Here is a 57,193-nt window from a genome sequence, read left to right on the forward strand (position 1 = left end):
CGGCATTCAGCATCAGGGTAGCGCTGCGACGCGGAAATCGCGCGCCGTTGCCGCGCCCCGCAGTGCCCGCTTCCCCCGAGAACAATTATCAGTGCAGGTAGACGGCTTGCCGATTTTTGAAAAAGCCGGCTATGGTTGACCCCCGCGGCTTAAACGTAGTAGATAGGCCCCTTTCGTGGCACGGCGTCAGACCAGTCTAATTGGGATGGGGCTTATTTGACCACCTGTCGATCTGATTGCCCAAGTAGTCAAAAAAGCCCCGTCCCAAATTAGCCACCTTGCCCCATCGGGCTGGAGCGGGTAAGATATACCGAGCGCCTAGCGCGTTCGATGGGTTCGGATGACGACATGTTCCGAATCTGGTCAGGTCCGGAAGGAAGCAGCCATAAGGAGCCTCTGTCGGGCATCCGAATCCATCGAGTGCGCAGGCGTTTTTTGGTGCCGCGGCTACCCGCGAGTGCCGGCAGGGCGCTTGGTGTCTTGCTGGTCCTCGGCTTCGCCTGCGGGATCGCTCGACTACCAAGCGCCCTGCCGGCACTCGCGGGTAGCCGACCAAAACCGCCTGAAGGGTCACATTTATCTGATAATTGAATCCCCGGCGTTATGCCGCTCGCTGGCGTTGCCAAAACATCGGCTGCTACGTGCCTTGGGCGCTAGTGACCGTTGCCCTTACATCTGTAACGAGTTGCTTACGCATCTCCAGGGTTCTCCGTACTATCATGAATCAGATTGAATTGAGATGATGATAGGGAGCGCCTTTTTATGATTGAGCTGCTCGGGCGTTTTGGTGGTAAATTTCGCCGGTATATGGTGATTGGCCCTGCGTGCAAGTTGATTGAAGTGATCTTTGACCTGCTGACGCCGCTGGTGATTGCCCAGATGATCGATAAGGGCATCGGCGCACACAATGTGAACGCTGTCGTCCACTACGGCATGGTACTTGCCGCCATGGCCGTGATCGGCATCTCGTTTACGCTCGTCTGCCAAAAGATGGCGGCGCTCACCTCGCAGGGTATGGGTACCGACATTCGCGGCGCACTCTACCAGCACATCAACAAGCTGAGCTATGCTGAGCTCGATCGCTTTGGCACGCCGTCGCTCATCACGCGTATCACCAACGATGTCAACCAGGTGCAGCTAGCTGTGGCGCTGGGCGTGCGCATGCTCATCCGCTGGCCTTTCCTGGCGGTGGGCTCCATGGTCGCGGCCCTTGCCATCGACCTTAAGCTCGGCATCATCTTTTTGATTTGCACGCCCGCCATCGGCCTGGTGTTTTGGTTTGTCATGGCGCGCTGCATCCCGTACTACAAACAGCTGCAGGCAAAGCTCGATCGCATCGCGCTTATTTGCCGCGAGGGACTTTCGGGCGCCCGCGTGGTCCGGGCGTTTGTGCGCGAGGGTCACGAGCGTGGGCGTTTTGCCCAGGCGGCCGATGACCAGGCGCGTGTCGCAATCGCGGTGGGCAAGCTCTCGTCGATTCTCAACCCCGTCACGTTTTTGGTGATGAACCTGGGCGTGTGCGCCATCCTGTGGGTGGGCGGCGTCCAGGTCAACGTGGGCGAGCTCACGCAGGGCCAGGTCATGGCGTTCGTCAACTACATGACGCAGACCCTGACCTCCATCGTGTATGTCGCCAACCTGGTCGTGGTCTTTACTAAGGCGAGCGCCAGTGCGTCGCGTCTCAACGAGGTGCTCAATTGCGTGCCGAGCATTACCGACGAGGGCAACCAACCGGTTGCGCTGCCCGAGCCGAGCGAACTGGCGGGTGGCGCTGCTCCAGTCCCCGCGCTGAGCTTGAGCCAAGCGAGCTTCTCCTTTGGCGCGGGCGCCGCCAACGCCGTCAATGACGTGACCCTGGAGCTGCCGCTGGGCAAAACGCTCGGCATTATCGGCGGCACGGGTAGCGGTAAGTCGACGCTTATCTCGCTTATCCCGCGCCTGTACGACACGGGCGTCGGCAGCGTGAGCGTAATGGGTGCCGACGTGCGCGCCTGGCCGCTCGATCAGCTGCGCCATGTGGTCGCGACTGTTCCACAGCGCGCGTCGCTCGTGAGCGGCACCATCCGCAGCAACCTGACCTGGCGTGACGAGTCGGCGACCGACGAGGAGCTCTGGGCGGCGCTCGATATGGCGCAAGCGAGCGAGTTCGTGCGCAACAAGCCGCAGGGGCTCGACGCCCCGGTCGAGGCGGAAGGCAAGAACTTCAGCGGCGGTCAGCGCCAGCGCCTGACCATTGCGCGTGCCCTGGTGGGCTCGCCGCAGATTCTGATTATGGATGACTCCGCCTCGGCGCTCGACTTTAAGACCGACGCGGCGCTTCGCCACGCCATCCGCGAGCGCAGCGTACGCGGTGCCGCCGCGGGCGGGATCCCGCTGACCACGGTGATCGTGAGCCAGCGCGTCTCGACCGTGCGCGATGCCGACATGATCTGCGTGCTCGACCACGGCTCGGTCGCGGGCCTGGGTACGCACGACGAGCTGTACGCAAGCTGCCAACTCTATCGCGAGATTTGCCAGTCGCAGCTTCGTCGCGAGGAGCTCGAGGGTCAGCAGGGGAGCGTGATGCCCGCGTCCGTCCCAAGTCCCGCGTCCGCCCCGGCTGCCCCGGCATCCACTTGCGCAAAGGAGGGCTGTTAAATGAATCCGTATACTTCTTCCGGTTCGGTCGCCACGATGACGGCCAACGTGTCCGGCAACGATAGCCTCAACGACTTGGGTGACGGCCCGCGTCAGCCCGGTGATCCCGAACGCTACCCCGTGGGCGCGGTAACTCGCCGCCTGCTGGGCTACGTCCGTCCGCATCGCATTTCGTTTACGGCGTCGTTTGTGAGCGCCGCCATCTCGGTGGTCTTGCAACTCTATACGCCCATCCTCATTGGCGAGGGCATCGACCTCATCGTCGCGGCGGGTCAGGTGGACTTCGACGCCTTGCTGCCGCTTGTTACCAAACTCGCCCTCGTCGTGGTGGGGGCCGCGGCCTTCCAGTGGCTGCAAGGCTATTGCGTCAACCGCCTGTCCTACGAGACGGTGCGCGACATGCGCGTGGAGGCAAGCGACAAGCTCAGCCGCATGCCGCTCAGCTTTATCGACGGCCATGCCCACGGCGACCTCATGAGCCGTGTGGTCAACGACGTCGATCAGGTGGGTGACGGCCTGCTACAGGGCTTTACGCAGCTCTTTACCGGCGTTATCACCATCGTGGGCACGCTCGCATTTATGCTCTCCATCAACCTGACCATGACGCTTGTGGTGGTGCTCGTCACGCCGCTTTCCATCTTTGCGGCCGGTGCCATCGCCAAGCTTTCCAACAAGAGCTTTGCTGCTCAACAGCGCATCCAGGGCCAACTCGGCGGTCATATCGAGGAGTATGTGGGTGAGCAAAAGCTCGTGGACGCCTTCGCCTACGGCCCGCGCGCTCAACAGCGCTTCGATGTCCTCAACGCCGAGCTCTATACGGCGGGCGAGCGCGCGCAGTTTATGGGTTCGCTTTCCAACCCCGGAACGCGCTTTATCAATAACATCATCTACGCCGTGGTCGCCGTGATCGGCTGCGCGGGCGTGATCACAGGCGTGCCCGCGACGCTCACGGTGGGCGGCGTGCAGATCTTCCTGTCCTACGCCAACCAGTACACTAAGCCGTTCAACGAGGTCACGAACGTCATCACGCAGATCCAGACCGCGTACGCCTCGGCGCGCCGCATGTTCGCGTTGCTCGATGCGTGCGAACAGGAGCCCGACGCTGTGGATGCCATTGAACTCGCCGCCCCGAAGGGCGAGGTTTCGTTTGAGCATGTGGACTTTAGCTATGTGCCCGATCGCAAACTGTTGCAGGATATCTGCATCGACGCCAAGCCCGGTATGCGCATTGCCCTCGTCGGTCCCACGGGCTGTGGCAAGACGACGCTCATCAACCTGCTGCTACGCTTTTACGATATCGATGCTGGGCGCATCGCGGTCGATGGTCGCTCCTCGCGTGACTACACACGTGCGAGCCTGCGCCGCGCCTTTGGCATGGTGCTGCAGGACACCTGGCTGTTTAAGGGCACGGTGGCCGAAAACATTGCCTACGGTTGCCCCGATGCCACGCGCGAGCAGATTGTCGAGGCCGCCAAGCGCGCTCATGCGCATAAGTTTATCGTGCAGCTGCCAGGCGGCTACGATACGGTGATCGGCGAGGGCAGCGGCACGTTTAGCCAGGGTCAAAAACAGCTGCTGTGCATCGCGCGCGTCATGCTCACCGACCCGGCTATCTTGCTACTGGACGAGGCGACCTCGAGCATCGATACCCGCACCGAGCTGCAGGTGCAGGCGGCATTCGACGAGCTCATGGCTGGCCGCACGAGCTTTGTCGTGGCACACCGCCTGTCGACGATTCGCGACGCCGATTGCATCCTGGTAATGCGCGATGGCGAGATTATCGAGCGCGGCACGCACGATGAACTGCTCGCGGCAGGCGGCTTTTACGCCGAGCTCTACCGCAGCCAATTCGCCCAGTAAGCAAGACGTGGGGCAAATGAATCAATCGGCAGACGGTGGTTTACATCTGCCACGTTAGTACTAAGATATTCATCTAATAAATTGCATTAGTGGCTTTAGTTTTGGGGGAAACGAGGCAACGTGACTATGACGTGCTCTTTGGTGGTCAACAGCAAGAGCGGTAATACCAGGATGGTTTCGGGCGCGATCAAGCGCGCTCTGCAGGCTGCGGGTGTCGAGTTTGTCCATGCCGCGGCGTTGAGCGACGATGCGGATGCGGATCAGGTTGCACTCGAGGCGCAGGGCGCCTGTGCGGCCGACATGGTGCTCGTCGGTTTTTGGTGCGACAAGGGCGCATGCACGCCTTCGGTCGCGGCGTTGCTCTCCGCCTTGCACGGCAAACGCGTCTTTCTGTTTGGTACCTGCGGTTTTGGTGCCAGTCAGAGATATTACCAGCAGATTATCGATCGTGTGACCTCCAATTTGGCCGATGATGCCGAGCTAGTGGGCTGGGCAATGTGCCAGGGCAAGATGGGCCCCGCGGTCAAACAGCGCTACGAGGCCATGCTCGAGCAAGATCCCGACAACGCCCGCGCTAAGTTGCTGCTCGACAACTGGGTTGCCGCAAAGGACCATCCCACCAAGGATGATTTGGACCATATGGCGGCAGCGGCCAAGAAGGCCGTGCTGGGCGAGTAGCTTCGCCGTTCGCGGTCCTTCGTGCAAAACAATACAAACGTGAAAGCCTCGAAGTTCTCGAGGCTTTTTTCTTGACAGGGGACCGCTCCGTGGCAAGCGTTTGGGGTAACATTTTCCATCACCCCGATGACGAGGCCGTCTTGAACGACACGCTCGCATGCGCTCGCTGGATGTAGTCAGAGTGGGACGGGCTTTCCGGATGGGCGGGATATCGGAAAGTGCGACCCGGAACTTGCAATCGGAGTGGGATGAGGTTTCCCAACGGAGCCACAAGCGGAAACTGCATCCCACTCCGAACGTGAATTCTGGGACACGGTTTCCGGATGAAAAAAAGGCCACATGACGTGGCCTTCAACTTATATATGTTGCGGATGCTCTCATGAAAAGCCACGCCTCAACACCGAGGCGTCTGCCCGAGCGGCGCGGAACGTAAGGTTCATCGCGAGTTCCGCACGAGCCGGAGAGCACTTAATGTGCTCTCCGTGCGAGCAGGACTGCCCGAGCAGGGAACCTAACATTCCGCGCCGCCGGGCAGACGAACCAGGTCGAAGGACCCGCTACTTGATCTTAGTAGTACCCGGCGCCAGGTTGGGGTCGGTCTCGTTGGCCTCGGTCTGGAAGTGCTCCGTATAGACGTTCTTGCCGTCGCGGAACATCTCGTAGTACTGCATCTTGGCGTAATCCTCGCGCGCCTTGGTGGCGGCAGCGGCAGCGGCGTCGTCACCGGTGACGTTGGAGGAGAGCGCCCAGCGCAGGCTGGCGTCCTCGTAGCCCACGGAGTTGATGGCGGGCAGCGACTCACGCAGCGTCATGTGCGCCTTCTGGTAGTCGGTCAGCGGTGCGCCGATCAGCTGCATAAGCTGGGTGGACAGGTAGTTGGTGGACAGGTCGTCGGTCTCGCTCGTCTGGTCGCAACCGGCAACGTCGTAGTTGGCCCAGATGATGTAATCGGTCTGCCACAGGCGCTCCTGGTGGGTGGCGTCATCCTCGCCAGTAAACCACTTATCGTTGAACTTGGACGGGAAGAACGGCTGGTGGTCGCCCCAGAACACCACGACCACCTTACGGTCGAGCTTGCTCAGGGCGTTGAGGAAGTAGCGAAGCGCCTGATCGGACTGCTCGATGCACGAGACATACTCGTCGACATCGGAGAGCGTGCCGTCCTCGACGGTCTTGGCGTCCAGGTCGGTCGTGTCGATGTTCAGGTGCATCTGCTTGTCGACCGGCAGCAGGCCCGTGTCGTAGCCCGAGTGGTTCTGCATGGTCACGTCGAAGATAAACTGCGGATCGGCGTTCTGGTCGAGCAGCTCAAGAATCTTGTCGTAGGTCGCCTGGTCGGTCACCATGCCGCGCAGGGTATCGGCGCCCTGGAAGTCGTTGATGGATAGGAACTGGTCAAAGCCAAAGTCCTTGTAGACGTTCTCGCGGTTCCAGTTGGTCGCGTGGTTGGGGTGCATGGCCGTGGTGGAATATCCGAGCGACTTGAACTGCTCTGCCAGGTTCCCAGTCGTTTCCATGTTGTAGATGGTGTAGGGGTACACGCCCGAGCCCAGGTTGGCCATGGAGTTGCCGGTCATAAACTCAAACTCGGTATTGGCGGTACCGCCGCCGTAGGCGCTCACATAGAGCTTGCCGCGGCTGAGGCAGTTGGACAGGCTCTTAAAGTACTGCGGGCCCTCGTAGCCGGCGCGCATGTTCTGGTAGATCGACAGATCCGAGAACGTCTCGTTCATGATGGCGATGACCGTGGGCTTCTCGCTGTCGAATTGCTCCTTTGCGGCGGTGCGCTCGTCACTCTTGGCGGCGTCGGACTTGTCGTAGGCCTTGGCGTACTTTTTGAGCGTGGCCTTGGCGTCATCGACAGAATAGTCGGCGGGTTTGGGCGGCTTGATGGACTGTGCCGCGCTAATAAAGGCAGGCAGGTAGCCCTCGCGCCAGTAGCTCTCGAGCGGACGCCAGGTGTAGACGGTGATGCCGAGGGTGTTGTAGTAGTCGATGAGCGTGACATGCGCGGTCACGCCGCCCAGGCACAGCACCGCCACGAGCAGGTTGGTGAGCAGCATGCGCTTGGCGTTGGCGGCGCCCTTCTGACGGTGCGGCGCGACCAGGCCGGCGTACTCGCACAGCAGCATGGCGATGGCGGTAAAGCCCATGGATAGCACGCAGAACAGCGAGATCGAGAAGGTGTAGCCGGTGCCGGCGACCGCGGCGGCGGTGGAGATGGCCGAAAGGTCGCCCGGCTGGATGGGCATGGATTTAAACGTGATGACAAAGAACTCGGCAATGCCCAGGACAAAGAGGGCAAAGGCCAGGACCGCGGGAGCTGCGCCATGACGCTGGAACAGAAAGAACAAGCCGGTCATGAGCACGGTGATGATGGCCCACTCGAGCAGGATGCACAGGGGGTAGACCCAGGTAAAGTCGTGGTTGGACGAGACCTCCATGCCCAGCAGCGCAAAGACGCCGGCGAGCAGCAGGCACAGGACGGCGGCGACGAGCGGTTTGCCCACAAAGGCGCCGCGCAGGCGGGCGAGCTTGCCGGTGGGGGCGGGGGCGTCGGGCGCGGCAAACGCAAAGACGCGCGGGGCGATGCGGTCGCGGGCGATGCTGGCCCAAGCGCAGCCGGTGAGGATGGCGTTGGTCAGGATGAGCATCACAAAGGCGAGCGGCTCGTTTTGGGCGACGAGGCCAATGGCGCCCCAAATGGTCAAAAAGAGCTGGAACAGGCCGAAGGCGACGCTCCACCCAAGAGCGCTTTTGGCGACGGTGCCCGACTGAGCGCGAATGGCCTTGGCCTCGCGCAAGACAAGGTAGACGGTCGCCGCAAGACCGACGAGCGAGATGGCGGCAGCGAACATGCTGAGACTCCTCACAAACTAAAACCTACGAAAGCGGGGGTTTACCCGATTGTTACCAAGCTATGCGCTGCATTTGGTGACTGCGCACAACAACCAGCCATAATAACGCGCGTGCGTGGCGGTGTTGCGCAATGTAGCGGCGACCTGCGCGATAATGGACGGGAATTACACGGAAACGTAAAGGCTTCTTAAAGAAATGGCGAGGGTAGGGCGATGAGCGAGCAGGTTTGCAAGGCGGACATGGGCGGCGACGGAGCGGCGGTCGATACGTGCGGCTATCCGATCGAGACTACGGGCAACGCGGTGCTGGACATCTTGGAGCACCGTTCCTCTACGCGTGCCTTTGCGCGCGATGACGACGACCGTCCCGTAGCGGTGACCGACGAACAGCGGGCGGCGATCCTGCATGCGGCGAGTCGCGCGCCGTCGGCGGGCGCCATGATGATGTATTCCATCGTAAGCATTCGAGAGCAGGCCACATTGGACCGTCTTGCCGACCTGTGCGACCACCAGCCCATGATCGCTAAGGCGCCTTGGGCACTAATATTTGTGGTCGATTATGCCAAGTGGATCGATTTGTTTGAGCACGTGGGCTGCTTTGAGCCCGAGTTTGTCGAGCGCACGGGCAAGGCGCCCCGCCGCGCGCCGGGTTTGGGCGACTTTGCCATCGCGGCCCAGGATGCCGTGATCGCTGCGCAAAACGCTGTGGTTGCCGCCGAGGCCCTGGGGCTGGGGAGCTGCTACATCGGTGATATCGTCGAGAATGCCGAGGAAGTTGCCGAGCTGCTCGATCTGCCGCCCTATACCATGCCGCTGTCGATGCTCATCATCGGCACGCCTCGCAAAGAGCGCCCGGCCATTGCGCATCCCGTGGTGAACCTGGTGCACGAGGAACGCTACCGCCGTGCGGACGACGCGACTATGGACGCGCAGGTGGCCGAGATGGACACGATGTTTCGCCCGCACGCCCGCGAGGTGGGCGAGCGCGTCGTGGATATCTACACCCGCAAGCACACGAGCCCCTTTATGGCCGAGATGAGCCGCTCCATGGAGTGGTGGTTCAAAAACTGGCTCGGAAAATGACGAATGTGACAAAGGGACAGCCACTTTGTCACATTCCATATCGCCGCGGTGGCCTAAAGGCCGTATAAATGTTTATCTAGCTGGGAAAACAGTGCATTAAAACATGGGCCGATTGCCTATAATCCCTTCGAACATTAAAGTTGGGAGGAAACCGGCTTATGGAACAAAAGGCCAAGGAGGCAGCCTCGCACGCTGCGATTCCTGTGAGCATCTCGGCGATGCTCGTCACGCTGGGCGTGGTGTATGGCGATATCGGCACCAGCCCTATGTATGTAACCAAGGCGCTCGTTGCCGGCAACGGCGGCATCGGAAGCGTCACGGAGGAGTTCGTGCTCGGCGCGCTCTCCCTTGTCGTGTGGACGGTCACGCTGCTGACCACCATCAAGTATGTGCTCATCTCGCTGCGCGCCGATAACCATGGCGAGGGCGGCATCTTTGCCCTGTACAGCCTGGTCAAGCGTTGCGGCAAGTGGCTTATCATCCCCGCCATGCTGGGTGGCGCCGCGTTGCTCGCCGACGGCATCCTGACGCCGGCCGTTACCGTTACCACGGCCATCGAGGGCCTGCGCACCATCCCGGCGGTCCATGCCGTGCTGGGCGATGACCAGGGCCGCGTCGTCGCCATTACGCTCGCCATCATCATCGTGCTCTTCTTGGTACAGCGCATCGGTACGGCCAAGATCGGTCACGCCTTTGGCCCCATCATGACGCTGTGGTTCTTGTTCCTGGGCGGCACGGGTCTGTTCTTTGTCTTCCAGCACCCCGCCGTGCTGCTGTGCCTCAACCCGGTGCGCGGCATCGCCTTTTTGCTGAGCCCCAACAACCACGCAGGCATCATGATTCTGGGCAGCTGCTTCCTCGCCACCACCGGTGCCGAGGCGCTCTACTCCGACATGGGCCACGTCGGCCGCGGCAACATCTACGCTACCTGGCCGTTCGTTAAGTGCTGCCTGCTGCTTTCCTATATGGGCCAGGGCGCTTGGCTTATGAACAACGCTGCCAACCCCGAGCTCATGGGCATTGCTGATCTCAACCCGTTCTACCAGATGCTCGCCCCGGGCCTGCGCCCGTTTGCCGTAGGCCTTTCCACCGTCGCGGCCATCATTGCCTCGCAGGCGCTCATCACCGGCGCATTCTCGCTGGTGTCCGAGGCCAGCCGTCTGGACCTCATGCCGCACATGCAGGTCTTCTACCCTGCCGAGACCAAGGGCCAGCTCTATATCCCCATGGTCAACAACGTCATGCTTGTCGGCTGCGTCATCGTGGTGCTGCTGTTCCAGAACTCGGCGCATATGGAAGCCGCCTACGGCCTTGCCATTACGCTGACTATGATGTGCACCACGCTGCTGCTCTTCTTCTACCTGCACGAGGAGCGCAAGCTCAAGGTTGCTCCGTGGATCTTCGCGGCCTTCTTCCTTTTGCTCGAAGGCTTCTTCTTCGTGAGCTCGCTCACCAAGTTCTTCCACGGCGGCTACTTCACCATCCTCATGGCTGCACTCATCATGGGCATTATGGTGTGCTGGTACAACGGCACGGCGGTCGAGCAGCGCCAGTTTACGCTGCTGCCGCTGCGCAGCTACTTGCCGCAGCTCAAGCGCCTGCGCGATGACGATCGCTACGAGCGCCTGAGCGACAACATCGTGTACCTGACCAAGGACACCCATACCGACTACATTGACCGTGATATCGTCTACTCGATTCTGGACAAGCATCCCAAGCGCGCTCGCGCCTGGTGGTTCGTGAATGTCGAGACCATGGACGAGCCGCATACCTTTGCCTATTCGGTCGAGACGTTTGGCACCGACTACGTGTTCCGCGTGCATCTGTACCTGGGCTACAAGATCAACCAGCGCGTCAATGCCTACCTGCGTCAGGTCGTTCAGGACCTGGCTGCCACCGGCGAGCTGCCGGCGCAGACGCATGACTACTCGGTCTACAAGGATCCGGGCAACATCGGTACGTTCAAGTTCGTCATGATCCGCAAGCTGCTGGCACCCGAAAGCGACGTGGAGCCGAGTGAGCGTACGGCCATTACGCTCAAGTACATCATCCGCCGCGCCGCCGGCACGCCGGCGCGCTGGTACGGCCTGGAGAACTCCAACGTGAGCTTTGAGTATGTGCCGCTGTTCACCAAGTTTAAGGCTGTGAGCAAGATGCAGCGCCTGGCCCCCAACGAGCGCCCGTAGGCGCCGACGGGTTGCATGGAGTTGGTTTTCGATGGACAAGATTGGGGCCGGGGAGGCAAACATGGATGCAAAGATGCTTGATGGCCGCGAGGTGGTTGCCGAGATGGTGCGTGAGGCACGCGCCGACGCCGCCGAAGATCGGTTCTTTACGAATCGTGCCAACATGGACATGGCCGATCGCGTTATTTCGATCGTGGCACTGGTATTTGGAGCGGTGTGCGTGTGCGCCCTGCTCGCGCACGTTCTGTTTGTCTAACGATCGCAGGCTGCAAAGGCTATACACTTGGAACCACCACAAGGGAAAATCACCACAAAGGTGCCTGTCCCCTTTGTGGTGGTTTTTGTTTTTGAGAGAGGGGCGGGGCGCTGATGGACGTCCGTACGGACGGCGATTTTGCCGATAGCTTTTGGTGGCGGCGCACAACGCTGACGCGCCGCAGCCCTCTGTATGACGTCTGCGTGTCGGCGGGGCTGCTGGTCGCGGCGACGATTGTGGGCACGCTGCTCGACCATCCGGGTCTCGCGCCGAGCATCATGATCGTCTATGTGTTCGCCGTTCAGCTGTGCGCATTCTTTACCTGGAGTCGCCTGTATTGCTTGCTGAGCTCGGCTGCCGCCGTGGCGCTCTACAACTTTTTGTTTGTCGATCCGCGCTACTCGCTGTCGTTTATCGACCGCGTCTATCCTGGCATGTTCTTCATTATGTTTGCGGTCTCGCTCGTGTCGAGCTCGATTGCGTTGGCCCTGCGCCGCGCCTTGGCGCAGGCCGCCGCCAGCGACCGCCGCACGCAGATGGTGCTCGAGACCAACCGCATGCTGCAGCGCTGCGCCGATCAGCAGCAGATCGTGCATGCCATGGCAACGCAGCTGGCACGTCTTTCAGCCTGTCCGGTCGTGTGGTACAGCGCCGATCCGGAAGACGATGACCTGCTGCCGCGCGCGACGTACACGGCCGTGGGCGATGCCACGCCGGTGCACGAGCTGGTGCCGCAGATGCCGCCGCGGCTCTCGGCGTCCGCCTATGTGGGAACGCCGCTCGATGCCACCTACGGCGGCTCGGCGTTCTACGGCATCTACCTGACCGTGCGCTCGGGCGACACCATGGTGCGCGCGGGCGATCCCGCCTCGGTGGTGGGCGTGCTGGCTATCGTTGCCGAGCCCGACGTGCTGACGCACGAGGAGCGGACACTTGCCGATGCCATCGTGAGCGAGGGCGAGCTGGCGCTCGATCGCGCCCGCGCCATGGAGGCCCGCGAGGAGGCGGCGGTGCTCGCCAAGAACGAACAGCTGCGTGCCAACCTGCTGCGCTCCATCTCGCACGATCTGCGCACGCCGCTCACCAGTATTTCGGGCAATGCCGACGTGCTGCTCGACCAGGGCTCGACCGGCACCGCGGTGCTCGATGCTCAGACACGCCGCGGCCTGCTGCTATCCATTCGCTCGGATGCGCTGTGGCTCAACGCCACCGTCGAGAACCTGCTTGCCATCACCAAGCTCGAGGGCGGCGGCATGCATCTGTCGACAACGCTCGAGCTCATGGACGATATCGTCGAGGAGGCGCTGCGCCACGTGAACCCGGCCGTGCGCGAGCACGACCTTAAGGTGGTGCCGTGCGACGAGCCGGCGCTCGTCAACGTCGATGCGCGCCTGATGGTGCAGCTGGTGGTCAATCTGGTGAACAACGCCATCGCCTATACGCCCGCAGGCTCGCATATTGTGATCTCGATTGGCGCTGACGGCGGGTGCGTGAGGTGTTCGGTCGCTGACGACGGGCCGGGCATCGCACCCGAGGACCGTGAGCGCATATTTGAGTCGTTCTATACCGCCAACCACGGCTTGGCTGACAGTCACCGCAGCGTGGGCCTGGGGCTTTCGCTCTGCCGCTCCATTGCGTTGGCGCATGGCGGTAGCATAGAGGTTGCCGCGGCGGATCCGCACGGCTCGGTCTTCACGATTGAGCTTCCCGTCGCCGATGTTTCGTTTGATAAGGAGTAGCGCCGTGCCGAACTCTGCCGTAAAACCGCTCATCTTGGTCGTTGAGGACGACCCCGCCGTCCGCAACCTTATCGTTGCCGCGCTCGAGGCGCACGGCTTGCGCCATATGGCTGTGGAGACCGCCCATGCCGCCATCGCCGCCGCCTCGTCGCAGGCGCCGAGCATTGTGCTGCTCGATCTGGGCCTGCCCGATATGGACGGCGTCAAGGTGGTGGAGTCGGTGCGCACATGGTCGGGCATGCCAATCATTGTGGTCTCGGCGCGCAGCGAGGACGCGGACAAGATCCGGGCGCTCGATGCCGGTGCCGACGACTACCTGACCAAGCCGTTTTCGGTCGAGGAGCTGCTCGCGCGCATTCGCACGACGCTCAGGCGCCTTTCGTATGCGCAAACGGGCGGCGTTGCCTCCGAGGGCTCGTTCGATACCGGTGAGCTGCATATCGATTTTGATGCCGGCATCGCCACGATGGATGGCGAGGAGCTGCATCTGACGCCGATCGAGTACAAGCTCCTGTGTCTGCTGGCGCACAACGCCGACAAGGTGCTGACGCACCAGTTTATCCTGCACGAGATTTGGGGCACGGCGACCAAGAGCGACCTGGCGAGCCTGCGCGTCTTTATGGGCACACTGCGTAAGAAGATCGAGTCCGACCCCGCGCATCCGCGCTATATCCAAACGCACGTAGGCATTGGCTACCGCCTAGTCACCCAAGGCTAGATAGCCAACCACCATCCCAATATGAGTTGCGGTGAAATAGTTCCTGGTTTTGTCCTTTAGGAGGCTTTTCGGGAGCTATTCCACCGCAACTTTTTTATTTGCCCTTGGACTCAGTCCTCTGCCCTCAAGTTCTTCCGGATGCTATGTTTGTACTTGCTGGCGATGGGTCGACAGGGCGAAGGCGCTAAAAAGCCATCTCACGGCGTCCGTCGACACTAAAATGGCTCTGAAGACGAATTGTGTCGGCAGTCCGGGGATGGGGCTACAATCGTGAGCGTCTGCACGATTCACGGAAGGCCCAGCATGATTTCATACGACACCAAGGTGGAAGTGCTCGAGAAGCTCGATAGGCTTACGCGCGATCTCAATATCGACAGCGTTAGGACTTTCACGACGGCGAACATCGCCGCGGAATGCCACGTGAGTCGAAGTCTCGCCAGCCAGTATCTCAACGAGCTCGTGCGGCAGGGACTTGCGATCAAGGTGAACACGCGTCCCGTGATTTTTCTCCACCGCCATGCTGCGGAGCGTTATTTTCGCTGCAAGCTCGATAAGCTCGAATTTGCCTCGATGCAGGACCTGCTCAAGACCGTTGGCATGGATGAGGCCCACGATTTCGATAAGGCGATCGGCTTCGAGCTGAGTTGCGGCACGTGTATCGATCATCTGAAAAGCGCGATCCGCTATCCCCCTCATGGGCTGCCGGCGCTTTTGGTGGGCGAGCATGGAACCGGAAAGCAGCTTATGAGTGAGCTGACGTTCGAGTACGGCGTCAACAGCGGCACGCTGCCCCAGAAAGCTCGCTACATCCATATCGATTGTGCCTGCTACGAGGGGCGCGATGCCGATCTAGAGGGGGCGGTCTTTGGTGAGGGGCCGCAAAGTGGCGCACAGTATGAGGCCCAAGGTGGCGTGGTCTACTTGAGCTGCTTTGACCATGTGTCCGCCGCGGCCCGCGAAAGGATACTCCAGCGGATCGGAAGCGGGGATAGCGACGAGGGGACCGATGTTCGGCCGCCCCGTTTTCTCCTGTCGACCAACCGCTCGGTCGATAGCGATGTTGTGCGCGCTATCGCGCGCCGCGTTCCGATTCTGGTCAGTCTTCCTCGGCTCGCGGAGCGTGGCGTCGAGGAGCGAACGTCGCTTGTCATGCATTACCTTCGTGTCGAAGGCCGCCGCGTGGGTGCCGATATTGCTGTGAGCCGCGGCGCTCTGAGGGCCCTGGTCAACGCCGATTTTAAGGATAACATCGATGGCTTGCGCTCGTGTATCACCAACTGCTGCGCCAGCGCCTATCTCAACCGCGATAGCGAGACCCTCACCATCCAGACATACAACTTGCCATCGAGTGTGATCGGTCATGCTGAGCCCGAGCCCGATGACGACCGAATCATCAGCGGCGACAAGGACGTTAACGATCCTTCCGCCCGTGCGATCGGGTTCTTTCAAAAGATTATCGATCCGGTCGACGCACTCGATGCGGGGGAAATCAGCTTCACGGAGTTTTTCACCGGTGCGGCTATGTCGGTGCATGCCTACGATGACTACATGAACTTTGAGAACCAGAGCATGAACCCTCGCATCAGCTCATATGAACAACTGCTGGGGCCGATGGTCGAAGAGGTTAACCGCGCCTACGGTATTGAGCTTACGCGCAAGATAACGCGTTCGATTGCCCAATCGCTCTTTACTTTGCTATGGAGCGGGGTTAACCTTGTCAAATGGCGGCAGCTCAATACGGTTTGCATCAAGCGCGCGCTCGACTTACTGGCAAAGAACCAGCCGGGCACGGCGACGGTCGTCGAGCAGGTTGCCGTCAAGACCAAGATCGCCCTGGGCATGGAGCTTGACGATCTGTCGCAGTTGATCTTGTTCATCGAGGTGGGGGATACCCTGCGTACGACGGGCGGGCCTCGGGATTATTTGGGTGTGATCGTCTGCCACGGTTATTCGACCGCCACGAGTATCGCGGATGCTGCCGATCGAATCCTACGGACGCACGTGTTCGAGGCAATCGATATGACGTATGACCAGGATGTTACCGAGATTGTGGGACAGCTGTCGCGTCTGCTCGAACGTTACGCGCATTGCAAATCCATGGCGATTCTGGTCGACATGGGCTCGTTGGAGAAGATCAACGACGCCGTCAGCGGGCTTACCGCCTGCGATATCCACATTGTTAACAACGTGTCGACAGGGCTCGCTCTCGAGGTGGGCAGCGCGCTCATCGCCCATGCGGATCTTTCGGGCGTGCTCGACCGTGCTGGCGAAGTGTGCGCTCCGGGATACAGTATCGTACGCGGCTCGCGTGAGAACGATGCTGTCGCGTTTTGCTCCGAGTCGGGAATCGATGCGGCGGATAAGATCCGCGGCATCGTGCAGAATAGCCTTCCGGGAAGGCCGAACGTCCAACTTGTCACCTGCGATTATTCGATGCTGGCGCAAAAGGGCGATGCCGCGCCCCTGTTCGATGGATATCGGATCAGGGCGATCGTGGGAACGATGGACCCCGGCGTCGCCTCTGTTCCCTTTGTCGGGCTCGAGGATATCCTGTACCAGGGAAGCTCCGATGCGCTCGATCGGGCGCTGTTCCCGCTCGTCGATCCCGAGGGGGTTGCGGAGTTTCATTCCAACCTTCTTCGCAACCTTACGCTCAAGAGCGTTATCGAGTCGATCACGATTCTCAATCCCGAGATGCTCTACATCGAAGCCGACCGTGCCGTCAAACGCCTGGCCGAGCTTTCGGGCGAGGAGATCGATGCGCGTCGCAGGATTGGCGTCTACGTGCATCTCTGCGGCTTGATCGAACGCCTGGTCACCAAGAACTTTGTGGATGAGGCACCCGATACCGACGCATTTGAACGCGACCATGCCGATTTCATCGAGTGGTTCCGCGAGGCGTTCGCCGACATGACGAGGCGCTACCGTGTCGAGATTCCCGTGTCCGAGATTTCCTACGTGCACCATATGCTTCATGTCAAGATGAGCGACGCCAAGGGCCGTGCCACGATTGCGGGCATGATCCTAGAGGACGAGTAGCTCATATGCCCGACTGGTATATGCCAGTCGGGCATATGTTTCGACACTGATATCGTCAATTTGAATCTCAACTGTCGATAACTTCACAATTCCTGTTTATCTGCGCCCCTGGGTTGTTGCAACCCAGGGGCGCCTGTCGATTCGACGCGTTGCCGGCCGGCAAGGGGACTCGTGCCGCTATCTTGGGGTCAGCAAGAGATGAGGGCGCATGATTACCACGGCTGCCCTCTCAAGGGAGCGGGTTTTGACCCCGCAAGTTTGGAAAGGAAGGGTTGCAATGAGCATCGTCGCAGGGCGCATCGATTATCGACTCCTGCACGGCATCGTCCAGGGTTTCTGGTGTCCCACCTATGCCACGCAGCGCACGATGATTATCGACGACGCCACGGCCAATGACGAGGTGCGGAAAGCCGCCATGAAGCTTTCGAAGCCCTCGGGTCAGGCACTTTCGATTATCACGGAGGAGAAGGCCCTCACCAATTTTAAAGCCGGTAAATACGACAACCATACCGTGTTTACCATCGCTCGCGATCCGCAGACGTTTCTCGATCTCATCGAGGCTGGGCAAAAGATCCCGGTGCTCACGCTGGGGCTCACGGAGCTTCCCCCCGAGGGCACCCCGGGCGTCCAAGCGGGGCGCCGCGCCTTCATCAAGGAGGAGGACATCCCGGTTTATCAGAAGATCGCAGCCTCTGGGACCAAGGTCGAGGTCCGCTATATGACCACCGACAAACCTGTGCCCATCTCAGAGTTCATCTCGTTGTAAGGAAAGGTGATAGACGTGGAAGTCAACGCACTTCAGTTTGCCCTGCTTGTCATCCTTGCGGGTTTCCGTACGGTTGACGGGTACGCTACCCAGATGATTCCTAACATGCATGCGCTTGTATGCTGGCTCACTGGCATCATCCTGGGTGATCCCAATGTCGGCCTGATCGTCGGCGGTACCATCCAGCTCATGTCCATGGGTGCCGTGGGCCTGGGCGGCTCCTCCGCTCCCGACTACGGCATGGCGGGCATGGTCGCCACAGTCACGGCCTGCATCACCGGCAACGACGATGTGTCCGTCGGTCTTGCCATCGGTGTCGTCGTCGCCATGCTCTACGTGCAGCTCGACGTCATCTTCAAGATCTACAACTCCTGGGTCTTCAAGGTCATCCGCGGCTACGCCGTCAAGCGCGATTACAAGAAGATGCTTGCCTCGTGCTTCCTGTCCCACGTGTGGCTGTTCCTCCAGGGTGCGCTCCCGATGGTCATCGTCCTTGCCTTTGGCAAGTCCGCGGTCGAGGCCATCAATGCCTTCATGCCCGCTTGGTTCACCGGCGGCCTTTCCATCGCCGCGGGTGTCCTGCCTGTCACCGGCTTCGCCATCCTTCTGACCTTCATGCCGGTCAAGAAGTTCTACGCGTTCCTGATCGCCGGCTACGTGCTCGCTGCCTACCTCAACCTCTCCGTCCTGCCCATCGCGCTGCTCGGTGCCGTCGTCGCTATCGAGTACTTCCGTCTCAAGTCTGAGACCCCCGCCGTCGCCGTTGCCGAGATTGGAGGCGAGCTCGAAGATGAGTAACTTCTTCAAGCCCAAGGATTTCAAGGATTTCGATGAGGCATCCGCTCCCGTTCAGCTGCCCGATGGCACGTACGAGCCTGTCCTGACCGACGAGGATCTCAAGATCTGCTCCAGGCGTATGTGCCTCATGGACACTGCTGCGTACTCCTATGCCACGCAGAATGCCCCGTGCGCTATGTTCGCCTCGTACTATGCTCTGCGCAAGATCTATGGCAACGACGAGGACGCTTTTAACGTTGCGATCTTGAATCAGCTCGACTGCGTGTTCAACGCGACTCCTCCCGTTTCGGGCCTGCTGCTTGGCGCCGGTCTCGCCATCGAGGATAAGGGACATCTCAACGGCGTCAACGCCGAGAACGACCTCAAGGTCGGCCTCATGGGTCCTATCTCGGGCATCGGTGACGTCTTTATCTGGCTGTTGCCCATGACCATCTTTGGCTCCATCGCTGGCTACATGGCTCAGCAGGGAAGCCCTGTCGGCATCCTGCTCTGGATCGCCATGTGGGTCGCCCTGTATTTCTGGCGCATGCAGAACTACGTCCAGGGTTACAAGGCAGGTGCCTCCGTCGTCACTAAGATGGGCGATAAGCTTAATGTCCTTACTGACGCAGCCTCGATTCTCGGCCTCACCGTGGTGGGTTCGCTCATCTACAGCTCTGTCAAGATTTCCACGCCGCTTACCTTTGCGTATGGTGAGATCTCGCTTGGCATCCAGGAGGGCGTACTCGACCAGATTTTCCCCAACCTGTTGGCCGTCTTGCTTGCGGTGCTCGTCTACAAGCTGATTAAGAAGGGCGTTAAGCTCAACTGGATCATCTTGGGCATCCTGGCTGTGAGTTGTGTCTGCGCGGGTTTCGGTATCCTCGCCGTCTAAGCACTTTCCACCTGTTTCCTTCCTTTTGCCGGGAGGCCTTCCCCGAGCCTCCCGGCGTGCCGCGGGCGCCATCCCGTGGCAACGGTTCGTGCTCGAACCGTTCCATTGCAGCCGCCGCATCTTTCCTACACGCCGCGGCGGCTGCTATGGGATGATTCGTCTAGACGATGTTCCGCCACTACATGGGTCGTCGTTTTCGATTCAAGGAGATAGTTTATGAGACACGTCGTGCTCGCATCGCATCATCGGTTTGCTCAGGGGCTTGCCGACACGCTTGAATTCCTGGGTGCCAAATGCGACTTCCACGTTATCTGCGCCTATGTCGACGATCAGCCGCTCGAGCCTCAGGTCGCCGCGGTGTTCGAACGATTTGGCCCAGATGACGAGGTACTTGTTCTGACCGATATTCTTGCCGGCAGCGTCAACCAGAAGTTCATGCCCTATGTGGGACCTAATGTGTTCGTGGTTGCCGGCGTGAACGTTGTGCTCGCTATGGAGCTTTGCCTGGCGCCGATGCCTCTTACCAACGAGGGGATCGAGGAGGCCATTGCCATGGCCGGTCAGTCCATCAAGCTGCTCAACACCATTCAGGTCGAAGATGACGAGGCCGACGAATAGATAAGAGGCATACCATGCTCATCAGTGAGGTCATCCAGCACGTCAAGGACTATAGCTTCGGCATCGACTCGCTCACCGGCAAGTCGATCGACGAGGGGGCCACGCGCGACAAAGTGCTCTATGGCGACACCGCTCAGGAATGCACCGGAATCGTGACGTGCATCTGGCCCACGGTCAACGTCATCAAGAAAGCACGCGAGCTCGGCGCCAACTGCATTATCAGCCACGAGGCCATTTTCTGGAACCATGGCGACCATCAGGATGCGGTTGGCAGCACGTTGGCTTTCAAGGCTAAGAAGGAGCTGCTCGATGATTGGGGTGGCGCGGTCTGGCGCTGCCATGATTTCATCCATTCCCGTGTGCCCATCGATACGGACGGAGCCATGGCCGACGGCATCTTCTATGGTCTGGCCTGGAAGCTCGGCTGGCTTGATTATCGCGTGGGCGACGATAAAGGCTCCTGTCTCGAGTATGAGATTCCCGAGACGGATGCCACCGAGCTTGCCCGCGAGCTGGTCGTAAAGCTTGGGCTCAACGGCACGCGCATCGCCGGCGACCCGCATGCTCGTGTGCACCGCGTGCGCGTGCCCATGCATGTAATGGGCAATGCCAAGGACGACACGCATGAAATCAACGAGACCGATGTCCATGGCGATGACTGTCTCATGACCATGGAATTTATCGATTTCACCACGTGCGAGTACATCCGTGATGCCGGCATGCTCGGACAAAACAAGTGTGCCATCACCATCGGTCACTTCAACCTCGAAGAGCCGGGTATGGAGTATATGGTGAGATGGCTGCCCGAAGCGCTGGGGACCGATGCGATACCTGCGACGTTTGTGCGCATGGAGGATACGTACTGCTACGTTGTCGCCTAACAAATAGAAAAACGTGCCCGGGACGGCCTATGCGTCAAGCCCGGGCTTTTTTGAATGGAGGAAAGCCGTGAAGGCCGCAAGTGTTTCCGTCGGTATCGCACCTCAAGGTAAATTCTGGATGGAGGGCTATATCCACCCCATCCGAAAAGAGCCGGGGCTCGGCATCCACGACGAGCCGCGCGCGACGCTGCTTTTGGTCGAGGTCGAAGGCGCGCGGACGCTATTCGTTTCGATCGATGTGTGCGTTCTCAAGGCTGAGACGACTGCCGCGATGAGGACGGGGCTGTCGGGCTTGTTGGGGATCGAGGTGGGGCACATCGTCATCAACTCGATCCACACGCATTCTGCGGCGAACGGATTCGGGGGAGCTGGGTCCATGGACATTCCCACCACGCCGGGATACGTCGAGTATGTGACTGGGTTGGTGCTTCAGGCCGCGACGCGGCTTTGCGATTATGAACGGGACGTTAAGGCCCAGATGCTCATACGTCATGTGCGCGGCTGGTACTCGAATCGTAACGATGCCGAGCTTCCGTTCGACGATGAGGCCCTGATTTTGCGCTTTGTGTATGAGGATGGGTCCGTTGCGGGTGCCATGCTCAACTTCAACTGTCACGCGACGGTCGTCGGACCCACCAACCGACTGCTCACGACCGATGTCCAGGGCGGGGTGCGCGACGAACTCGTCGATTGGATTGGCTGCGTGCCCTATATCTTTACGGGTGCCTCGGGCGACCTGGGCAACCGACAGTTCCGCCAGGGTAATGATTTCGCCGAGCTCCGACGTGTCGCCAACGGTATTGCCGGCGAGATCATGAAGGGGACCTTCGAGCCGGTCGAGCTTTCGGCACCCAAAGTGAGCCGTTTTTCGCACCATGTCCACTACAACAACGAACAGTTCTACCCTGAGTACCAAAGGCAGCTTGACGAGGTGCTCGAGGTACTCGCCAACAATCCCACCTTCGACGAGAAGAAGCTCGCTGATACCGAGAAAGCTATGCTCGAGGACCAGCTCGAGCGCCACGAGATGGACTTTACCGTAGAGATAACTACGCTCGACTTTGGCAGCGTGGTGTTCGCGACCTTCCCTGGCGAGCTGGCGAGCGAGCTTGGCGCCTACATTAGGGAGTCGTTTGCGGGAACGGGTAAGCATCCGGTGGTGATTGGCTACGCCAATGATTATCAGGGGTACTTTGTCGCGGCACACACTTATGGCGGCACGAGCTACGAGAGCTATGTGACGCAGATGCCCAAAGGTTGGACCGAGAAGATGCTCGAGTCCTATCGGGGGCAACTGTGACAGCGCCGGGCCTGTTGGCACCGCGAGCGGGCGAGCTCGCTGTCGGATTCTTTGATGTTGACGGAACGCTGGTCTATCGCGACCCCGAGACGGGGCCTGGCAGCGTGCCGAACGAGCGGGTTTGCCAGGCTATCCGGGCGTTTGCCCGTGCGGGTGGGGTGCCCATCATTGCGTCGGGGCGAGCCATGCCTGGACTCGTGCAGCTGTTCGATTTATTGCCTTTCCGCGGCTGCGTGAGTCTGGACGGTGCCTACGTTCAGCTCGACGGCGAGGTTATTGCCGACCGATGCTTCGATCGCGTCATGCTGGAACAGATGGTCTCCGAGATGATCCGGTGCAGGATGGCGGCTTTTTTCGAGGGAACGGACGGTTGTGTCGAGCTTTCGCCTACGGGGGAAAGTCTGTATGACTGGGGCGAGGTCGCCTGTGATTTGGAAGGCATGGCTCGCGCTAACCCGTCGCTGCGATTTGGCAAGGTTGACTTTATTGACGTCGCGATGCAGGCATATCGAAAAAGCGAGTATCTTCGGTGCGAGCTCGGCTACTACGACGTGGGCGATGGATGCCACGAGCTGGTGATGCCGGGCGTCAATAAGGGGTCGGGATTGCGGCTTTTAGCGGACAGGATCAAGCGAGGACTGCCGGATGGCTTTCGAATGGTGCGAACTTATGCGTTCGGCGACTCGGAAAACGACCTTGCGATGCTCGAAGCCGCGGATGTGTCCGTCGCGATGGGGCAAGCGGCGTCGCATGTGCGCGAGGCCGCCGATTATGTGACCGATTCCTGCGCCGAGGACGGTGTGGCGACGGCGCTGGAAGCGCTCGGCCTTATCTAAGGGGCTTCACCAGAGGTATCGTCAAAATAGCGAATGGGGCAAACGGGGTTACCCGTTTGCCCCATTTTTGTGTCTAGTCGCGTCGTTTAGGCGTGCTGGCGTAGAACTTCTTCTTTTTTGGCTTGTCCGCAGGTGAGGGGTTGGGTGCTGCCGCACGGGGCCTGCGGGCCTCGGGGTTGCGCAGTTCCTCGACGCGCCCAGCAATTTCCTCGGCGCTAAAGCCGACCTCGGCCATGGCGTCCTCGATAGGCAGGCGGCGCACGATGTAGCAGTGGTGCACCTTCTGGTTGCGCGCGAAGTCCTCGGGGATGGTCTGCGCCGTAATGTCCTCCAGCACCACGCCCGCGCGGGCGAGCTTGCGCGTCTCGGGGCGGAAGCCGCGCAGGTTGCAGCTAAAGATGGCATGGCCGCCCTGCGCGAGCAGGCGCGATACGCCGGCCAAAAGCTCAACATGGTCGCGCTGGACATCCCAGGTGCGGCGGCCCATCTTGGACGAATTCGAGAACGTGGGCGGGTCGACAAAGATCAGGTCCCAGCGGTTGCGCGTCTGGCGCTGGTCGCGAATCCAAGCGAGTACGTCGTCGCGCACAAAATGATGCTGAGGCCCCACGAAGCCGTTCTGGCGCATGTTGCGCTCGGCCCAGTCCAGATAGGTGTTGGAGAGGTCGACCGTCACGGTCTCTTCGACGCCGCCATCTGCCGCGTAGCAGGTGGCAGTGCCGGTGTAGGCAAACAGGTTGAGGAAGCGGCGCGCCTGCTTGGCGTGCTCGCGCACCAGGTTGCGGGTGACGCGGTGGTCCAAGAAGATGCCGACGTCCAGGTAGTCGTCAAAGTTGACGACAAAGGTGAGGCCGCCCTCTTCGATGAGCGGCAGTCGACGGCGCGCGATGTTGGCGCGTTCGCCCGATCCGCCCTTGCCGGCGCCCTGCTTGCCGTACTGCGAGCCGCCGCGCGAGCGCATGCGGGCCTTGGCGTGCACGTGCTCGGCCGGGACATCTAGGATACGCGGCGCGATGGCCAGAATATCGAGCATACGGGCCTGGGCCAGTGCGGGGTCGATGGTCTTGGGCGCGGCATATTCGGCGATGACGAGCCAGCGGCCCGGCGTCTGCGGGCAACCCTCGTACAGATCGATGGCGGCGGAGTAATCGGGCAGGTCGGCATCGTAGACGCGGTAGCAGCTCACGCCCTCGCGCTTGGCCCACTTGCGACGCAGGCGGGCGTTCTTGCGCAGGCGGTTGGCGAACTGCTCGGACTCGGGGATGAGCACGGGCAACGGCTTGCCGTCGCCCAGGTCGAGCGTGGCGGCAGGTTCGGGCATGAGGGCGCCGGCGGCTTCGTCGCTGATGACGTCGTCGGCGTCCGCGGTCTCGCCCTCGGCGTTTGCGCTGGTCGCAGCCTCAAACGCTGCGGCGGCGTGGTCGAGCGAGGGCCAGACTTCGACGGTCGCCTCTTCGTTGTTGGGCATGACGGCGATGGAGCGCGCGGGCTCGGCGTGGAGCGCGCGGGCCATAAGGCCATCGCGGGTGAGCGCGGCGACCGGTGCCGAAGCGAGCTCGGGCGCGCGGCGCAGCTCGCCGACCAGCGTCATGGCGTCGTGCATGAGCGAAAGCGGTGTCTCGGTGGTGTCTGCGACCAGGGCGGCACCGGCAACGGCACCTGCGTGGTCCAGCACGGTGGCGGACTTGGCGGCACAAAAATCGACAAAGCGCTTGTAGCCGGCACATTTAACCATGCGTTCAGCAGTCTTGCGGGCGGCGGGGTCAATGTCTACGGCCACGATGCGCGCCTGCCGCTCGCGCGCTGCTGCCTCGCGCTCGCGCGCCTCGGCAAGTAGCTGCTCCCACAGGGCGGCGTCGTGCAGCTGCCAGCCCTCAAAGCCCCAGTGCTCGCGGGCGGCGCCCGGGGCGCGGTCGGTCAGAATGTTCACGGCCTCCAACAGCAGGCCGCCGCCGGCGCACGAAGCGTCGACCAGCGTGGGCAGGGCTTCGTTCTCGTAATCGTCGGCCGTCAGCTCGCGCTCGCACAGTGCAGTCCAGCCGACCTGCGCCAGCACCAGGGCGGCGTAGTCGGGGCGCAGCACGTGTGTGTCCTCGCCGGCGCGGGTCGCGGCGGGCGGCAGGCGCTTGAACAGCGGGTCGCCCGAAAGGTCCAGGCTGATGCTCGCGCGGCGCTGACGCAGCGAAAGCAGCAGGTGGACGTCGGGATCGGCGGCGTCGACATCGGCGCGACGGCCCGTGGTCTCGGCCAGACGGTCGCACAGCGCGTCCTTGGCGCGCAGGGCCGAGAAGCGCGTGTTGCGCAGCTGCTCGGTCACGCCGCGGGCGGTGATGGCGATGGTGGCGCCGGGGCGGACGATGCTCTCCCAGGCGATGTCGTAAACGCCGTCGTACAACTCATCGGCATCCTGCGCCTCAAAGCGCCCAAGCACTACAAACACGCGGCTCGCCAGGCGCGACCACAGACAGGCGCGGTAGCCCTCTTCGAGCTCGCCCTCAAACGTAGCGCGGCCCTTCAGGCGGCGGACATGCGAAAGCCCGAGGCGTTTAAGCTCATCGGCGAGTGCGGATTCAAAGCCCTCGGGGCAGCTTGCATAAAATTCCATGGGTGACCTCTCTGATTGCGTCGCTCCATTATATGATGGATGCTTCGTTTGCCATCGCCCCCGAAAGGAACCCATATGATTGATGCGTGCTCCTTGATTCCCATTTTCATTGCAACAGCCTCAGGACTTGGGGCCTCGCACAGGCTCCCGCCGCCTTACAGAACTGAAAGCTGGGCGTAGGGCAAATCCATGGCACGTGACCTGCGATTGCTCGACCATAGATGGCGTAATCGAGGCTAAGGGAAGGCATCATGCGCAAGGCAAACGAGAGCTGGTTCTGGCACGCGAACGACATGGCGGTGGCGGGCGACATGAACCCCGTGGTCCGCGTCCTGTGGGTCGCGCTCATCGTAGGCATCGGCGTCGCGACGATGGCCACGCTCTGGATCGTCACGAGGTAGCGCGCCACGAACGGATGACGAGGCACGCGGCGTATGCCACGCTGGCGGAACCCTAGCCTCGCTGCTGGACAATCTGTTCGATGAGCTTCGCGACGGAGTCCTCGGCCGCGTCCCCGATCAGGTGATGGGCCGCGGCCTTCGCCTCCGGCATCGCGCCCGCGACTGCGTAGGAGTTCGGCACCTTTTCGAGGAGCGTCACGTCGTTTTCCGAGTCTCCGATAAAAGCGACCTCGTCCAGCGTGACCCCAAGGCTGCCGAGAAGCGCGTCGAGTCCGTTTACCTTGCTCCAGCCAGCCGGGACAACATCGAGGAAGAATGGGACGGGCGAGGGGAAATCAAGCTCTGGGCAGGCTTTCTTGCATCGACTCCGAACGACTTCCGTCGGGGCGGAGCTGACGTTGACGAAGATGCCGGCGGTGATGACGTCACGGTTCGTGGGCACGTCTCCGAGCGCCATGTCTCTTCCGGAGTCCTTAACGATTTCTAGGGCGAATTCGTCGCCAGGCTCGACGGCGCAGAGGAACTGCTCGCAGCGTTTGCCTGTCTCATCGACATCGGCGACTAGCCAGAGTGACGTCCCCGCGTAGGGGCGTACGGCGCTATCGAGCTTGACGAGGGCCTCCGTCGAGAGCGTCTTTTTGAATACGAGTTCGCCGCTGGAGAAGACCTTCTTTCCGTTGGCCATGATGCCGGTCGAGAAACAGCGCGCGTCGCCGTCAAAGGCATCGGCCAGGTCGGCGTAGTCGCGGCCGCTTGCGGGGCCGAACGCGATGCCCGCATCAAGCGCCGAAAGAATTGCGCTATGCGTGCGCTCCGATACGACCCTTGAGCCAAACGGCAGCAGGGTCCCGTCCATGTCTGCGAGGATGAGCTTTATCAAGGGGTCCTCCCGTTTCGGTCTGGGCGTCGGTGCGCCGGTGTGCGTCGTCCTAGCTGTATTGCCTGTCTCCCAAGAGATTCTTCGAGATGATCCTGTTAAACTCTACCGGGTCATCCCAGCAAGAGGTCAGGAAGAGGAACAGCAGCTCGATGACGAAGTTGATTGAGCTGTGCGAGAAGGCGACCTCGGTTCCGGTGATGGCCTGATCTCGCGAGATGGCTCGGATGATATACGTGGCACGCTTCGCGAGCGGCGTATCTGGGTTGTCTGTGATCATGATGATGGGGGTGTTCGAATCCTCGGCAGAGTCGAATATGTTGACGAGGCGCTTCGAGTATCCGGACGTCGAAATGACGAGCAGGATGTCATTCTCCTTGAGGCTGGTTGCGGCGGAGACCATGGCATCGGTGGTACTGGGGCAAAACGCCCTGACTCCAACCTGTGAGAGCTTGAACGCCGCGTTTACGCCCATGCTAATCGAGTTGCCGACGCCCGCAATCAGGACGAGGTTGGCGTTGTGGAGCAGATTGACGACTGTCGAAAAGTCATCGGAGTCAATGAGCGAGGCGGTTTGGGAGAGCTCCTTGACCTTGTGAGACAGGACGTACTTAATGGAGCCCTCGACGTCGTCCAGAGTAACCTTGCCGCCCGTGGCCTTTTCCTCGCCGGAGGCCCTGCTGATGGATATGCCGAGCGCCAGACGCATGTCCGAATAGGTTCGGTAGTCAAGCGTCCTTGCGAACCTCGAAACAGACGCCGGTGACGTACCGGTTTCTGCGGCGAGTTCGCGGACGGTCATCGTTGCGACGTCCGACGGGTGGTCGAGCACATACGTTGCGATTGCCTTCTCCGAGAGGGATAGGCTGCTCATGACCGCGCAGATGTGGCTGAGCACATCTCCTGTCTTATCCATGGTTACTCCTTGGCCCTAGTTTGATTTGTATCTTAGGGCAAGAGAGGTGAAAATAAAGCAAATTGTTTCATAAGCGGTGAAATAGCGTTTCACCGCTGATTTCCTACCGTTCACGGTAAATCGGTGCTTCCCCGGCGCAATCTCATCTTGAGCTGCTATCTTATGAGCCGTGAAACAACAGCACGAAAACGATGAAACAACAGAACATTGTTCCAACGCCTCGCAACTTCGTTTCACGCTAGATGGCGAATCACCTCGAAGCCCAGACAGGCACCCGGCGAGCAAGAAGGGAGAAGCACGATGCACAACGCCAGGACAAACGCAAGCATGACTTCGCTGTTCTTCGCGAACGTCCTCTACTGGGTCTGCGCGGGCGTGTACTCGCCGTTCCTCTCCGCTCACTACACGAGCCTCGGCCTCAGCGCAGCCCAGACCGGCATCCTCCTCGCGGCGACCCCGGTGTGTGCGCTCGCCATCCAGCCGCTCTGGTCGACTATCGCCGACAAACTCGGGCGCCGCCGCGCGGTCATCGTGGCCCTCTGCCTGGCGGCGGCGGTGCTCGCTCCGCTGTATTACCTGGCGTAGACGTTCGTTCCGGTCCTTCTCGTGACCTTTGCGTTCTCGGCGTTCTTCTCGGGGCTGCTGCCCCTGAGCGACTCCCTCGTCATCGAGCTTGCGGATCGCTCTGGCCTGGACTTTTCTCGCATTCGCATGGGTGGCACTATCGGCTATGCCATCGTCGTCCTGATCGTCGGTCGGCTGCTCGACATGGCTCCTCAAATCCAGTTCGCGGTGGTCTCCGCCGCGCTGGTGGTCTTCGCGGCTCACATGTGGCGCCTCCCCGAGGCGGGAATTCGCGCCAATGCCGCGGACGATCCCAAGGTCTCCCACGGAAAGGGCCTCCTCTCGCTGTTCACCAGCAATGAGATCGCCTTCGTCTTGGTCTTCGCCTTCATCAGTTCGGCCGCGATTGGCTTCATCGGGGCGTTCTTGGGCCGCTACGCGGTCGAGCTTGGCGAGGGTCAGAACCTCGTGGGCGTCCTGAGTGCGGTCTCCGCAGCGAGCGAGATCCCCATCCTGCTCGTTTCCTCCAAGCTGGTCAGGCGCTTCGGCGAGATGAACCTCCTGATCTTTTCCTGCTTCATGGCGGCGCTCAGGCTCGTGCTCGTGGGCACCGGCATCGTCCCGGTCATGATCTGCGGCCAGCTGCTGCAGAGCGTGAGTTACATGACCGTCTACTACTCCTGCGTTACCTACATTGCCAACCACACTTACGAGGATTGTCGCGCTCGAGGTCAGAGCGCCTTCGCGATGGTCCAGAGCGGTCTGTCCGTCGTGGTTGCGAACCTGTTTGGCGGTTGGGCGTGCGACGCGCTCGGCACGCATGCGGGTTTCCTGGCCTTCGCCCTCGCTTCAACGATTGTTGCGGTCGCTGCTCTTGTGGCGTACGTGCTATGGCGTCGAAGCGCGGCGCCGCGGCCTGAGGGCCAGGCGGCCGCATAGGCTCCACCGTGCATCGCAAGCGCCTACCTCGCGTTTCGCTTCGTGTTCAACCAGCTGACGAGCTGAGAACTGTCCGATCCAATGATTATTCAGGTGAAAGGAAGACAAAGATGTCTCTCATCAAGGTCAACAAGCTTCTTCAACATGCGACCGAGCACCACTATGGCGTGCCCGCGATCAACGTCATCAACACGGAGACCATCCGTTATGCGATCCAGGCCGCCGAGGATGAGCACATGCCCATCATCATCCAGTACTGGCCCGGCTACGAGGGCCACTGCGCCCTCGACATCATCGCCTTCGCCGCCCGCTATTACGCTGAGCGCGCGAGCGTGCCCGTCGCCGTCCACCAGGATCACTCCGCTGGTTACGAGATCGCCGTCAAGGGCGTCAAGGCCGGCTTCCCTTCCGTCATGGTCGACGGTTCCTCGCTTCCCTATGAGGAGAACTTCCAGCTCACGAAGGACGTCGTCCAGGTCGCCAAGATCTTCGACGTCGACATCGAGGCTGAGCTCGGCCACGTCGGCAACGGCTCCGACGCCAACGACTTCGTGAACAGCGACCACTACACCGACCCGAACCTCGCCGAGGAGTTCGTCGAGGGCACCGGCTGCGGTTCGCTCGCCATCGCCGTTGGCAACGCCCACGGCCCCTACGTCAAGGTCCCGAACCTCGACATGGAGCGCATCAAGGCCTGCAGGGAGGCCGTCAGCGTCCCCCTCGTCATGCACGGGTGTTCCGACATCCCCGACGAGCAGCTCCAGGAGGCCGTGAACCTCGGCATGAGCAAGTTCAACATCGCCACAGAGTACTTCCGCTCCATGTACCGCGCCTTCGAGAAGGACATCAACTCCGGCAAGAACGATGGCAACGGCGTTGGCCTCCTGATGGACGCCGCCCCCGACATGCGCGCGTTCGTCGCCAGCAAGATCCAGCTTCTGAACCCCAACCACTATTCGCTCTAGGAGAGACTCGATGAAGAAGGTTCTTGTCGCGTCGCACGGCCACCTCGCAAGCGGAATCAGGAGCTCGATCGAGATTCTGACCGGCATGGCGGACATGGTGGAGGCAGTTGACTGCTACGTGGACGACTCCGATTTCACCCCTCGCATCCAGGCCTTTATTGACTCGGTGGGCCCTGAGGACGAGGCCGTCATCTTCACCGACATCTACGGTGGCTCCGTCTTCCAGAAAGTCGTCCTCATGGAGCCGGAGAAGCGCGGAATCGTCCACGTTACCGGTATGAACCTCGGCCTCGTGATCGAGACGCTCCTCGGCGCCGAGCCGGTCACGGCAGATTCGATCAAGCAGAGCGTCGAGCTGGCGAGGGCGACGATGCAGGTCGTCGAGCCTCCGAGCAAGGCCGCGGACAACGAGGAGTCCGAGGGAGACTTCTTTGATTAGAGAGTACTAACAAGTAGAGAGAGGAAGCAATGATTGTCCAGGTTCGAGTCGATGACCGTCTGATTCACGGACAGGTCGCCCTGGTGTGGACCAAGGAGCTCAACACCACCAGGATCATCGTCGCCAACAAGCACGCCGTGGAGAGCGACGCCCTTCGCATGACGCTTTCCATGGGTACGCCGGCGGGCCAGAAGCTCCTCGTCAAGGACGTTCCGGATGCCTGCCGCATCGCGAACGATCCGCGCGCGGACTCCATGCGCATCTTCGCGCTCACCAACTGCGTGCGTGACGTGCTTGAGCTCGTTAAGGGCGCGCCGGGCAAGATTGAGGGCGTGAACGTTGCCAACGTCGGCCGCTTCGACAAGTCCGATCCGGATAGCAAGGTCGCCCTCAACTCCACGATCATGCTCAACCCGGATGAGCTCGAGGCCGCGAAGGAGCTTTGCGAGCAGGGTATTCCGGTTTTCCATCAGCTTATCCCGTCCAATCCCAAGACTTCTCTCAAGAGTCTGATCGAGGCGGCGGGGAAATAAGGGGATTTGGTCAGGCGGCCAAATGAAATGAAAGAAAGGAAGTCAAATGATTGGGTTGGCATTAATGGCCTGGTTGACCGTGCTGATTTGCTACGGCGGCAACTGGGTTCTCGGTCAGTGCATGATCGAGCGTCCTCTCGTGGTAGGCCTCGTTGCGGGCCTCCTGATGGGCGACGTCAAGACCGGTGTTATCATCGGTGCCTCTCTCGAGGCGATCTTCATGGGCGCGGTTAACATCGGTGGCGCTATCTCTGCCGAGCCCGTTACCGCGACCGCCCTCGCCGTCGCCTTCACCGTTGGCGCTGGCATCGACCAGGGTGCCGCCATCACGCTGGCCGTTCCCGTTGGTGTCGTCACCGCGTTCCTCTCGATCTTCATGAACAACGTGTTCCTTGCGTTCTTCGCCGCCACCTTTGACAAGATGGCCGCCGAGGGCAACGAGAAGGGCCTCGCGCTTCAGCACTTCGTTCTCTGGTTCGTTAAGTACGCCGCCTTTGGTCTCATTGCCTTCCTCGGCGTTTACCTTGGCGCCGAGCCCGTTGCCGCCATTGTCAACCAGATTCCGGCCAATGTCATGAACGGCCTCAATGCCGTGGGCGCCCTCCTGCCTGCCGTTGGTATGGCGCTCCTGCTCCAGATGCTGTGGAGCACCGAGCTCAGCATCTACTTCTTCCTGGGCTTTACACTCTACCAGTACCTCGGCCTCCCGATGATCGCCATCGCGGTTCTCGGTGTCATCATCGCGGTTGCCTCCGCCCTCCGCGACAAGGAGATCTTCGATCTCACCAAGAAGGGCGTGGCCACCCAGGCCGTTTCCGGCGACTCTGTAACCAGCGACGAGGAGGATTTCTTCGCATGAGCAACCTGACCAAGAATGTGAGCCCTGAAGACAAGAAGATGCTCAACAGTATTTTCCTGCGCTCCTTCTCCGTGTTCGCTTCCTGCGCCGGCGGTTCCGTCAAGGCTGGCGCCGACGGCTGGCTGTACTCCGTCCAGCCCGCGCTTAACCGCTACTACGCTGATGACCCCGAGGCCCGTGCCGACGCCATGAAGCGTCACACGACTTGGTACAACATTACCCAGAACGTCGGCACGTTCGCCATGGGCCTCGTCGCCTCCATGGAGAGGGAGAACTCGCGGCACGAAGACTTCGACACCGAGTCCATCGACGGTATCAAGGTCTCCCTGATGGGCCCAATGTCCGGCATCGGCGACGCAATCTTCTGGGGCGTCTTGCGTGTTATCGCCGCCGGCATCGGTATCAACCTCGCCATGAGCGGATCGCCCCTCGGCGCGATCATGTTCCTGCTGATCTACAACATTCCGTCGATCCTCTGCCGATACTTCATGACCTACCTCGGTTTCAGCATGGGCACCAACTTCATCTCCGAGATGTACGAGGGTGGTCTCATGAAGCTCATCACCAAGGCGACCTCCACGATCGGCCTCGTGATGATCGGCGCCATGACCGCGGCGAACGTCCAATTCAACACGATCCTGTCCATTCCGGTTCAGGACTCCGATCCCGTCATGATCCAGACCTACCTCGACTCGATCTTCAAGGGCATCGTGCCCCTGGGACTTACGCTCGTCGTTCTCTGGCTCCTGCGCAAGAAGAACGTGAACGTCAACATCATCCTGGTCGGCATCATGGTTCTGGCACTCGTCCTCGGCCTCGTGGGCATCGTGTAAGGCGGTTTCCGGATCATTCGAAGCCTGTTCAAGGCAATTCCCGGCGGCACGCGATCGAGGACATTCGACGCGTGCCGCCCCATTAGAAGGAGAGAATATGCGCTACACGCACCTCAAGAACTCCGACGTCGACGTCTCCCAGCTCGCCGTGGGCACCTGGGCGATCGGCGGCGACTCCTTTGGTGAGAACGATGACGCTGCCAGCATGTCCGCCATCCGCACCATGCTCGAACACGGCGTCAATCTCATCGACACCGCGCCGTGCTATGGCAACGGCGCGTCCGAGAAGGTCGTTGGCAACGCGCTCAGGGGCGTCGACCGAGAGAGCTACCTGCTCTCGACCAAGGTTGGCCTGATCACCAGCGCCGCCGGCTATGACCGCGACTCTTCGTTCAAGAACATCATGAGGGAGGTCGAGAGTTCACTGCGCAACCTCCGCACCGACTACATCGACTTCTACTTCGTGCACTGGCCCGACGCCAAGACCCCGTTCTCCGAGACGATGTGCGCCCTCCAGCTCCTCAAGGAGCAAGGCAAGATTCGCCACATCGGCGTCTCCAACTTCACGACCGAGATGATCGAGGAGTGCGAGAAGGTCGCTCAGATCGACGTCCAGCAGCCGCCCTATTCCATGGTCGACCGCTCCTCCGAGGACCTCATCAAGTGGGGCTACGAGCGTGGCATCGACTCCTTCACCTATGGCTCCCTTGGCGCGGGCATCCTGTCGGGCAAGTTCCGCGAGCTGCCGAAGTTCGAGGAGGGCGATGTTCGCGGCGGCTTCTACGACTACTTCCAGGAGCCCAAGTTCTCGCGCGTCCAGGAGCTGCTCAAGGTCATGGACGAGATTGCCGAGGCTCATGACAAGCCCGTGGCACAGGTCGCCGTGAACTGGAGCACCCAGAAGGAGTACGTGGGCACCGCGCTCGTTGGCGTGCGCACGGACGCCCACGCGATTCAGAACTGCGAGACGTTCGAGTGGGAGCTTTCCGCCGATGAGATGGCCAAGCTTGACGCCAAGCTTGACGAGCTGAAGATAGGCTAGCCATGGGCACTGAGGAGAGGAAGTACCCCACTTCCGAGCTTGAAGTGCTTGAGCGTGGATCTAGGGAGGTCGTGGAGCCCAACGGGCTGAAGCTCCTGCTGAAGCCCGTGCCGGGAGACGAGCGCGAGCACGTGCTCGATCCGCGCGTCTACGCGCGCGCCCATGCGAAGCTCGCCGCCGGCCCGGCGCCGGCGGGGCCGGTGGACGTGATCGCGTGGCGCTCCGCTCCCAACAAGGAGACCCATGTCGTGAGGGGCTCGAACGTCGCCAAGAAGACCGTCGTCATGAACTTTGGCGACAGGGGCATTCCCCTGCACGTCTTCACGCCCGAAGGCCACGAGAGCGGCTCCGCCGCGCTCGTGTTCATCCACGGCGGCGGCTTCATGGTGGGCAACATTGGCCAGTACGAGAACTGCCTGCGCGACATCGCGGAGCGAACGGGCTGCGTCGCGATCTACCCGGAGTACCGCCTGTCTCCCGAGACGATGTTCCCCGGTGGTGTCGAGGACTGCGTGAAGACGCTCGACTGGCTTGTCGAGCATGCGGATGAGCTGGGTGTCGACGCGACGCGGGTCGCCGTGGCTGGCGACTCCGCGGGCGGAAGCCTGACCAACGCCGTCGTCCTCGACGGGTCCCATGCGGACAGGATCAAGCTCGTGGCCGAGCTGTATCCGCTCGTCGACGGCGGCCCTGTTCCGGAGGAATGGTCCTATGACCTCTATGAGATTGTGAACGACCAGAGGGCCGAGGCTCTGAGCAGGGTGGATCGCATCCGCAACGCCAACGACGACCTGCCAATGATGTATACCAACGGCAATGCGGAGGAGATGCTCGACCCGAGGGTGTCTGCCCTGTTCGCGGAGGACGTGAGCGCGTTTCCCCGCACGGTCATCATCTCTTCCGAGTATGACTACCTGCGCTATCAGGACGAGCTGTTCGCGAAGAGGCTGCAGGATGCGGGCGTTGACGTCACCGCGATTCGCTATCGCGGCTGCGACCACGGCTTCTTCGAGATGTACGGCGTGATGCCTCAGGCTGAGGACGTCTGTCGCGTCATCTCCGAGGAGCTTGCGAAGATCTAGGGGCTCGTCGCGGCGGCCTCCTGGACGAGTGAAGGTCCGGCGGGATGCTAGGTGCGTCCCGCCGGACCTTTGCGTTGACGGGCGCGTGCCGCTTGCCGGAGGGCGTGTGGGGTTCGCTTCGGCGGTGCCGGTTTGATCGGGAGATGCGTTTACCGCCGCTCTTCCAAGCGAGCCCAGCAAACAAATCGCGAGCTGAACCCCAAAGGTATCGACAAGGGCTTGGGCGTGGCGCGAGCGCTGGAGTATCTGGGCCGCACCGGCAACGCGCGCACCTTTGGCTTTGGCGATTCGGGCAACGACCTGGGCATGCTCGCTGCCGTCGAGACGGCTGTAGCCATGGGCAACGCCATGCCCGAGGTCAAAGCGGTCGCCGACTACGTGACCGACGATGTCGTCCACGACGGCACCGTCACAGCGATGCGCCACTTTGGGTTGATTTAATAAATGGCCGGGTCGCCCGCAGTGGGGGCGACCCGGCCATTTGAGCTATTTTGCAATATAGAGCTTGGGATGACTGCGACTGCTCTCGATCGCCGCCGTCATGATGCCCTCGTCGTCTCCATCAACGATGATGCCGTCGAGGTCATCGATCTGCGCGGACTGATAAAAACTGGTCTTGTTGAACTTTCCCTGGTCAACCATCATGTAGCCCTGGTTTGAGTTGGTAAGGTACATATGCTTGATCATGGCCGAGAAGTCGTGCTCGACGGTAAAACCGTGGTCGGGGTGGAATCCGTCGGCACTGACAAACGCCTTGTCGGCATGTAGTTTGCTCATGCAGTCGAGCGTCAGTGCGCCCGCGAGATAGAGGTGCCCCTTGCGCACGGAGCCGCCCAGCAGCACTACCGAAGCATTGGGGAGATTGAAGCTGGCGTAGTTCGCGATTGCAAGATCGCCGGTGATAATGGTGATCTCACGCTTGTCCATGAGGGCCTTAGCGAAGTAAAAGCCTGTGGTGCCGATATCAATTACCAGAACATCGCCATCATCAACAAGAGTTGCTGCGGTTGCGGCGATGGCCTCCTTGGCCTCGACTTGGACATTGATGCGCTCCTCGGGATACGAGATTGCGTTGGAGCGAGAAAGCGATACCGCTCCGCCGCGTACGCGACGCAGCTTGCCTTCGGATTCCAGCGAGATGAGGTCGTGCCGTGCGGTGACTTCCGAAACCGAAAAACGGCGAACGATGTCGGATACCGAGATATTTGGCTTTTCGGCCAGCCAATTCATGATAAATCGCTGACGCTCGGCCGGTGAAAGGTCTGAAGTAGATGCCATATGCCGCTCCTTTTGAACAAAAGGTAAAAGATGCGCCTTTCGTAATCGAAATATAACGTATCGATATGAAAAGAACAAGGCAAATTCGAATGAATCAAAAGAACGGAATGGCATGTCACAAATGCATGCGTAGCAGATAGTTCGCACGTAAACGGGCTATAAAGAGTCTCATTCTGAAGGTGCCGCCCAAAAGAAGTACGTTCACGCCCGATATTCGACCGTTCACGGAAAGTTGACAATTGAGCTTTCGATAGCTTTTGAAATAGTTTATAAAAGAAAACCGAAAAGCTTTTGAAACAAAGAAGAAGGCTTTCGATAGCAATAGTGTTAGATGAGAAAGGACCGAACATGGCGATCAAGGTGTTTGCCGACGGCGCTAACCTCGAGGGCATGCTTGACATGCATGACAATGGCAACGTTCAGGGCTTCACGACCAATCCTTCCCTTATGAAGGCCGGCGGCGTGACCGACTACCGCGCTTTTGCCAAGACGGTTCTTGAGCACATTACTGATGTGTCGGTCTCTTTTGAGGTATTCGCCGACGACGAGGCGGGTATGGAAGCCGAGGCTCGCGAGATTGCAACCTGGGCAGACAACGTCTACGTTAAGATCCCGGCGCTCAACACCAAGGGTGAGTCCACTGCCGCGCTGGTCAAGCGCCTTTCTGCCGACGGCATCAAGGTGAATGTCACCACTATCTTCACGCCCGAGCAGGTCGACGAGTTTGTCGATGCCGTCTCTGCCGAGACCCCCTCTATTCTGTCCATCTTTGCCGGTCGCATTGCCGATACCGGCGTCGATCCGCTGCCCCTCATGGCGGAGTCCGTAAAGAAGGCTGCCGTTAAGCCTGCTGCCGAGGTTCTCTGGGCGTCTACGCGCGAGGTCCTCAATATCTTCCAGGCGGAGTCCGTTGGCTGCCAGATCATTACGGTCCCCAATGCCCTTCTTGCCAAGCGCAAGAATTTCGGGAAAGATTTGCTTGAGTACTCGCTTGATACGGTCAAGGGCTTTGCCCGCGACATTCAGGCGCTTGGTTTTCATATCCTGCCCGAGGAGTAGGGGACGAGCATGCTGACCGATCTTCTTAAGCCCGAGCTTGTTGCCTGCCACGTCGAGGCCTCCGACTGGGAGGAAGCGATCAGGGCATGCGGTAAGTTGCTCGTAGACGCTGGCAAATGCGACCAGAGCTATGTTGACGCCATGATTTCATCGGTTCACAAATTCGGCCCCTATATGGTCTTGGAAGAGGGCATCGCCATGCCCCACGCTCAGGCAGATGGCAATGTGAGTGAAGCGGGGATCTGTATCGTCACGCTTGACCCTGCCATTGCGTTTGGACACGAGGATTTCGATCCGGTTCACGTGCTCGTGGGTATTTGCGCACCCGACCCCAAGGCTCATCTTGGCTGCTTGGCGGAGCTTTCGCAGATGTTCGAGGACGAGGACTGCGTTGCCAAGCTCAGCGCATGCGATACGCCCGAGCAGGTTTTGGAGACCATGCGTTCATTCTTTTAGGCCTTAATGGCACGGCGATGCGTCGCCGCTTTTGGATAGACGGAAAACCGTCACGTGTAGGAGAGGAAGGTTGCCATGCATATCATCACCGTATGCGGAAACGGCATCGGGTCCAGCCTGATGCTCGCTGGCAAAGTCGAGGAGCTTTGCGAGGAGGAGGGCATCAAGGCCGACGTTGAGTCTATGGACCTGAACGGTGCTTCTTCCGCAAATCCGGATCTGTTCATCACCGTTAAGGAACTTGCCCCCGAGCTCCACGGCAACGTTGTGATCGTTCGCAGCTATGTGAACAAGAAGAAGATCCGCGAAGACGCCCTCGAGGCAATCAAGGCGGCCGCCGCTAACGCCTAAAGCGGCACAAAAAAGGGCGGTTCCCTGTGGAAGAGGGAAACGCGCCCACGTTAGAGAGAAAGGAAGCGCAGATGCAAGCCATCCTTCCCATACTTGAGTTTATCCAATCGATTCTGACCAAGCCAGCGTGGATTATGGGTCTATTTGCCTTTGTGGGCCTTGTCGCGCTTAAGCGTCCTGCCCACAAGGTGATGACGGGCACTCTGAAGCCCATTCTTGGTTACATCATGCTGTCCGCCGGCGCCGCTGTTGTTCAGGAGAACCTTGCTCCGCTGGGTACCTTCATCGAGACCGGTTTCCACATCACCGGCGTCGTGCCCAACAACGAGGTCGTTGTTTCGATGGCTCAGAGCGTCCTCGGCGTTCAGACCATGATGATCCTGATTCTCGGCTATGTCGTGAACATTATCATTGCCCGCTTTACCAAGTTTAAGTACATCTTCCTGACGGGCCATCACAGCATGTTTATGGCCTGCCTGCTGTCTGCCGTTCTGCAGGCATCTGGCTTCCAGGATGTCCAGCTTGTCATCGTGGGCGGCATGTTCCTGGGCCTCGTGAGCGCTATGCTTCCCGCCGTTGGTCAGCGTTTCACCGAGAAGGTTACCGATGGCGATGAAATCGCCATGGGCCACTTCGGTTCACTCGCCTATTACATCTCCGCTGCAGTCGGTACGCTTTTTGCTAAGGACGCCGAGGAGAACAGCACCGAGAAGATCGAGGTTCCCGAGAAGTTCGCCTTCCTGCGCGACACTACCATCTCCACGGCTCTTACCATGGCCTTCTTCTACCTGGTTACCGCTTTCGCCGCTTACATCGCAGATCCTGCGGTCGTTACCAAGACCGCTGGCGGCGACAACGTGATTGTCTATGCCCTGACCTGTGCCCTGTCCTTTGCCGTTGGTGTCACCATCGTCTATAACGGCGTTCGTATGATCCTTGCCGACCTGGTCCCGGCTTTCCAGGGCATCTCCAACAAGCTGATCCCCGGTGCCATCCCCGCCGTCGACTGCGCTGTCTTCTTCCCCTATGCTCCCACCGCCGTCATCCTCGGCTTTGTCGCTTCCTTTATCGGTGGCGTGGTCGGTATGTTCATCGTGGGCGCTACCCTGGGCATCTTCATCATCCCGGGCATGGTTCCCCACTTCTTCTGCGGTGCTACCGCGGGCATCTACGGCAATGCTACCGGCGGTCGCAAGGGCGCAGCTCTTGGCGCTTTCGTCAACGGCCTGCTCATCACCTTCGCCCCGGCCCTGCTCCTGCCCGTTCTTGACGTCTTTGGCTTCAAGAACACTACGTTCGGCGACTTCGATTTCTCCGTCATTGGTATTACGCTTGGCCGCGCTGCCGAGGCCTTCGGTACCACCGGTGTCTACGCGATTCTTGCTGTCCTTCTGATCGTCGCCTTCGTCCCCAACTTCATCCACACCAAGGGTGCTGTGATTAACCACGTTGAGGAAGAGTAATCCAGGCATACGTTAAGCCCTAATCGGGCGGAGCTCCGATAACCGGCTCCTACACGGAAGCGGTGGCGTCTCAAATGAGGCGTCACCGCTTTTGTTTTGGAGTGGTTGTGAAAACGTACCGGTGAAGCGCTGTCTCTGCGCCGCGAACGGAATCAACCGCGATGATCAGCAAAAACGTTTTGCCGCTGGGGTGTCGATATAAAAATGGTAAAACTGCAAAACCGTTCGCCGAGAAGATAAAAACCCGCAGTTCACGCCTTGATAAACGTAGGTAAAGTGTTTAGCAGTTTATCGGCCGTATGCTAACGAAAGGAATCAGGCAGATGGCAATCAAGGTGTTCGCTGACGGTGCAAATCTCGAGGGCATGCTCGACATGTACGAGAACGGCAACGTTCAGGGTTTCACGACCAACCCGTCCCTTATGAAGAAGGGCGGCGTGACGGATTACCGCGCGTTTGCCAAAGAGGTCTTGACCCACATCACCGATGTATCCGTGTCGTTTGAGGTCTTTGCCGACGACGTCGAGACCATGGAGGTCGAGGCGCGCGAGATCGCTACCTGGGCCGAGAACGTCTATGTCAAGATTCCGTGCGTGACTACCAAGGGCGAGTCCACCGCCGAGCTGGTCCGCAAGCTTTCGGCCGACGGCATCAAGGTCAACGTCACCACCATCTTTACGCCTGCGCAGGTCGACGAGATGGTCGAGGCCGTTGACGCCGAGACGCCGTCAATCATCTCGCTCTTTGCCGGCCGCATCGCCGACACCGGCGTCGACCCCATTCCGTTTATGACGGAGTCGGTCAAGAAGGCCGCCGCCAAGCCCAACTGCGAGGTCCTGTGGGCGTCCACGCGTGAGCTTATCAATATTTACCAGGCGGAAGGATGCGGTTGCCAGATCATCACGGTGCCCAACAGCATCCTGGCCAAGCGTAAGAACATCGGCCGTGACCCGTACGAGGTCTCGCTCGATACCGTGCGCGGTTTTGCCAAGGATATCGCCTCGCTCGGTTTCCATATCCTGCCGTAAGTAAGGGTACCCCATCTCGCGACGTGCAAAATCGCGAATATTCAGCATGGTAAAGACTTTTACCAACTTTTATCAGCTTTTACCACTTGGTTGAAGCACGGAACGGCCCCCGTTTTGGCTCTAAAAACGCCAAAACGGGGGCCGTTTTTGCTTTTATGGCTCTCCGAGGCGCCGCGGCGCTATCGGGAGACACTGAATATTCGCGATTTTGCACGTCGCGAGGGGGGTACGATGGCGCGCATTTTTGTGGTGTAAGAGGGAGGGCTGTGTCAGCGCCCCTGCGCCTAAGGCTATTCTGCCATGCCGTGGCGGTCAAGGACCTTCCTTATGGCCTCGTGCGCGGCCAGCCTGACCGCCCCGAGCCTTTCGCCCTCGAGCGGCTCTGGGTGCCGGCGCGGTCTTCGAGGTCGTGAACGCGTCCGCGAACCCCGTGCTCGTGGGCGGGGAGGAGGTCTCGCCCGGGGAGGTCGCGCTCACGCTCGAGACCGGGGGAGGGGCCGCGGAGTCCGCGCCCGACGCACTGCCCTACGGCGACTACCTCGTGCGTGAGGTGGAGGCGCCGGAGGGCTACCTCGGCACCGACGCCGAGGTCCCGTTCTCCATCGAGGAGGACGGCGAGGTCGTCGAGCTCACCGGGGAGCGCGCGGTGGCCAACCAGGTCAGGCGCGGCGAGCTCGAGCTCGTGAAGGTCTCCGACGGCGACCTCTCCCGCATGGCGGGCGTGCCGTTCCGCATCACCAGCGCGACCACCGGCGAGTCCCACGTCGTCGTGACCGACGCCAACGGGTACGCGAGCACCGCGGCCTCGTGGAACCCGCACACCGCCTCGACCAACGCCAGCGACCAGGCGGCCGAGGGCTCCTGGGACGCCTCGGCCGGCGTGTGGTTCGGAGCGTCGGGGCCCGACGACTCCAAGGGGGCGCTGCCCTACGACACCTACGAGATCGAGGAGCTCCCCTGCGGGGCCAACGAGGGCAAGGAGCTCCTCGGCCCCATCGAGGTGCGCGTCTACCGAGACGCCGTGACGGTCGACCTCGGCACGTTCACGAACGACGACCTGCCCTGCACCGTGGTCTCGAAGAAGTCCGTCACCGGGGAGGGCGAGCTGCCCGGGGCGACGCTGCGCGTCTACGACGCGGACGGCGAGCTTGTGGAGGAGTGGGTCTCCGGCGAGGAGCCCCACGAGCTCACGCTGCTCCCGGGCACCTACACGCTCCACGAGGAGCTCGCGCCCGAGGGCTACCTCGTCGCCTCCGACGTTAGATTCGAGGTCGTCGAGGGCGTCCCCGTGACGCGGGTCGAGATGGTCGACGACTGCACCAGGGTGGACGCGGAGAAGGTCGACGCGGCCACGGGCGAGCCCCTCGCGGGCGCGACCATGCAGGTCGTGGACGCCGATGGCGCGGTCGTGGAGGAGTGGGTCTCCGACGGGAAGCCGCACCGCATCGAGGCGCTCGCCCCGGGCGAGTACCTCCTCCGCGAGGCCGAGGCGCCCGAGGGCTACGAGCTGGCCGAGGACGCCCCCTTCACCGTGGAGGAGACGGCTGACGTTCAAGTCGTGACGATGGCGGACGAGGCCCTGCCGGGGACCGCCCCGGGGACGACGCCCGGCGGCCTGCCCCAGACGGGCGACTGGTCCTGGCTCGTCCCCGCGGCTTGCGCCGCGGGCGCGGCCGCGTGCGTGGGCGGGGCGATCGCGCTCGGCTCCCGCCGCCGTGCCAAGGCGGGCCCGGCCGCTCCTGGGCCCCATCGCCCGGGAGCCCATGTGAGGGGAGGGAAGCGATGGAGACCGTGATCGCCTGCGCCATCACCGCGGTCGTCTCCTCGACGGTCACGCTCGTCGCCTACGCGTGCTGCGTGGCGGCGGGCAACGCGGACCGTAGGGAGGAAGGAAGCGAGTAGACCGCGACCGTGACAGTTTGTCATGGCAGGGAGCCCCGCCGAGGAGGAGTGCCTCGACGGGGCTCCATCTATTCCATGGCGTACGCGGCGCCGTGGGGATTGTCGGTTGGCGCCGAACGCCCGCCACAAACGGGAGGATGGCCACTGCGGCGGCCGATGCCGTGGATACGGCAAGTCGGGTCGTCTAACTCACAAAGAGGCCGCCCTGGGACACCCCGTAGGCCACCACCAGCGCGAAGAGCGCCAGGACGACGCAGCCGACGACCACGAACGCCCGCCATGCCCGGGATATGGCCTCCTTGCCCCGCTCGACGTCGGAGTAGATCGACGAGATCTGCTTCTCGGACTCGTTGAGGGCGCGCACGTCGCCCACGTCGACGCCCCTCACGAGCTCGTCGAGGCTCATCTCGTAGTAGTCGGACAGCAGGACGAGCCTCTGGAAGTCGGGGTAGGACTGGGCGAGCTCCCACTTCGACACCGTCTGCCTCGAGACGCCGAGCTCGTATCCGAGCTGCTCCTGCGAGAGCCCCCGCTTCCTCCGAAGATCGATGAGTCGCTCGTTAAAGTTCATGGCCGTTCCTTTCTTTCGGCGGTCGCGTTGCGCCATTCCGGCGCACAACCGAATGGAACCGCGAACCGGGTTCGAGTGCCACCAATGAGGGTTGGCAATTTGTCAACCTGGGACGGCACCGGGCGACCGCCGGCTCGGGCGTCTCCTTCGGAGTACGGCAGACGGCCCTCAACTCCTCTCCGCGTGCTCCGGGGATACGATGAGCCCGACCGTGCGCAGCTTCCTACCCGGGGCGGGCCCGTTGCCCTGGAGGGGGTAGAGCGTCTCGGCTACCTTGCGCGCTGCCTCTTCGATTTCCTCGTCAGTCGCATAAACATGCGAGAGCGTGAATCCAGACCCGCTCCCGGCGGGGTCGGCTCCGGGTTGGGAGCAGAAGTCGCGGAACAGGGTCGCGAACGTCAGGAGGTACCGGGCGAACGCCTGCATATATGCGGCGCCGGAGTTCCTCCCGAGCAGCGCCTCCGGGTCGTCGGGCTCGAAGGCGAGCGCGTAGGTGCGCTCGACGGTGCCGCGCACGGGCCGCTCGCCGGCCACTTCAAGGATCCCGTCCTCCACGAGCCGGCCGAGGTTGCGGTAGAGGGTCGTCCGAGGTATCTCCGGGCACCGCTCGGAGACATCCCCGGCGGTCGCCCTGCCGCGCCTCGTGACCTCCATGATGATGCGCCCCTTGACGGGGCTCGTCACCGCCTCCATGACGCGCGCGATGCGCTCCTTGTCCTCCATCTGCTCCTCCGTTCCCGCAACTGCCGGTTTCCGGGAATATTCCCCGGCCGAGATTCTGGCGCCCTCCCTCCGTCGTTCGGAATTATATTCCCATTGTGGGAACAAACCAACGGAAAGGAAGGCTTGATGGAAGACCTCCTTCGTATCCTCGGGGGCTCGCTGCCCCTCCTCGCCCCGTTGCTCCTGCTCGACCTCGCCCTGGCCGTCGCCGCGGTGAGGAGCATCCTGCGGAGGGACCGCTTCCGCTTCGGGTCCAGGGGCGTGTGGCTTGTGGTCTCGATCGTGGTGCTGCTGTTCGGTCCCGTGCTCTACTTCCTGCTGGGGAGGGACGACTCGTGAGCGCCCTCGAGATGCGCGGCGTGCGCGTCGCCTTCTCCGGCAGGCCCGTCCTCGACGGCGTCGACCTCGAGGTGCCGGAGGGCGGTGTGTTCGGCTTCATCGGCCGCAACGGCGCGGGCAAGACAACGACCATGAAGGTCGCCCTCGGGCTGCTGCGTCCCGACGCTGGCGAGGCCCGCGTGCTGGGCGAGCGCGTGCGCTTCGGCGACTCGCGCACCAACCGGGAGGTGGGCTACCTCCCCGACGTGCCGGAGTTCTACGGGCACATGACCGCGGAGCGGTACCTGGCCCTCTGCGGCGAGGTGGCGGGGATGGGTCGCGCCGAGACCCGTTCGCGCGCCGCCGAGCTGCTCGACCTCGTGGGGCTCGCGTCCGCCCGCGGGAGGGTCTCGGGGTTCTCGCGGGGCATGCGGCAGCGCCTCGGCATCGCGCAGGCCCTGCTCTCGCGCCCGCGGCTCGTCATATGCGACGAGCCGACGAGCGCGCTCGACCCCGTAGGGCGCAGGGAGGTGCTGGACCTGCTCGCCGAGATCGGCCGCGGGGCGACCGTGCTGTTCTCCACCCACGTCCTCTCCGACGTCGAGCGCGTGTGCGACCGGGTGGCGATCCTCCACGGCGGGAGGGTCGCGATGGCCGGGGCCCTCGCCGACCTCAGGGGCGCCCGCGGCGGCAACCGCGTGCGCGTGGAGGTGGCGGGCGCCGCCGACCTCGATGCCCTCCTCGCGCGGCCGGAGCTCGTGCCGTTCGCGGCCGGCGCGGAGCGCGACGGGCTCTCCTGCACGCTGCGCGCCGCCGACGGGAGGGCGCTCATGGGGGCGCGCCTCGAGGCGCTGCGGGCGGCGGGCGTGTGCCCGGTCTCGGTCGGCGCTGTGGAGCCGACGCTGGAGGACCTGTTCTGCGAGGAGGAGATATGAGGGGGTACCTGGCGTTCCTCAGGAAGGAGCTCGGCGAGGCCGTCGCCGGGCGGAGGCTCGCGGTGATGGCGGCGCTGTTCTGCGGCCTCGGCATGGCGAGCCCGTTCCTCACGCGCTACACGTCCGAGATCCTCGCCGCCCTCGGGAGCGGCGTATCGGCGTCCGCGCCGCGTACCGCGGCCGACGCCTGGGGCGCCTTCTTCAACAACGCCTCCGGCCTGGGACTGAGCATCACCCTCATCCTGTGGGCGGGGGTCGTCTCGCAGGAGGTGTCGCGGGGGACGCTGCTGCTCATGGTGACCAGGGGCCTCCCGCGCCCCGCGGTGGTCATGGCCAAGTGGACCTCCGCGGTCGCGTGCTTCACCGCCTGCTGGTGGCCGGGCTGCGCGTTGGCCTCCTTCTACATCGGGACGCTGTGGCCGGGGGAGGCTGTGCCCGGCGCCCTCGCGGCGGCCGGCGCGGCGTGGGTCGCCGGCGTCATGTGCCTCGGCGTCCTCGTGCTGGGCTCGTGCCTCTTCCGCCAGCCCTTCGCCGCGGTGGTCCTCGCCGGGGCGGTCGTCGCCGCGCTCTCGCTCGCGTCCGCGGCGGGCCCGCTCGCGCCGCTGAGCCCGGCCCGGCTCCTCTCCGGGGCAGCGATCGCGGCGGGGGAGGTGAGTGCCGGCTCGCTCGTACCTCCGCTCGTCGCGGCCACCGCGGTCTGCGCGGCGGCGCTGGCCGGCGCGGTTGCCGCGTTCTCCCGCAGGAGGCTGTGAGGCATGGCGGGGCCGCCCAACCGATCAATCCCCGCGGACGGCCCCGCCGCCCTTTCTGATGAGGCTCTAATCCCGAAGCGCAGGCGTCCCCGCGGGTCTTCCGCGAGGGCGCGATGCCCGCGTGAGGGGAGGGAAGCGATGGATACCGTGATCGCCTGTGCCTTCACCGCGGTCCCCTCCTCGACGACCGCGCTCGTCGCCTACGCGTGTTGTGTGGCGGCGGGCAGCTCGGACCGGAGGGAGGAGGGAATCGAGTAGTCCGCTGCCATGACAGGAGGTCATGGCGGGGAGCCCCGCCGAGGCGAAATCGTCTCGACGGGGCTCCTTCTGTGTCACGGCGGGCCGTGCTCGTGGGGATTGGTCGGTTGGGCCTCGGCCCGCATGAGACCGATATGAGGCAAGCAAGTTTTACGAGCCTACTCTGCGCTGATCGTGTCAACAATGGACAGCTCGCGCATCCTCTTTATCGGGCCGTGAACAGCAACCACGACGGAGAGCACGACGATTAGGAGGATGATGCCGAGCTCCGCATACGGTATCGTCCACGCATCTCCCCAGTGGGAGCTGATGAGCAGGTCAAAAAGGAGCCTGTGGCAGGCGAGTCCCAGCAGTGTTCCGATGATGCATCCGGAGATTGCGTAGGTTGCCGCCTCCGCGACAATCATTCTGGAGAGCTGGTGGGCGCTCAGCCCGATCGCGCGGAAGACTCCGTACTGCTTCGTTCTGGCTGTTACGCTCAGGGCGATGCTGTTTATCACGTTGAAGACGGTGATCAGGGCAATTAGTGCGAGGAATCCGTAGAGGAACAGCCATACGCTGTAGTACACGCCTTGCACGCTACTGTTATCCATCCTCTTGTCTACGAAGCTGTGCCCTGTTCCGTATGTGCGATGGATGGCGTTCACGTCATCGTCCGTTGCATCTGCCACAAGCTGCATGTCGATGACCGTGTAGTCGCCTTCCCCCATAATCTTCTGGAAAGTATCCTCCGAACAGATAATGATTGTTGAGCCGTTGGGGCTATTGAATGGACTCGCGGAAAGGGTTCCGGCGATTTCTATCTCGGCATGCTCGTCGCCGACTTCCAGCACGACGGAGTCTCCATCTTGGACGGTACCTCGCGAATCGAATACTGCAAGCCCGGTGCCCAGCTCATTCCTCACGGCATCCAGCGTGCCTGATTGCAGGTAGTCAGCTGCCCACTGGAATTGTGAATGTTCGTAGGAGATGAGGTCGACGGTCAACGCTTCCCCGTTCAGCGTGGCGGGGACATCGTAGGCGAACATTCGGCCGTAGACGGTTTCGACGGCAGGGTTGTTCTCCAGCTCGTCCACGTAGTTCCTGTCGACGGATCGGGTGCTGTCCGCACTGACGATGGATATGTCCGGGGCCCATGGATACAGTGGCGTCAGAGTGTGGTTCATGAAGTCGATTGTCACGGAGAAGGAGAGGAACAAGACGATGCAGAGGCCGAACGACGCGATCATCAAGGCGTAGTTCTTGCGACTCGATTTCGCGTGGTGAATCCCCAGCGAGGTTTCGACCTTCAGCCATTTCGTATTAGCTGCCTTGCGGACCGGTTGCAGGTCGCTGGCACTTCCGGAGACCGCAGATAGAGGGGAGACTTTGGAAGCCCTCTTCGCAGGTGACCTTGCCGCCAGTAGGACCGTCAGCAGTCCGACGACTGTTCCCGCTAAGATGCTCGGGACGCTGATGGCGAGCGTTGGCATGGAGCCGAAGTGCTTCGGGCTGAGAGCCCGTAGGACGAGGCATAAAGCCCACGTCAGGGCAACACCGGCTGCGACTCCCGCAGGGATCGCAAATCGACACCATCCGAGGGCTTCTTTCCTCACCAGACGCATCACCTGTTTGGGGGTCGCGCCGATGCAGCGCATTAGGCCAAAGAACTCCGTCCGCTGGGAAACGTTGCTGTTGAGGCTGCTCGCAATCATCATGATGCCCGAGAAAAGGACTAGGACGAATAGGACGCCCGCACCGGTGTAGACCTGGGTCATGAAGGAGTTGGCGCTCTGCCCGAGAAGGCCTAGCAGCTTCGTGTTCTCGAAGACCTGCTCGTCGCTCAGGCCGAGCTGCCGCTTCATGTCCGCGATTTTGCTCTGGATTTCTCCCGTGTCGGAGAATTGGACGTAGTATACCGTGGTGCCGTTTAAGGGGTCGGTGCCTTCTCCGGTGCTCGGTGAGAGGGAGCGGAAGCCCCCGGCCGTGACAAACACTCCGTAGGAGTCGTCGCTCATAAGGTTGGATGAGTTCTTTGCGAATCCGGACACGGTGAAGCGGTGTTCGGTCCCGTCAGGAGTCTCTATGGCGACCTCGTCACCAATTGACAGGTCGAGCATGTCCCTTGCATTCTCCGTTAGCATGGCTTCGCTATCGCTCCGCGGGAAGCCTCCTTCCGCGACCATGCCTGAGAAAATATCCGTGAACAGGGCCTCATCGGTTCCGCAGATCAGCGTTTCGGTTCCTCCCAGTGTGTATTCCTGCTCACCGTCGTAGTTCAGGACGTCATAGGGCGCGAGCGCGTTGACGTCGGGTCGTGTGGCGATGACGGATGCGTCCTCACCGGAGATGCCCTGAATTCCCACGTGCCAGTTTCCCGCTTCCGCTTGGGTCTTCGCGATCTGGCTGCGGACGAACATGTCTGCCATGCCGAAGATTGCCGTGACCAGGAACACCGACAGCACGATGCAAAAAATGGACATCCTGCTTTGCTTCCGGTGAACCTTCGCGGAGATGGGGACGAGATCAAGATAGCGTTTCATCCGGCATCCCTCCCAAGTCCGTGAGGACGCCGTCGGACACCTGGAGCACCCGGTCGACAGATGAGGTTAGGCTCTTGTTGTGCGTGATCATCAGGATCGCCTGCTGGAAACGGCGAGACGCCTGCGTGAGCAGGGCGATGACGTCCTGGCTGTTCCGGCTGTCCAGATTGCCCGTCGGCTCATCCGCCAGGATCAGCTTCGGCTTCGTGATCAGTGCCCGCCCGATGGCGACGCGCTGCTGCTGGCCGCCGGATAGTTGGCTTGGCAGATGGTGGCGCCGCTCCGAGAGGCCCAGCAGGTCCAGCATCTCTTCCACCGCTGCCGGGTCAGGCTGACGGTAGTCCAGCAGCAGGGGGAAGATGATGTTCTGCTCCACATCCAGCTCCGAGACGAGCTGGAAGGACTGGAAGATGAAGCCGATGTTGCGCCGGCGGAAAATCGTGCGCTCCTCCTCCCCCATCGAGAACAGGTCCTGGCCGTCCACCAATATGCTGCCGGAAGTTGGGGAGTCGAGCGCACCGATGCAGTTCAGCAAGGTGCTTTTCCCGGAGCCCGACTCTCCTACGACTGCGGCGAACTCGCCTTTGCCCAGCGAGAAGGAGACGTGCTTCAGGGCGTTCACCCTCGCCTCGCCTTCTCCGTAGGACTTCGACACGTCTTGCACTTTCAAGATTTCCATAGTGATTCAACCTCCTTTCCATAGAGGAAAGCAAAGGGCGCTTACATTCGGATTAATTTGACCTTACGAATCTGTAGGGAAGCAGCACGTGAACGTTGTCCCGCTCCCAACCTCGCTGCGGACGGAGATCGTCCCGCCCTGGCCCTCGACGATTGACTTGGCGAGGGGGAGCCCCAGACCGACTCCCTGCGTGTCGAGGGAATGCTTGCTGCGATAGAAGCGCTTGAAGATGTGGTGGATGTCTTCCGGGGCTATGCCGTCGCCGTTATCGGAGATGGAGATGCGGAGCATCACGGGAGTGCTCTCCCACGCGATTAGGATGATTCCTCCAGCGCGCGTGTGGTCGAGGGCATTCTTCACGATGTTTTCGATTGCCTCTCCCGTCCAACCCGGATCGCAGAGGAGCTGCTGCTCGCCATTGCCCTCTATCCGGATTTCTTTGTTCTCGTCCTGGGCCCTTGTCGTAAGCTCGCCGATTGAGCGGAAGACTAGGTCGGAGACGCGACAGGGGGTTTTCTCGAATTGGATGCTCCCAGAGTCCAGACGGGTGATCTTCAGCATGGATGAGATGAGCTGCTCCATACGCCTCACAGAGACTCCAATTTTCTTGGAGAACTGCCTTACCGTTTCAGTGTTATCAGGTTCGTCTTCAATTATCTCTTGGTACATGGCGAGGGCTGCTAAGGGCGTCTTCAGCTGATGGGAGATATTCGATATGGTGTCTCTCAGGAACTCCTTCGCCGTGCATTCTGCCTCGTTCTTAGATCGGAGCATAGTCGCGAGCTGCTCCACCGACGACAGCATCTGGAAGAAGCTTCCCTCACCGCCCTGGGGTAGGTGGCGAGAGTAGTTTCCGTTGATGTAGTCCGCCAGTATCTCGTCCACCTGCTGATGCAGCCTCATCCGCTTCCGGCTGAAAATGAGGAGCCCCGAAGAGAGCAGGAGGAGCAGGAGAAGCGCAACGGACAGCGCGCCGGCGTAGGCGGATTGCTGGAGCTGGCTGAAGGTGGGTCGGAGGTGCGTTTCCGCCTGCTTTCCCAAGCCGACGGCGGCCAGCAGGGACCAACCTTCCTCGCTGGGCTCCGCGTTCGCTAGCGACACCGCTATCACATCCTTCGGGACACCTTGGTCTAGGAGGGAGGATGCGACGGCCGCATCGTGCTCGACCCACAGTTCCTCTGCAGCGCTCACTTGACGTCCCGCTAACATGACTTGTGCGAGCACAAACGCAAGGAAAGACAGGCACAGGAACATGGCGAGTCCTTTCACCTGCCTGTCAAGGAGCATGCTCATGCGCTCACCTCGTTCCACCGGTAGCCGAACCCGCGAACGGTTACGAGGTGCTCGGGGCGTGAGGGGTCTGCCTCCACCTTCTCTCGGAGCCTCCGCACGTAGACGGATAGGGTGTTGGGATCCACGTAGTTTCCCGTGCCGTTCCACAGCTCGTTTATGATGACATCCCTTGTCACCACGTGGTTGGCGCCTCTCACCAGCAGGCAGAGCAGTCTGTACTCAGCGCTGGTGAGGTCAAGGGTCTTGCCTCGGAGAGTTGCCCGACTTTCGATCAGGTCGATTTCGACGTCGCCGCATTCGAGATAGGAACTTCTCTCGCTCTTCGAGATTCCCGCGCGACGCAGCAGAGCGCGGATGCGGGAGCACAGCTCTCCGAGCTTGAAGGGCTTGGTGATGTAGTCGTCCCCTCCGCTGTCCAGCCCGCGGATTACATTGACCTCCTCATCCGATGCGGTCAGGAAAATGATTGGGATTCGCTGGTTCTCCTTCCTCACCCTCTCGCACACCTCGAATCCCGTCCCATCCGGCAGGCTGACGTCGAGAATCAGCAGAACGTAGTTTCCGAGATCAGAAAGGCGCTGCTTTGCTTCGCGCACCGTGCGGGAAACATCGACATCGAATCCGTTCTTTTTCAAGGAGTACGCTAGGCCGTCTATGAGGCTTGCGTCATCCTCCAATAGCAAAATCCTGTCCATTTCTGGTTCCCCTTCCTGCTCTTCGAGACGTCCGGCATATCGCTTACGCCAACGAAGGTCAAACGACTTTTTAATGGCTATGTCGCAACATGCAGCTGTTATTTCGCTTTACCAGGAAGTCGGCCTTATCCAGTCGTTGGCAGAAGTGCTAGAGAACCAACTCCATGTTTTGACAGAGCCTCTTAAAAAAGGCGATAAACATAAGTTTACCCACCGAGAGAGCCGCCGCACATGCGGAGTATTCGAACGGGGCTGGACGGACCGGCACGGGCTGAGCGCCCATGCCATCAATAAGATCGCCTACCGCCCGCGGGGCGACGCTCCCCCTCGAGGAGGGGAGGCTACGGCGCTCGTGGGGCCCTCCGGATCGGGCAAGTCCACCGTCTGCCGGCTCGCGGCGTGCTTCTGGGACCCGGGCTCGGGGCGCGTGCTGCTCGGCGGCGCCGACGAGCGGGGGCTCGACCCGGACGAGGTGCTCGCCCGCATGGCGATCGTGTTCCAGGACGTGTCCCTCTTCCAGGGCACCGTCGCGGACAACATCCGCATGGTCCGGGCCGACGCCACCGACGAGGAGGTGCGCGAGGCCGCCCGGCGCGCGGCGGCGCTCGACTTCATCGAGGCGCTGCCCTGGGGCTTCGACACCCCCCGTGGGGAGGGCGGGTCGACCCTCTCCGGCGGCGAGCGGCAGCGCGTCTCCATCGCGCGAGCGCTGCTCAAGGACGCACCCGTGGTCCTGCTCGACGCCCTCAACGAGGTGACGGTGCAGTCCGCCATCACCGAGCTCGTCCGGGGGCGCACCGTGGCGGTCATCGCGCACCGGCTCCGCTCCATCCGGGATGCCGACCGCATCTTCGTCATAGACGGGGCGGGTCGTCGACCAGGGGACCCACGGCGAGCTCATGGGCCGCTGCGACCTCTACCGGCGCCTGTGGGAGGAGCAGGAGCGGGCCGAGGGCTGGCAGATAGCGAAGCGCCCTCGATTGCGGCATGGGCCGGGACGCTCGCGCTCAATGCGGGAGGGGCCGCCCAACCGATCAATCCCCACGGACGGCCCCTCCCGCCAGCCAATCATACCGCGGCGGCGTGTCCACTACATCCAGCGAAACACGGCGCGGAACAGCCAGCGCGCCGCCTTAAGCAAGATCCTCATAGTCTTCCTCTCCGAGTGCCTCGGCGGCGAGCGCCGCGGCGTCCCTCATTTCGGGCGTCACCCCCATGGCGGCGCACCGCTCCTCCAGGGGCGCGGACGGGTTCGCCCGCTCGAGGAGCGCGTCGACCTTGAGGATCCTGCCGATGGCGCTCCCGCCCCCGCGCTCGAGCCACTTGCGGTCCGCCGCCTCGAGGAGCCTGTCGTCGACGAAGCCGTTGCCGAGCCTCCACCATGCCGTCCTCCCGTCGCGGATCACCGCCTCCGCGGAGGAGAGCTCCTCGGCGCTCGCGGCGAGGAGGCGCCACCAGCGCCGTCTTACCGCCACTGGCGCGGTCCCGTCCCCCGCGGCGCCCATCTCGTAGCGGTCCGCCTCGATCCACAGCCCATCGGGCTCGAGCGACAGCCTGGTCTCGGTTGCGATGCACGCATCCGCATGTCCCGGTGGCTGCACCTCGAACACGCTGTGGGGCCTGTCGCGGTAGACGATCTCGACGATCAACGCTGCCTCCTCCCTTCGTCTCGATTCCGCTCGGGGTCCCTGCTCCGTGTCGTCTGCCGGCGCGGGGCGCCCGCCTCGCTCCCGCCGCGGGCGGGGCTCCTCCGCGGCCGCTCTGACCTCTGGGGGAGGAGGCCCTTCTCGGCGGCGAACTCGCGGGCGCGCCTGAGCGCCTCCGCCTCTCCGTAGCGTCCCGCCCTCTCCGCGGCGGCGGCCATGCCGTCGAGCGCCGCCAGGCTGCGCGCCCTGCGCCTCCATATGGTGGAGGCGGCGTCGGCGAGCCGGTCGAGCTCCGCGCAACCGCCCACGGCGACCGCCTCCCTCGCCGCGCGAATCGCCGCGCCGCGGTCGATGGGAGGGGCTCCGCCGATGACGGCGGCGCAGACGGACGCCCTTCCGTAGTCGAGGCCGAGGCGCTCCCCGCGGATGCGCCGCGAGGGGCTGTCGGCGAGGGAGTACACCCAGTCCTTCCTGGGCCCCCTCCTTGCGGCGTCGGCGAGCTCGACCCCCATGGCCGCGAGGAGCGAGCGGTACTCCGCGGGGGACGCGGCGAGGGCCCTCGCCGCGTCGGCCCTCGTCCGGATGTCGGCGACCCACGACCTCTCTCCCCGCGCCTCCGCCGCGCGCTCGCCGCGGCTCCGTCTGGCCCCGCGCCGTGGGCCGGGTGAGAGGCTCGTTCGAGAGGTGGGGGAGGCCGCGCTCCGCCTCGAGCCGCTGGAAGGAGCGGTTGAGCTCGAGGGGGTCGGGGACCTGGAGCCGCCTCCCCGTCTCGAGTGAGGTGTTGTTGACCACGACGTGCGCGTGGGGGATGCGCCCCTCGTTGTCGTCGTGGTAGACGATGGCGACCTGGTGGTCGGGGAAGTGCTCCGACGCCCACTCGACGGCGAGCTCCCTCAGGGTGGAGAGGTCGACGCGGGAGCCGGGGTCGGGGGAGAGGACGTAGTGCTTCCACGTCCTCGCGGCCCGCCCGCGCCACGCCCTCCCGTTTCCGGCGGCCTCCCTCACCGAGTCCATCTCCGCGGCCCAGTCGCAGGCGCCGTAGCGCGGGAGGTCGCCCTCCCAGCCCTCTATGGGTGCGCCGATGTTCAGGAAGTCGCGGGCGAGCGACCTGCCGTCCCTCTCGAGGTAGCGCATGACCCCGCGGGCTCCGGTGTGCCCGCTTATCGCTTTGACGATTCCTATCTGTCGCCCCCCTATAGGAAGAGGGCGGGGCGACCGGTGAGCGTCGCCATGTCGGATCGCATGCCCCGGGCGGCGGCCTCGGTCTCCTCGAGGAGCGCGGCCGCCCGCTCGACCGTCTCCAGCATGTCCGTGAAGTCGCGGTCCCCGTGGCGGATTCGGAGCGCGACGGTGTTGAGCGCGTGGATGCCCTGGTTGTAGTGGACACCCCTCATCTCCTTGGCCATGCGCAGGGTGCATCCAGTGTCGAGCAGGATGGGACGGGTCGCCGGCGACGAGCCGGTCATCAAAAACTCTCATTATTTGTCCCTTGGACGCGAGGACTGCGCTACCTTGTTGCCCCATGCTTTCTTTTCGGAAGGACGGTGACCCGATGGGCTGGATAGAGGGCCTCAACGACGCGATGGACTACATAGAGGCGAACCTCGAGGGCGAACTCGACCTCGCCCACGCGGCGAGGCTCGCCGCCTGCACCGAGGGACAGTTCCGGAGGATGTTCTCCTATATCGCCGACATCGGTCTCGGGGAGTACGTGCGCCGGCGGCGCATCTCCCGTGCTGCGCTCGACCTGTCCCGCGGCGAGCGGGTCGTCGATGTCGCGGTCCGGTACGGCTATGGCTCCCCGACCGCATTTAACCGAGCGTTCAGGGACGCCCTCGGGATTTCGCCCAGCGAGGCGAAGCGCCCGGGCGCCCCGCTCTCGGTCTTCCCGAGGCTCTCGTTCTCCCTCACCGTCACGGGCACCGAGCCCCTGCCGTGGAGGATCGTCCCATGGGACGGCATGCGCCTCGTCGGGGTGTCGCTTCCATGCGGGCCGTCCGAGGCGGGCCTCCTCGCCCAGATGGTGGAGGAGGGGAGGGAGGAGCTCGAGAGGTTCTGGGGAGGCGCCTCGCGCTCCGGGAGCATCGATGCCTTGCTCGCCCTCGCCGACGGCTCGGGACCCGCAGGGGTTCTCGGGGTCAACGTGTCCGAGGGCGGGGAGTTGAGCTATCGGATAGCGGTGGCGTCCTCGGGGGAGGCCCCCGGCTGGGCGGACGAGATTCACGTCCCCGCCGGCACGTGGGCCGTGTTCGACTGTACCGGGCCATGCGATGTCGCGACCGCTGAGCACTACCGCAGAATCTTCTCCGAGTGGCTCCCGTCCTCGGGCTACGAGCTCGCCGGGGACGTCAGCCTCGAAGTGTACCCGCGCGGCGACTTCTCGTCGAGAGGGTATCGCAGCGAGATCTGGATGCCCGTGGCGAGGAGGCCCAGGGGGTGACCCGTCCTTCCTTTTGTTTGACGCGGGGGATGCCCCGCGGTGCCCGCGCGGGCGGGCACTGAGTAGAGAGGAAGAAATATGCAGGAAAGACCGATGGCCGCCTCCGTGCTGGGGGCGGCCGGTAAGTCGACCGTGGTGGGCCTTATGCTCGCCTTGTTCGTCGCAGCGCTCGACTCGACCGTGGTGGCCACTGCCATGCCGACGGTCGCCGCGGCGCTCGGAGGGGAGGCCCACTATGCCTGGCCGATGACCGCCTACCTCGTGGCGAGTACCGTGTCCACCCTCCTGTGCGGAGGGCTGGCGTTCTCGTTCGGTCTCAGGAGGGTGTACGTGGCGGGGCTCGCGCTCTTCGCCGCATCGTCCGTCCTGTGCGCCCTCGCGCCGACGATAGAGGCGCTGGCGGCGTTTCGCCTGCTCCAGGGCATCGGCGGCGGCGTCCTCGAGGCGGGCGTGTTCATCGCTGCGGCGATGATGCTCGAGCCGAGGGACAGGGGGCCGTACCTCGGGGCGGCTTCGGCCATGTACGGGATCGCGAGCGTCGTGGGGCCCGTCATCGGCGGGGCCGTCGCCCAGGGGCTATCCTGGCACGTCATCTTCGTCGTCAACCTCCCCATCTCGATCGTCTCCCTGTTCCTGTCGGGGCGCTGCCTGCCCGACAGGGCTCCTGGGGCCCCGGCGACTGGCTTCGACATTTCGGGGAGCGTCGTCGCCTCGCTTTGCGTCCTGAGCGTCGTCCTCGCCTTCAGCCTGGCGGGCAGCGTCTTCCCCATGGTCTCGCCGCAGTTCGCGGCTCTCGTCGTGCTGTTCCTCGTCTTCGCGGTCGCGCTCGCCCGCGTGGAGAGGGGCAAGGCCGCTCCGACCGTGCCCACGGGCCTGTTCCGACGCGGGCAGGTCGTGGCGGGGTTCGCCTCCGGCTTCTGCGTTCAGTTCGCTCTCATGGCGGGCGTTTCCTACCTGCCCAGGCTCCTCCAGGAGGGGCTAGGCATGGCCGCCGCCTCGTCTGGTGCGGCGCTCATCCCCATGACGCTTGCCCTCATGGCCGGCAGCAATGCATCCGGCGCGGCGTTTCGCGCGACCGGGCGGCTCCGCGCCATCGCGACGGCGTCATCCGTCGTCGTCCTTGCCGCGTCGGCGGCGTTCTCTGCGATGTCCCCGATGCTAGCGGTCGCCTCCAGCACCGTCGTCGCGGCGGCGCTGGGTCTCGGCGTCGGCATCGGCATGCCTGTGTCCAATCTTGCCGCCCAGACGGGCGCCGATCCGGCGGACGCCGGGCGCGCCACCTCCATGGCTATGTTCTTCAGAGGCTTCGGCGGCACCGTCTCGGTTGCGGCGTGCGGCATACTTGCCCCCGCCGCGACCGCCGCGGGCACGGCGGCGGTGTTCGGCGCGGTGTGCGTGGCGGCTGTCGCCGGCCTGGCCGTGTCGCGGTTCATCCCGAGGGAAATCGCCTCGTAGGCGTGGCCACTTCTCGGCTCTTTCGCATCGACCTTACACTCCTCTCCCTGTCCGGCTATACCTCGTTAGCTGCCGACCGCCCGAAGCGGGAGCGGAGGGCGCGCGGGATCCCGCGCTCCGCGAAGGGGGCGAAGGCTCAGCCGACCGGATGTTTCGGGGGAGCTTCGCCGGCGTCGCTCTGAGCGGG

The 57,193-nt window shown here is 62.2% G+C and carries 50 protein-coding genes, 1 other RNA gene and 3 pseudogenes; 39 read left to right on the forward strand and 15 right to left on the reverse strand.

Annotated elements, in window-relative coordinates:
• Window positions 1-327 precede the first annotated feature (327 nt).
• From ffs to bilS, 4 genes are all read left to right on the forward strand, one after another.
• An RNA gene (gene ffs, locus I1969_RS07820) (signal recognition particle sRNA small type) lies at window positions 328-423 on the forward strand.
• A gap of 339 nt (window positions 424-762) precedes the next feature.
• Entirely contained in the window at window positions 763-2,637 is a 1,875-nt protein-coding gene (locus I1969_RS07825) for an ABC transporter ATP-binding protein (RefSeq protein ID WP_195234347.1), read from the forward strand.
• Window positions 2,638-4,497, forward strand: a complete 1,860-nt coding sequence (locus I1969_RS07830; protein WP_195234349.1) for an ABC transporter ATP-binding protein — start codon at window positions 2,638-2,640, stop codon at window positions 4,495-4,497.
• A gap of 126 nt (window positions 4,498-4,623) precedes the next feature.
• Entirely contained in the window at window positions 4,624-5,175 is a 552-nt protein-coding gene (gene bilS / locus I1969_RS07835) for a flavodoxin family protein BilS (protein ID WP_195234351.1), read from the forward strand.
• 557 nt (window positions 5,176-5,732) lie between these two features.
• Here the strand turns inward: bilS and I1969_RS07840 are convergent.
• On the reverse strand, window positions 5,733-8,033 hold the full coding sequence (locus tag I1969_RS07840) for an LTA synthase family protein (protein ID WP_195234353.1): 2,301 nt from the start codon (window positions 8,031-8,033) through the stop codon (window positions 5,733-5,735).
• A 213-nt stretch (window positions 8,034-8,246) separates the two neighbouring features.
• On the opposite strand from I1969_RS07840, the gene I1969_RS07845 reads away from it, so the two are divergent.
• The 13 genes from I1969_RS07845 (at window position 8,247) to I1969_RS07905 (ending at window position 23,127) form a co-directional block, all read left to right on the forward strand.
• Window positions 8,247-9,116 (forward strand): nitroreductase family protein, encoded by an 870-nt coding sequence (locus tag I1969_RS07845; protein WP_195234355.1) that lies wholly within the window; start codon window positions 8,247-8,249, stop codon window positions 9,114-9,116.
• A 158-nt stretch (window positions 9,117-9,274) separates the two neighbouring features.
• Window positions 9,275-11,302 (forward strand): KUP/HAK/KT family potassium transporter, encoded by a 2,028-nt coding sequence (locus tag I1969_RS07850; RefSeq protein WP_195234357.1) that lies wholly within the window; start codon window positions 9,275-9,277, stop codon window positions 11,300-11,302.
• A 61-nt stretch (window positions 11,303-11,363) separates the two neighbouring features.
• On the forward strand, window positions 11,364-11,558 hold the full coding sequence (locus I1969_RS07855) for a hypothetical protein (protein ID WP_099432344.1): 195 nt from the start codon (window positions 11,364-11,366) through the stop codon (window positions 11,556-11,558).
• Window positions 11,559-11,671: 113 nt separating this feature from the next.
• On the forward strand, window positions 11,672-13,297 hold the full coding sequence (locus I1969_RS07860) for a sensor histidine kinase (RefSeq protein ID WP_195234359.1): 1,626 nt from the start codon (window positions 11,672-11,674) through the stop codon (window positions 13,295-13,297).
• 4 nt (window positions 13,298-13,301) lie between these two features.
• On the forward strand, window positions 13,302-14,015 hold the full coding sequence (locus I1969_RS07865; RefSeq protein ID WP_217108349.1) for a response regulator: 714 nt from the start codon (window positions 13,302-13,304) through the stop codon (window positions 14,013-14,015).
• 303 nt (window positions 14,016-14,318) lie between these two features.
• Window positions 14,319-17,054 carry a PTS sugar transporter subunit IIA domain-containing protein gene (locus I1969_RS07870; RefSeq protein ID WP_195234369.1) on the forward strand — a complete coding sequence of 912 codons (2,736 nt, stop codon included), beginning with the start codon at window positions 14,319-14,321 and terminating at the stop codon, window positions 17,052-17,054.
• 277 nt (window positions 17,055-17,331) lie between these two features.
• Entirely contained in the window at window positions 17,332-17,820 is a 489-nt protein-coding gene (locus I1969_RS07875) for a PTS system mannose/fructose/N-acetylgalactosamine-transporter subunit IIB (protein ID WP_195234371.1), read from the forward strand.
• 15 nt (window positions 17,821-17,835) lie between these two features.
• The gene (locus I1969_RS07880; RefSeq protein WP_195234373.1) at window positions 17,836-18,618 is read left to right on the forward strand and encodes a PTS mannose/fructose/sorbose/N-acetylgalactosamine transporter subunit IIC; all 783 of its coding nucleotides are present in this window, start codon (window positions 17,836-17,838) and stop codon (window positions 18,616-18,618) included.
• Window positions 18,611-19,492: a PTS system mannose/fructose/sorbose family transporter subunit IID gene (locus I1969_RS07885; RefSeq protein WP_195234375.1), complete on the forward strand. Its 882-nt coding sequence runs from the start codon at window positions 18,611-18,613 to the stop codon at window positions 19,490-19,492. Before I1969_RS07880 ends, I1969_RS07885 begins: the two co-directional genes overlap by 8 nt.
• 216 nt (window positions 19,493-19,708) lie before the next feature.
• Window positions 19,709-20,110 (forward strand): PTS sugar transporter subunit IIA, encoded by a 402-nt coding sequence (locus I1969_RS07890; RefSeq protein ID WP_195234377.1) that lies wholly within the window; start codon window positions 19,709-19,711, stop codon window positions 20,108-20,110.
• A gap of 14 nt (window positions 20,111-20,124) precedes the next feature.
• Window positions 20,125-20,991, forward strand: coding sequence for a Nif3-like dinuclear metal center hexameric protein (locus I1969_RS07895; protein ID WP_195234378.1), 867 nt, complete (start codon window positions 20,125-20,127; stop codon window positions 20,989-20,991).
• A 67-nt stretch (window positions 20,992-21,058) separates the two neighbouring features.
• Window positions 21,059-22,291 carry a hypothetical protein gene (locus I1969_RS07900; RefSeq protein WP_195234380.1) on the forward strand — a complete coding sequence of 411 codons (1,233 nt, stop codon included), beginning with the start codon at window positions 21,059-21,061 and terminating at the stop codon, window positions 22,289-22,291.
• Window positions 22,288-23,127, forward strand: a complete 840-nt coding sequence (locus I1969_RS07905) for an HAD family hydrolase (RefSeq protein ID WP_195234382.1) — start codon at window positions 22,288-22,290, stop codon at window positions 23,125-23,127. Before I1969_RS07900 ends, I1969_RS07905 begins: the two co-directional genes overlap by 4 nt.
• Window positions 23,128-23,200: 73 nt before the next feature.
• Here the strand turns inward: I1969_RS07905 and rlmKL are convergent, their stop codons facing one another.
• Entirely contained in the window at window positions 23,201-25,732 is a 2,532-nt protein-coding gene (rlmKL, locus tag I1969_RS07910; protein WP_195234390.1) for a bifunctional 23S rRNA (guanine(2069)-N(7))-methyltransferase RlmK/23S rRNA (guanine(2445)-N(2))-methyltransferase RlmL, read from the reverse strand.
• A 251-nt stretch (window positions 25,733-25,983) separates the two neighbouring features.
• Here rlmKL and I1969_RS07915 point away from each other — a divergent pair, with 251 nt between their 5' ends.
• Window positions 25,984-26,133, forward strand: a complete 150-nt coding sequence (locus I1969_RS07915; RefSeq protein WP_158551175.1) for a hypothetical protein — start codon at window positions 25,984-25,986, stop codon at window positions 26,131-26,133.
• 52 nt (window positions 26,134-26,185) lie between these two features.
• On the opposite strand, the gene I1969_RS07920 is transcribed toward I1969_RS07915, so the two are convergent.
• Complete coding sequence (locus I1969_RS07920; protein WP_195234392.1) at window positions 26,186-27,013, reverse strand: HAD hydrolase family protein; 828 nt, start codon at window positions 27,011-27,013, stop codon at window positions 26,186-26,188.
• Window positions 27,014-27,062: 49 nt separating this feature from the next.
• Window positions 27,063-27,926 (reverse strand): MurR/RpiR family transcriptional regulator, encoded by an 864-nt coding sequence (locus I1969_RS07925; RefSeq protein WP_195234394.1) that lies wholly within the window; start codon window positions 27,924-27,926, stop codon window positions 27,063-27,065.
• A 327-nt stretch (window positions 27,927-28,253) separates the two neighbouring features.
• On the opposite strand from I1969_RS07925, the pseudogene I1969_RS07935 reads away from it, so the two are divergent.
• The 9 genes and pseudogenes from I1969_RS07935 to I1969_RS07975 all read left to right on the forward strand — a co-directional run bounded on the left by I1969_RS07935 (window position 28,254) and on the right by I1969_RS07975 (window position 35,623).
• Window positions 28,254-29,429, forward strand: a pseudogene (locus tag I1969_RS07935) (MFS transporter).
• Window positions 29,430-29,539: 110 nt separating this feature from the next.
• Window positions 29,540-30,394 (forward strand): class II fructose-bisphosphate aldolase, encoded by an 855-nt coding sequence (locus tag I1969_RS07940; RefSeq protein ID WP_152078700.1) that lies wholly within the window; start codon window positions 29,540-29,542, stop codon window positions 30,392-30,394.
• Window positions 30,395-30,404: 10 nt separating this feature from the next.
• Window positions 30,405-30,833, forward strand: coding sequence for a PTS sugar transporter subunit IIA (locus I1969_RS07945; protein WP_152078699.1), 429 nt, complete (start codon window positions 30,405-30,407; stop codon window positions 30,831-30,833).
• Window positions 30,834-30,862: 29 nt separating this feature from the next.
• On the forward strand, window positions 30,863-31,366 hold the full coding sequence (locus tag I1969_RS07950) for a PTS system mannose/fructose/N-acetylgalactosamine-transporter subunit IIB (protein WP_152078698.1): 504 nt from the start codon (window positions 30,863-30,865) through the stop codon (window positions 31,364-31,366).
• Window positions 31,367-31,412: 46 nt separating this feature from the next.
• A complete protein-coding gene (locus I1969_RS07955) occupies window positions 31,413-32,225 on the forward strand; it encodes a PTS mannose/fructose/sorbose/N-acetylgalactosamine transporter subunit IIC (protein ID WP_152078697.1) in 813 nt (270 codons plus the stop codon).
• On the forward strand, window positions 32,222-33,058 hold the full coding sequence (locus I1969_RS07960; RefSeq protein ID WP_117797608.1) for a PTS system mannose/fructose/sorbose family transporter subunit IID: 837 nt from the start codon (window positions 32,222-32,224) through the stop codon (window positions 33,056-33,058). Before I1969_RS07955 ends, I1969_RS07960 begins: the two co-directional genes overlap by 4 nt.
• Before the next feature lie 97 nt (window positions 33,059-33,155).
• On the forward strand, window positions 33,156-34,100 hold the full coding sequence (locus tag I1969_RS07965) for an aldo/keto reductase (RefSeq protein ID WP_152078696.1): 945 nt from the start codon (window positions 33,156-33,158) through the stop codon (window positions 34,098-34,100).
• A gap of 2 nt (window positions 34,101-34,102) precedes the next feature.
• Window positions 34,103-35,182, forward strand: a complete 1,080-nt coding sequence (locus I1969_RS07970; protein ID WP_195234400.1) for an alpha/beta hydrolase — start codon at window positions 34,103-34,105, stop codon at window positions 35,180-35,182.
• A 132-nt stretch (window positions 35,183-35,314) separates the two neighbouring features.
• Window positions 35,315-35,623 carry an HAD family hydrolase gene (locus tag I1969_RS07975; protein WP_195234402.1) on the forward strand — a complete coding sequence of 103 codons (309 nt, stop codon included), beginning with the start codon at window positions 35,315-35,317 and terminating at the stop codon, window positions 35,621-35,623.
• 45 nt (window positions 35,624-35,668) lie between these two features.
• Here the strand turns inward: I1969_RS07975 and I1969_RS07980 are convergent, their stop codons facing one another.
• Window positions 35,669-36,460, reverse strand: coding sequence for a DeoR/GlpR family DNA-binding transcription regulator (locus I1969_RS07980; RefSeq protein ID WP_158548938.1), 792 nt, complete (start codon window positions 36,458-36,460; stop codon window positions 35,669-35,671).
• 348 nt (window positions 36,461-36,808) lie between these two features.
• Here I1969_RS07980 and I1969_RS07985 point away from each other — a divergent pair, with 348 nt between their 5' ends.
• The 6 genes from I1969_RS07985 (at window position 36,809) to I1969_RS08010 (ending at window position 42,612) form a co-directional block, all read left to right on the forward strand.
• A complete protein-coding gene (locus I1969_RS07985) occupies window positions 36,809-37,519 on the forward strand; it encodes a transaldolase (RefSeq protein ID WP_117564350.1) in 711 nt (236 codons plus the stop codon).
• Between the two features lie 9 nt (window positions 37,520-37,528).
• Complete coding sequence (locus tag I1969_RS07990; protein ID WP_089573145.1) at window positions 37,529-37,975, forward strand: PTS sugar transporter subunit IIA; 447 nt, start codon at window positions 37,529-37,531, stop codon at window positions 37,973-37,975.
• Between the two features lie 75 nt (window positions 37,976-38,050).
• Window positions 38,051-38,326 (forward strand): PTS sugar transporter subunit IIB, encoded by a 276-nt coding sequence (locus tag I1969_RS07995; RefSeq protein ID WP_022094539.1) that lies wholly within the window; start codon window positions 38,051-38,053, stop codon window positions 38,324-38,326.
• A gap of 71 nt (window positions 38,327-38,397) precedes the next feature.
• Window positions 38,398-39,789, forward strand: a complete 1,392-nt coding sequence (locus tag I1969_RS08000; protein WP_117635569.1) for a PTS ascorbate transporter subunit IIC — start codon at window positions 38,398-38,400, stop codon at window positions 39,787-39,789.
• Window positions 39,790-40,112: 323 nt separating this feature from the next.
• On the forward strand, window positions 40,113-40,817 hold the full coding sequence (locus I1969_RS08005) for a transaldolase (protein ID WP_199586016.1): 705 nt from the start codon (window positions 40,113-40,115) through the stop codon (window positions 40,815-40,817).
• 382 nt (window positions 40,818-41,199) lie between these two features.
• Window positions 41,200-42,612, forward strand: a complete 1,413-nt coding sequence (locus I1969_RS08010) for an MSCRAMM family protein (RefSeq protein WP_229028345.1) — start codon at window positions 41,200-41,202, stop codon at window positions 42,610-42,612.
• Window positions 42,613-42,903: 291 nt separating this feature from the next.
• Here I1969_RS08010 and I1969_RS08015 read toward each other — a convergent pair whose 3' ends face one another.
• Both I1969_RS08015 and I1969_RS08020 read right to left on the reverse strand, forming a co-directional pair.
• Complete coding sequence (locus I1969_RS08015) at window positions 42,904-43,290, reverse strand: helix-turn-helix domain-containing protein (RefSeq protein WP_195234408.1); 387 nt, start codon at window positions 43,288-43,290, stop codon at window positions 42,904-42,906.
• Window positions 43,291-43,458: 168 nt separating this feature from the next.
• Window positions 43,459-44,013 carry a helix-turn-helix domain-containing protein gene (locus I1969_RS08020; protein ID WP_195234410.1) on the reverse strand — a complete coding sequence of 185 codons (555 nt, stop codon included), beginning with the start codon at window positions 44,011-44,013 and terminating at the stop codon, window positions 43,459-43,461.
• 126 nt (window positions 44,014-44,139) lie between these two features.
• Here I1969_RS08020 and I1969_RS08025 point away from each other — a divergent pair, with 126 nt between their 5' ends.
• From I1969_RS08025 to I1969_RS08035, 3 genes are read left to right on the forward strand one after another with little or no spacing between them, the layout of a single operon-like run.
• Window positions 44,140-44,352 (forward strand): PLDc N-terminal domain-containing protein, encoded by a 213-nt coding sequence (locus tag I1969_RS08025; protein WP_195234412.1) that lies wholly within the window; start codon window positions 44,140-44,142, stop codon window positions 44,350-44,352.
• Entirely contained in the window at window positions 44,349-45,266 is a 918-nt protein-coding gene (locus I1969_RS08030) for an ABC transporter ATP-binding protein (RefSeq protein WP_271748058.1), read from the forward strand. The genes I1969_RS08025 and I1969_RS08030 overlap by 4 nt, the downstream gene beginning before the upstream one ends.
• The gene (locus I1969_RS08035; protein ID WP_195234414.1) at window positions 45,263-46,018 is read left to right on the forward strand and encodes a hypothetical protein; all 756 of its coding nucleotides are present in this window, start codon (window positions 45,263-45,265) and stop codon (window positions 46,016-46,018) included. Before I1969_RS08030 ends, I1969_RS08035 begins: the two co-directional genes overlap by 4 nt.
• Window positions 46,019-46,434: 416 nt before the next feature.
• On the opposite strand, the gene I1969_RS08040 is transcribed toward I1969_RS08035, so the two are convergent.
• The 4 genes from I1969_RS08040 to I1969_RS08055 form a co-directional block, all read right to left on the reverse strand.
• The gene (locus I1969_RS08040) at window positions 46,435-48,798 is read right to left on the reverse strand and encodes an ABC transporter permease (protein WP_195234416.1); all 2,364 of its coding nucleotides are present in this window, start codon (window positions 48,796-48,798) and stop codon (window positions 46,435-46,437) included.
• A complete protein-coding gene (locus I1969_RS08045; RefSeq protein ID WP_195234418.1) occupies window positions 48,782-49,477 on the reverse strand; it encodes an ABC transporter ATP-binding protein in 696 nt (231 codons plus the stop codon). The genes I1969_RS08040 and I1969_RS08045 overlap by 17 nt, the downstream gene beginning before the upstream one ends.
• A 63-nt stretch (window positions 49,478-49,540) precedes the next feature.
• Complete coding sequence (locus I1969_RS08050) at window positions 49,541-50,770, reverse strand: sensor histidine kinase (RefSeq protein ID WP_195234420.1); 1,230 nt, start codon at window positions 50,768-50,770, stop codon at window positions 49,541-49,543.
• On the reverse strand, window positions 50,767-51,465 hold the full coding sequence (locus I1969_RS08055; protein WP_195234421.1) for a response regulator transcription factor: 699 nt from the start codon (window positions 51,463-51,465) through the stop codon (window positions 50,767-50,769). The genes I1969_RS08050 and I1969_RS08055 overlap by 4 nt, the downstream gene beginning before the upstream one ends.
• 79 nt (window positions 51,466-51,544) lie before the next feature.
• Between I1969_RS08055 and I1969_RS11100 the strand changes: the two are divergent.
• Window positions 51,545-52,147: pseudogene (locus tag I1969_RS11100) on the forward strand (ATP-binding cassette domain-containing protein); the annotation flags it as partial.
• 451 nt (window positions 52,148-52,598) lie between these two features.
• Here I1969_RS11100 and I1969_RS08065 read toward each other — a convergent pair.
• The 4 genes and pseudogenes from I1969_RS08065 to I1969_RS11105 form a co-directional block, all read right to left on the reverse strand.
• Window positions 52,599-53,114, reverse strand: a complete 516-nt coding sequence (locus I1969_RS08065) for a hypothetical protein (RefSeq protein ID WP_195234455.1) — start codon at window positions 53,112-53,114, stop codon at window positions 52,599-52,601.
• Window positions 53,111-53,623 carry a hypothetical protein gene (locus tag I1969_RS08070; RefSeq protein ID WP_195234457.1) on the reverse strand — a complete coding sequence of 171 codons (513 nt, stop codon included), beginning with the start codon at window positions 53,621-53,623 and terminating at the stop codon, window positions 53,111-53,113. Before I1969_RS08070 ends, I1969_RS08065 begins: the two co-directional genes overlap by 4 nt.
• A 190-nt stretch (window positions 53,624-53,813) precedes the next feature.
• Window positions 53,814-54,245 (reverse strand): annotated as a pseudogene (locus I1969_RS11345) (relaxase/mobilization nuclease domain-containing protein); the annotation flags it as partial.
• A 59-nt stretch (window positions 54,246-54,304) separates the two neighbouring features.
• Window positions 54,305-54,517, reverse strand: coding sequence for a hypothetical protein (locus tag I1969_RS11105; protein ID WP_229028341.1), 213 nt, complete (start codon window positions 54,515-54,517; stop codon window positions 54,305-54,307).
• Between the two features lie 146 nt (window positions 54,518-54,663).
• On the opposite strand from I1969_RS11105, the gene I1969_RS08080 reads away from it, so the two are divergent.
• Window positions 54,664-55,551 (forward strand): AraC family transcriptional regulator, encoded by an 888-nt coding sequence (locus tag I1969_RS08080; protein WP_195234423.1) that lies wholly within the window; start codon window positions 54,664-54,666, stop codon window positions 55,549-55,551.
• A 93-nt stretch (window positions 55,552-55,644) separates the two neighbouring features.
• A complete protein-coding gene (locus I1969_RS08085; RefSeq protein WP_195234425.1) occupies window positions 55,645-57,006 on the forward strand; it encodes an MFS transporter in 1,362 nt (453 codons plus the stop codon).
• Window positions 57,007-57,193: the final 187 nt, after the last annotated feature.

The sequence above is a fragment of the Collinsella aerofaciens genome (assembly GCF_015548375.1).
Classification (GTDB): domain Bacteria; phylum Actinomycetota; class Coriobacteriia; order Coriobacteriales; family Coriobacteriaceae; genus Collinsella; species Collinsella aerofaciens_AB.

What these genes read in the sequence shown, in the direction of transcription:
- I1969_RS07825 (WP_195234347.1), top strand. Translation starts at nt 763, where the DNA reads ATGATTGAGCTGCTCGGGCGTTTTGGTGGTAAATTTCGCCGGTATATG.
- I1969_RS07830 (WP_195234349.1), top strand. Translation starts at nt 2,638, where the DNA reads ATGAATCCGTATACTTCTTCCGGTTCGGTCGCCACGATGACGGCCAAC.
- bilS (WP_195234351.1), top strand. Translation starts at nt 4,624, where the DNA reads ATGACGTGCTCTTTGGTGGTCAACAGCAAGAGCGGTAATACCAGGATG.
- I1969_RS07840 (WP_195234353.1), bottom strand. Translation starts at nt 8,033, where the DNA reads ATGTTCGCTGCCGCCATCTCGCTCGTCGGTCTTGCGGCGACCGTCTAC.
- I1969_RS07845 (WP_195234355.1), top strand. Translation starts at nt 8,247, where the DNA reads ATGAGCGAGCAGGTTTGCAAGGCGGACATGGGCGGCGACGGAGCGGCG.
- I1969_RS07850 (WP_195234357.1), top strand. Translation starts at nt 9,275, where the DNA reads ATGGAACAAAAGGCCAAGGAGGCAGCCTCGCACGCTGCGATTCCTGTG.
- I1969_RS07855 (WP_099432344.1), top strand. Translation starts at nt 11,364, where the DNA reads ATGGATGCAAAGATGCTTGATGGCCGCGAGGTGGTTGCCGAGATGGTG.
- I1969_RS07860 (WP_195234359.1), top strand. Translation starts at nt 11,672, where the DNA reads ATGGACGTCCGTACGGACGGCGATTTTGCCGATAGCTTTTGGTGGCGG.
- I1969_RS07870 (WP_195234369.1), top strand. Translation starts at nt 14,319, where the DNA reads ATGATTTCATACGACACCAAGGTGGAAGTGCTCGAGAAGCTCGATAGG.
- I1969_RS07875 (WP_195234371.1), top strand. Translation starts at nt 17,332, where the DNA reads ATGAGCATCGTCGCAGGGCGCATCGATTATCGACTCCTGCACGGCATC.
- I1969_RS07885 (WP_195234375.1), top strand. Translation starts at nt 18,611, where the DNA reads ATGAGTAACTTCTTCAAGCCCAAGGATTTCAAGGATTTCGATGAGGCA.
- I1969_RS07890 (WP_195234377.1), top strand. Translation starts at nt 19,709, where the DNA reads ATGAGACACGTCGTGCTCGCATCGCATCATCGGTTTGCTCAGGGGCTT.
- I1969_RS07895 (WP_195234378.1), top strand. Translation starts at nt 20,125, where the DNA reads ATGCTCATCAGTGAGGTCATCCAGCACGTCAAGGACTATAGCTTCGGC.
- rlmKL (WP_195234390.1), bottom strand. Translation starts at nt 25,732, where the DNA reads ATGGAATTTTATGCAAGCTGCCCCGAGGGCTTTGAATCCGCACTCGCC.
- I1969_RS07915 (WP_158551175.1), top strand. Translation starts at nt 25,984, where the DNA reads ATGCGCAAGGCAAACGAGAGCTGGTTCTGGCACGCGAACGACATGGCG.
- I1969_RS07925 (WP_195234394.1), bottom strand. Translation starts at nt 27,926, where the DNA reads ATGGATAAGACAGGAGATGTGCTCAGCCACATCTGCGCGGTCATGAGC.
- I1969_RS07940 (WP_152078700.1), top strand. Translation starts at nt 29,540, where the DNA reads ATGTCTCTCATCAAGGTCAACAAGCTTCTTCAACATGCGACCGAGCAC.
- I1969_RS07945 (WP_152078699.1), top strand. Translation starts at nt 30,405, where the DNA reads ATGAAGAAGGTTCTTGTCGCGTCGCACGGCCACCTCGCAAGCGGAATC.
- I1969_RS07950 (WP_152078698.1), top strand. Translation starts at nt 30,863, where the DNA reads ATGATTGTCCAGGTTCGAGTCGATGACCGTCTGATTCACGGACAGGTC.
- I1969_RS07955 (WP_152078697.1), top strand. Translation starts at nt 31,413, where the DNA reads ATGATTGGGTTGGCATTAATGGCCTGGTTGACCGTGCTGATTTGCTAC.
- I1969_RS07960 (WP_117797608.1), top strand. Translation starts at nt 32,222, where the DNA reads ATGAGCAACCTGACCAAGAATGTGAGCCCTGAAGACAAGAAGATGCTC.
- I1969_RS07965 (WP_152078696.1), top strand. Translation starts at nt 33,156, where the DNA reads ATGCGCTACACGCACCTCAAGAACTCCGACGTCGACGTCTCCCAGCTC.
- I1969_RS07970 (WP_195234400.1), top strand. Translation starts at nt 34,103, where the DNA reads ATGGGCACTGAGGAGAGGAAGTACCCCACTTCCGAGCTTGAAGTGCTT.
- I1969_RS07980 (WP_158548938.1), bottom strand. Translation starts at nt 36,460, where the DNA reads ATGGCATCTACTTCAGACCTTTCACCGGCCGAGCGTCAGCGATTTATC.
- I1969_RS07985 (WP_117564350.1), top strand. Translation starts at nt 36,809, where the DNA reads ATGGCGATCAAGGTGTTTGCCGACGGCGCTAACCTCGAGGGCATGCTT.
- I1969_RS07990 (WP_089573145.1), top strand. Translation starts at nt 37,529, where the DNA reads ATGCTGACCGATCTTCTTAAGCCCGAGCTTGTTGCCTGCCACGTCGAG.
- I1969_RS07995 (WP_022094539.1), top strand. Translation starts at nt 38,051, where the DNA reads ATGCATATCATCACCGTATGCGGAAACGGCATCGGGTCCAGCCTGATG.
- I1969_RS08000 (WP_117635569.1), top strand. Translation starts at nt 38,398, where the DNA reads ATGCAAGCCATCCTTCCCATACTTGAGTTTATCCAATCGATTCTGACC.
- I1969_RS08005 (WP_199586016.1), top strand. Translation starts at nt 40,113, where the DNA reads ATGGCAATCAAGGTGTTCGCTGACGGTGCAAATCTCGAGGGCATGCTC.
- I1969_RS08015 (WP_195234408.1), bottom strand. Translation starts at nt 43,290, where the DNA reads ATGAACTTTAACGAGCGACTCATCGATCTTCGGAGGAAGCGGGGGCTC.
- I1969_RS08020 (WP_195234410.1), bottom strand. Translation starts at nt 44,013, where the DNA reads ATGGAGGACAAGGAGCGCATCGCGCGCGTCATGGAGGCGGTGACGAGC.
- I1969_RS08025 (WP_195234412.1), top strand. Translation starts at nt 44,140, where the DNA reads ATGGAAGACCTCCTTCGTATCCTCGGGGGCTCGCTGCCCCTCCTCGCC.
- I1969_RS08035 (WP_195234414.1), top strand. Translation starts at nt 45,263, where the DNA reads ATGAGGGGGTACCTGGCGTTCCTCAGGAAGGAGCTCGGCGAGGCCGTC.
- I1969_RS08040 (WP_195234416.1), bottom strand. Translation starts at nt 48,798, where the DNA reads ATGAAACGCTATCTTGATCTCGTCCCCATCTCCGCGAAGGTTCACCGG.
- I1969_RS08045 (WP_195234418.1), bottom strand. Translation starts at nt 49,477, where the DNA reads ATGGAAATCTTGAAAGTGCAAGACGTGTCGAAGTCCTACGGAGAAGGC.
- I1969_RS08050 (WP_195234420.1), bottom strand. Translation starts at nt 50,770, where the DNA reads ATGAGCATGCTCCTTGACAGGCAGGTGAAAGGACTCGCCATGTTCCTG.
- I1969_RS08055 (WP_195234421.1), bottom strand. Translation starts at nt 51,465, where the DNA reads ATGGACAGGATTTTGCTATTGGAGGATGACGCAAGCCTCATAGACGGC.
- I1969_RS08070 (WP_195234457.1), bottom strand. Translation starts at nt 53,623, where the DNA reads ATGGGGGTCGAGCTCGCCGACGCCGCAAGGAGGGGGCCCAGGAAGGAC.
- I1969_RS11105 (WP_229028341.1), bottom strand. Translation starts at nt 54,517, where the DNA reads ATGGCCAAGGAGATGAGGGGTGTCCACTACAACCAGGGCATCCACGCG.
- I1969_RS08080 (WP_195234423.1), top strand. Translation starts at nt 54,664, where the DNA reads ATGGGCTGGATAGAGGGCCTCAACGACGCGATGGACTACATAGAGGCG.
- I1969_RS08085 (WP_195234425.1), top strand. Translation starts at nt 55,645, where the DNA reads ATGGCCGCCTCCGTGCTGGGGGCGGCCGGTAAGTCGACCGTGGTGGGC.